Genomic DNA, 57,671 nt, shown 5'->3' with positions numbered 1-57,671 from the left:
GGCGACTTTTCATTTTCAACCAGATACCTCAGTGGTACGTTTAGCATTAAAGCCGATTGATTTGCCCGCGCGTTATGCTGAACATCCTAATTTTGAGTTTGCATGGCAACACATGCGAATGACCTGTGGTGGGAGCGTGGTTTTTCGTCGAGCTTTTTTCTTGGCATGTGGTGGTTTCCCACAAGATGAATTATTTCATCAATTAGGCGGTGAAGATGGTGCACTTGGTATTGCGACAACTAAGATAGCTAAAGTTGCAACGCTATTTAATGATGTTGGCGTACTTCATTACTGCAGAGATGGAATGCATGCAGAACGGCTATTGGATGCGATTTTATTCCAAAAAGCGCCACAGGAGATTACTGAAGAACAAATGGCTCAGGCTAATGGCGTGACAGATGAAATTTGTCGCCAAATTAACGCATTAAAGTGCGGTCTAAATTCATCAGAAATAGGCATTCGTCCTCTTGTATTAGAACGAACGGAGTAAGCGATGAAAATTATTATTTTGGGCGCAGGTCAGGTAGGAACGACGCTTGCTGAAAATTTGGTTAGCGAAGATAATGATATTACACTAGTTGATAACGAGTCCCCACAGTTACAAGCCTTACAAGAAAAGCATGATTTGCGTGTGGTGCAAGGCTCGCCATCATCACCCAAAGTGCTTCGTGATGCAGGTGCGGCCGATGCAGATTTAATGGTTGCCGTAACAGCCTCTGATGAAATCAATATGGTAGCCTGCCAAATGGGCTATACATTATTTAATACACCAACGCGTATTGCCCGTATTCGTAATTCAGAATATTTACGTGAAAAAGATAAGTTATTCAATGATGAAAATGTACCTATTGATCATTTGATTTCGCCTGAAAATCTTGTGACAGATGAAATTACACGCTTAATTGCTTATCCTGGGGCATTACAAGTTGCCCATTTTGCTAATAATCGTATTAGCATGGTTGTGGTAAGAGCTTATTATGGTGGTCCTTTGGTTGGATATGCGCTTTCCGCATTTCGTGAACATATGCCACATATTGATTGTCGTATTATGTCTATTTTGCGTAACGGCAAACCGATTCGCCCGCAGGGTTCTACTATTGTTGAAGCCGGTGATGAAATTACTTTTATTTGTGCAACTGAGCACATAAAAGCAGTAATGAGTGAACTTCAACGATTAGAAAAACCTTATAAACGTGTAATGATTGTTGGGGGCGGAAATGTTGCCGCTGGTGTAGCGAAATGTTTGGAAAATGTTTGTACCGTAAAATTAATTGAGCGTGATGAAGAACGCGCTAATTTGTTAGCTGAAAAACTTTCAAAAACCTTGGTTTTTTATGGTGATGCATCTGATCAAAATTTATTGTTTGAAGAGCATATTGAAAATGTCGATGTGTTCCTTTCATTGAGTAGTGATGATGAAGCGAATATTATGTCCGCTTTATTGGCAAAACGTTTGGGTGCCAAGAAGGCAATGGTGCTGATTCAACGAATTGCTTATATAAACCTGATTCAAGGTGGCAGTATTGATATTGTGGTTTCACCACAGCAAGCGACAATTTCTGCTCTGCTTGGACATGTTCGTAAAGGGGATGTGAAAAATGTGGCGACATTACGACATGGTATTGCTGAAGCTATCGAAATTGTAGCACATGGTGATGAAAGTACCTCCAACGTGGTGGGAAGAAAAATCGGTGAGTTGCGTTTGCCTATGGGAACTATTATTGGTGCTTTATTACGTGGGAATGATGTAATTGTTGCACGACGCCAAGTTTTGATTGAAGAAGGCGATCATGTGGTGATTTATTTGAGTGATAAGAAGAATGTGCCTGAAATTGAAAAATTGTTCCAGCCAAGTGCATTCTTCATTTAACGATTTATTTACTTTTAAGAGCGACTCATTATAATAGGCGCTCTTTTATTCAATCTCTAAAGGAAAAATTATTATGAGTTTTATTAAAGAATTTCGCGAATTTGCAATGCGCGGTAATGTTGTAGATATGGCTGTCGGTGTGATTATCGGCGGTGCGTTTGGTAAGATCGTAAGTTCACTTGTTAGTGATATTTTTATGCCTGTGCTTGGTATTTTAACGGGTGGCATTGATTTCAAAGATATGAAATTTGTATTAGCTCAAGCACAAGGTGATGTTCCTGCTGTTACTTTAAACTACGGTGTATTTATTCAGAATGTGATTGATTTCATTATTATTGCTTTTGCAATCTTTATGATGATTAAGGCACTTAATAAAGTGAGAAAACCAGAAGAGAAAAAAGCAGGTCCAACATCAGAAGATTTGCTCACAGAAATTCGTGATTTGTTAAAGAATAAATAATGAAATTGAAAAATAAAGGTTGGTAAATATGCCAACCTTTTTTTATTGTTATTTTTTAGGCTATAATCGCCCCCTAAAATTTAAGGAATTAAAAATGGAAAAATATAATAAACTCCGTATTGAATGGGATTGCCGCCGAGGAATGTTGGAGTTGGATAAAATCATTATGCCTTTTTATTTGGAGCATTTTGATGAATTAACAGATGACAAAAAAGATATATTTATTCGTTTATTAGCAAGTACAGATCTGCAGCTGTTTTCTTGGTTTTTTAATCGTGGTCAATCATCAGATTCAGACATTCAATCTATGGTGGAATATATCCAAAACGTACAAAAAATCACAACTAATTAAAATTATTAAGATACGTATGAACTTTTTTCACACACTTGTGTCTGAGATTGCAACAAGAGCTTGCTGTCTTGAATATTAAGGCGTGTTAGATATTGGCATAGGAGAAATATGGCTGAACAGCTAACAGATCAGGCTTTGGTAGAAAGAGTGCAGCAAGGGGATAAGAAAGCCTTCAATTTGTTGGTTTCTCGTTATCAGAATAAAGTGGCGGGGCTTTTGACTCGCTATGTATCACGTAACGATATTCCTGATGTGGTGCAAGAATCCTTTATAAAGGCTTATCGCTCAATTGAATCTTTTCGTGGCGAAAGTGCTTTCTATACATGGCTTTATCGAATTGCCGTCAATACGGCAAAAAATTATTTAACGGCTCAAGGGCGTCGTCCACCTAATGAAGATATTTTAGCTGAGGATGCTGAAAATTATGATGTGGGTACGCACTTGCGGGATGTAGATACACCCGAAAATGAAATGTTATCTAGTGAACTTGAACGAATCGTGTTTAGTACGATTCACAGTTTGCCAGAAGATTTAAAAACAGCAATCACCTTGCGAGAGCTAGAAGGCTTAAGCTATGAAGAGATTGCAGAAATTATGGATTGCCCTGTTGGTACTGTTCGTTCTCGTATTTTCCGCGCAAGGGAAATTATTGAGAATAAAATTCAGCCACTGATGCAACGCGAATAAAAAAGTCGGAGTTTACTATGCAAAAAGAGCAACTTTCAGCCTATATGGATGGCGAACAAGTCGATGCTGGCTTGACAGATGCTTTATTGAAAGACGAAGAATTACAAGAATCTTGGCAGGCATTCCATGCTGTACGAGCAGTGATGCGTAAAGAAAGCGCTTTGTTTCTAGGGGCTGATTTTACCGCTAAAATGGCAGTTTTAATTGAATCTGAAGACGTGAAGAAAGTCGATGTCATTGCCGTGTCTCAACCTGAACCAGAAGACGCACATAATTCTGTATTTATGCAAAAATTAAAAGCGTTCTTTGCGCCAATGACACAAGTTGCTGTTGCTGCTGGTGTATGTTTAGTGGCGGTACTTGGTGTTCAATCTTTCAATAATAAAAACGATGCGTCTAATTTACCTGAGACTCCAGTATTGCAAACATTGCCATTTAATAATGCGGTCCAAGAGGTGAGCTATAATGCGCCGAGTAAAGATACATTAACATCGGATCAGCTTGAACAAAAAAGTCGCCGTATTGGTGCGATGTTACAGAACTATGAATTACAACGTCGTATGCATGCTGATGCATTAAATGTAAGTAGTAATAGTCAGAAATAATACGATTAGTTCAGTTAGTTTATGTTAATTCACCACCTAATATGTTATTTAGCGTGGTGAATTTTTATCCTTTAAATTTATTTTTATGAAAAAAATCGCGTTAAAATTCACCGCACTTTCTCTTTCTTTACTATTAAGTAGCATTGCTTCTGCTGAAGATTTTTCTGCTAAGCAGTCTTTAGACAAAATGACACAAGCATTGGATAATCTCAATTATGAAATTGCCTTTGTTCAAACAACGCCATCAAATATGGATTCCTTTCGCTATCGTCATATTAAGAAAGATAATAAAACTTATGCGCAATTAGTGACGCTTGATGGACGTCAACAAGAAATTATTCAACGTGATAATTTAGTCAGTTATTTTCAGCCAAATACTCAAGCATTTACGCTTAATAGTGGCAATATCGTAGATGCAATGCCGGCCGTTGTTCGTGCTGATTTTGATAAACTTTCTTCAGTTTATGATTTTATAAAAATAGGCAAAGATCGAGTGGCTGGGCGTTTTGCTGACACTATTCGTATCGTCCCTAAAGATGATTTTCGATATCAGTATTTAGTTTTTGTCGATGAAGAAAATGGTTTATTATTACGCGGCGATATGCTTGATAGTGAAGGTAAATTACTTGATCAGTTTAGAGTTGTAACGCTTTATATCGACGATAGACTAAGAGGATTGACGGAGTATATTAACAAGGTCTCAATGCCCCCGTTATTGAAAGAGAGTAAAAATGAACAAAACTCAGATATAACTTGGTCTGCAGGTTGGTTGCCACAAGGTTTTTCTTTAATTCGATATACTCAAGAAACATTAGAAAATGAAGTGATAGATAGTACGCTATATAGCGATGGTTTGTTTACTTTTACTCTGTTTGTTTCTAACGCTGGCTCTAATGTTTTGCCAGAAAATACTTGGAAACAAGGGGCATATACGATTTATAGTGAAGTGAATGGCGGAAAAGAAATTACTTTTATCGGGCAATTGCCCATAGCTGCAGCTAAGCGAATTGTACAAGAAGTTAAATTTCGATAACAAGTGCGGTGATTTTTCACCGCACTTTTGTTTTTAAAGATTAGTGTAATTTTAATCTTGGTTTTAAATAACGATTAAGTTTATCAACCAGAATAATCAATCCAATTTTAATGCAACCATGTAAAGCATGTTGATGCATTCTATATAAGGATACATAGGCAAATTGTGCAAATTTACCTTGAACGGTAAGTGGATTTTTTCCAAATTTATTCGAAATACTGCCTAATGCAGTAAAGCTCGAGAGAGAAACCAAGGTGCCTTTATCGTTATATTTAAATGCTTTTAATGGTTTTTGCTCAAAAAGTGCAAAGATATTTTTCGCACAAGCTTTTGCCATTTGATGTGCGGCTTGAGCTCTTGGTGGCACTAATTTACCGTTTGGCTGAGTTAATGCTGCACAGTCGCCAATAGCAAAAATACTGTCATCAACGGTTGTTTGAAGCGTGTCTTTTACCACTAATTGATTGATTCGATTGAGTTCTAATCCATCAAATTGTTGTGTCACCGTTGAAGTGCGAACGCCTGCGGCCCAAACAATGAGATCTGCCTTAATTTCATCTCCATCTTTGGTGATAAGGGTATTTGGTTGGGCTTCCGTGATCATTGTATTTAATTTCACGTTCGCGCCCATTTCTTGCAATTCCTCTAATACCGCAGCTGATAAATCTTCGGGTAATGCTGGCAGTAAGCGAGCTCCTGCTTCAACGAGAGTGACTTGTAAACATGAGTTATCAATCTTGCCATAGCCGTAAGAAGATAGGTCTTCAGTGGCATGATAAAGCTCAGCGGTTAATTCCACGCCGGTTGCGCCACCACCAACAATGGCAATATTTACTTTATTTTCATCGACTAATTTTTGTTTAAATTCTTCTTCACCAATATCATCTAAAGCACGGTTTTCAGAGAATTTAAGGAATAATTCCAACATTTTTTGCTGAAAGCGCAAAGCTTGATCTGCGCTGTCTAAGAAAATACAGTTATCAGCTACACCTTTTGTGTTGAAATCATTTGATTTGCTACCGATCGCAATCACTAAGTAATCATAAGGAATTCGGCGAGCAATGACGAGCATATCGCCTTCTTGCCCATAAACAGGGGCGAGTTCAACATATTTTTGTTCACGATTAATACGAGTGATTGAACCCTGTTCAAAACTGAAATGGTGATTTTTACCATGTGCGCGATAGCTAAGAGAATCTACGCCATCATCCATTACGCCAGTTGCAATTTCATGTAATAAGGGTTTCCATAGATGCGTGGCATTGCGATCCACAAGCGTCACTTTAGCCTGTTCTTTTCGACCTAATTTGTCGCCTAAAAATGTCGCTAATTCAATGCCGCCAGCCCCCCCGCCAACGATCACGACGTTTTTCATAATGTACTCCTAAAAGCAAAATTGTTAAAAATGTTAAATTAATGTAATGATAACATAACAACTAAACAGGGCGAAAAACTTTCATGAAAATAACCGCACTTTTATTGATGGCAATATTCGTAGATTGGTTGTAATGCTTGAATAGTTTGAGTGATAAAATATACGGGATTTATTTGACTGAGCTCCGATTTTTCAATGCTTTTGCCTATGCACCAAAAATCTTCTTCTGAGCGTAAAATGAGATCGTTTTTAGTCATTTGTTTTACTTGGCGAAAATCATCATATTCGCTTTCATCTTCTCGCCAAATATCAAAATCAGCAAATTGTTTGAAATCAAATTGATCAAGCCAATAATTATATTGTTGCACATTAATTTGTGAGCGATCAGCACGATAGCAATGCCAATCTAAACACACTCTTAATCGACGACGATTTAATAGCACAGAAAAGATAGCGGCAGAATCTTGATTAAATTCATATTTGAAATAAGCGAAGAAATGCGCCCGCACTTGCCAACCATTGGTCCAACTTTCAATATGCGGTTTCGCAAAAGGCATACCGAGTTGTGCTGAAACAGATTGAATTATCGCTTTCCAATTATCCCAATGTAATTTGTAATCCGCTTTAATCGCCGGAATATCTTCTGGACAGAATTTTTTCATTTGGGCAAATTGATAGAAAGGAATATTGAACAGTTCGCAAGATTCAGCATTGAGCGAGAGCATGGCGTTTCCTTAAAAATCACTGTAATTTTTGACCGCACTTTGCGTGAAGATCTGTCTGTCTTCCCAACGCAACAGGGTCATCCGATTATTCCACACACATCCTGTATCCAAGGCATAAATACCTGGTGGAGTAGGCTCATCGACTAAACTTGCCCAATGTCCAAATACAATGGGAATTTGTTTATAAAGTGGATTATCTAAATTAAACCAAGGCGTGAGCTCAGCTGGTGCATCTTTTAAAGGGGATTTGCAAGCAAAATCAAAGCGATGATCTAAATAGCAAAAACGCATGCGAGTGAAAGCATTAATAATGTAACGATGACGCGCTAAGCCCTGCAAATCTGGCGACCAGCGATCAGGCTGTTCAGAATACATATTTTCAATAAGATAATGAAAATCGCCGTGCTGTAAAATCTGTTCAACTTCAGCTGCACAAGATTTCGCAGTTTCCAAATTCCAATCAGGCGAAATGCCTGCGTGTGCCATCAGGAAGTTTGACTTTTCATTATGCACAAATAATGGCTGATGACGTAACCAATGAATTAGCTCATCAAAATCGGGTGCATTAAAAATAGCATCGACACGATCACGTGGTTTCACTTTTTTAATACCCAGTGCGGTCGCAATTAAATGTAAATCGTGATTCCCTAGTACGGTTTGCGCCGCATTACCAAGTGATTTTACGAAACGAAGGCATTCAAGTGATTTATCACCACGCGCCACCAGATCTCCCACAAGATAAAGTTTATCTTGCGTAGGATTGAAATTTACACGCTCTAATAAAAGCTGTAATTCGTCATAACAGCCTTGTAAATCACCGACGAAATAGGTTGCCATTTTTGATCGCTCTTTTTACTCTTCTGAATCTAATATTTCATCTTTATTGATATCGGCTGGTGGATTATCTGCAAGCCAGTTCGCTAAGCGTGCATAATCTGCGATAGTCAAATTTTCTGCGCGTGCATTTAAATCAATACCAAGTGCGGTCAGATTTTCAGGTGAAAATAGCGTTGAAAGCGCATTGCGTAATGTTTTTCGACGTTGATTGAACGCTTGGGAGCAAACACGGTTCAACCAATATAAATCTTTTACAGGGTGCGGCAATTCTTTATGAGGAATTAAACGCACAACGGCTGAATCCACTTTTGGTGCAGGTTTAAATGCAGAAGGTGGCACTTCAAGTACTGGCATCACTTGGCAGAAGTATTGAGCCATAATGGTTAAGCGACCATAAGCTTTGCTATTTGGTCCTGCGCATAAGCGTTTAACCACTTCTTTTTGCAGCATGAAATGCATATCTTGAATCACATCATGATACTTAAATAAGTGGAACATCAATGGCGTAGAAATGTTGTATGGCAAGTTACCAAACACACGTAATTTCTGACCTTTTTCTGCCAAATTTTCTTTTGTATACAGCGCACCAAAATCAAATTGCATCGCATCCGTTTCAATAACGGTGAGCTTTTGATGTAAAAATGGGTGATGACGTAAACGTTCTGCTAAATCTCGATCAAGCTCTACCACAGTCAGATGATCAACAAGTTCACCAACCGGCTCTGTTAATGCGCCAAGTCCAGGGCCAATTTCCACTAAGAATTGATTGGGTTGAGGGTAAATTGCCGCCACGATACCTTGAATTACAGAGGTATCATGTAAAAAGTTTTGACCAAAGCGTTTACGCGCCGTATGGCCTAAGTGTTTTTTTGAATTCATATATTATCTTCTTTTATAAGAGTGCGGTTATTATAGGGCTTGTTTTGGCTTTGTAAATCATTGTTAACTTATGCTAAATTGAGTTTTTTATGAACAATATTATTTTTTCTTTCGTAGAAAGCCAAAAACGGCTATAATCCGCCCGTTTTTCTTAACTTTTCCGCCTAAAGTGCGGATAAAAAATCGATTATTTTTAGAGGATACAATGGCGAAAGAAGATTGCATTGAAATGCAAGGCACAATTTTAGAGACTTTACCGAATACTATGTTCCGCGTGGAGTTGGAAAACGGTCACGTGGTTACTGCGCATATTTCTGGAAAAATGCGTAAAAACTATATCCGTATTTTGACTGGGGATAAAGTAACTGTAGAAATGACCCCTTATGATTTAAGTAAAGGTCGTATTATTTTCCGCAGTCGTTAATCGCAGAAGACTTGAGATAGGCCGATATTGTTATAATATCGGCCTTCTTTTTTGTTCAAAAAGAACTCAAACTGGTTGCGGAACGTAAAAAAATCGGTATAATCCGCAACCCTTAGCCACATTGAATTTTTCGTTCCTTGCCTTTGCAGATTGGTGGCTGATCTACGTCAAAGGCTGATTAACCCGTAAGGAGCAGTAATGCGTCACTACGAAATCGTGTTTATGGTTCATCCGGACCAAAGCGAGCAAGTACCAGGTATGATCGAACGCTACACCGGTTCTGTAAAAGAAGCTGGTGGTCAAGTTCATCGCCTAGAAGATTGGGGACGTCGCCAATTAGCGTACCCAATTAATAAATTACACAAAGCACACTATGTGCTTATGAATGTAGAAGCGCCTCAACAAGTCATCGACGAGCTAGAAACGACTTTCCGTTATAACGATGCTGTATTACGCAGTCTTGTTATCCATACTAAGCACGCCGTAACAGAAGCGTCCCCAATGAAAGCGGCTAAAGAAGAACGTAAACCTTTAGCTGAAGTTGAAAACAACGATTTTGAGGATGCTGAAGAGTAATTTGAAAATTGATAATCGTTTTTCGGTTATGGGAATCGTTTCTCAGTTGCCAAAGCGATTAAAGAGCCCTAGTGGAATTGAGCATTGCAAGTTTTTGTTAGAACATCGTTCTGATCAGATTGAAGGTGGTTTCACACGTCAAGCTTGGTTAAAGATGCCAGTTCAAATTAGTGGTAATCAATTGATAGAAAAAACTCAAAGCATTACGGTCGGTAGTAAAATTTTGGTGGTGGGATTTATTACATCACATAAAACCCAAAGTGGGTTATGCCAATTAGTTTTACATGCCGAGCAAATCGAATTTATAGATTAGGAGACTAGCCAAATGGCACGTTATTTCCGTCGTCGTAAGTTCTGCCGTTTCACAGCGGAAAATGTTGTTGAAATCGATTACAAAGATATCGCTACATTAAAGAACTATATTTCAGAAAGCGGCAAAATTGTACCTAGCCGTATTACCGGTACTCGTGCGAAGTACCAACGTCAATTAGCACGTGCAATCAAACGCGCTCGCTATTTAGCGTTACTTCCATACACTGACAATCATCAGTAATTAAGGAGATACGGTAATGCAAGTAATTCTTTTAGATAAAATTGTTCACTTAGGTCAAGTGGGCGATCAAGTAAATGTTAAATCAGGTTTTGCGCGTAACTTCTTAATCCCACAAGGTAAAGCAGTTATGGCAACTAAAGCTAACATTGAACACTTTGAAGCACGTCGTGCAGAATTAGAAGCGGCAGCAGCAGCAAATCTTGCAGCAGCTCAAGCTCGTGCAGCAGAAGTTACTGCATTAGGTTCTGTGACTATCGCATCTAAAGCAGGTGATGAAGGTCGTTTATTCGGCGCAATCACTACTCGTGATGTGGCAGAAGCAGTAACTGCAGCAGGCGTTAAAATTGCGAAAAGTGAAGTTCGTTTACCAAACGGTCCAATCCGTACTCTTGGTGACCACGATGTTCGTTTCCAACTTCACGGTGAAGTATTTGCAACATTAGATGTAATCGTTGTTGCAGAATAATTTGTCAGATAGGCAAAATAAAACCCGGTCTTAGATCGGGTTTTTTTATTATTAGTTTAATGTAATAAAAAAGGAGCATAGCTCCTTTTTATTTGTAACTTTTAGTCGTCAAGGAAACTTCTTAATGTTTCTGAGCGGCTCGGATGGCGTAATTTACGTAACGCTTTTGCTTCAATTTGACGAATACGTTCGCGTGTAACGTCGAATTGTTTACCCACTTCTTCAAGCGTATGATCGGTATTCATATCGATACCAAAACGCATACGTAATACTTTTGCTTCTCGTGGTGTTAGGCCTTCAAGAACTTCGTGAGTCGCAACTCTTAAGCTTTGTGCTGTTGCAGAATCTAAAGGAAGTTCTAAGGTTGAATCTTCAATAAAATCACCTAAATGTGAGTCATCGTCATCACCGATAGGCGTTTCCATAGAAATTGGCTCTTTTGCAATTTTCAATACCTTACGGATTTTATCTTCCGGCATACCCATGCGTTCAGCTAATTCTTCTGGCGTTGCTTCACGTCCCATTTCTTGTAGTAACTGGCGAGAAATGCGGTTAAGTTTATTGATTGTTTCAATCATATGTACCGGAATACGGATTGTACGAGCTTGGTCTGCAATAGATCGTGTAATTGCTTGGCGAATCCACCAAGTCGCATATGTAGAGAATTTATAACCACGGCGATACTCAAATTTATCTACCGCTTTCATTAAGCCAATATTCCCTTCTTGAATTAAGTCTAGGAATTGTAAACCGCGATTCGTGTATTTTTTCGCGATGGAAATTACTAAACGCAAGTTAGCTTCTACCATTTCTTTTTTGGCACGACGAGCTTTTTGTTCACCTCGGGAGACTGCATCACAAATATCGCGCATTTGGGTAATGGTAAGTTTCGTATTTTCTTCAATGTTAGCTAAGTTGTTTAATGCCTCAAGAATACGTTCTTCATATTTTGGTAAGCGTTTTGCCCATGATTTGCTTGATTTTAAGGCTTTTTGTACCCATTCAGTATTGCTGCCATTAGTTGTAATGAGTTTTTCAAAATCATCTTTTGGCATTCCAGCAATATCAACTAATATTTTTTGTAATTGGCGTTCTTCATAGCGCACACGTTTCATCATTTCTTTCATTGATAAAACGAGTAAATCGAATTGTTTTGGTACTAAGCGGAATTGTTTAAAAATTTCACCAAGCAGTACGATTTGATCCTGGGCTCGTTTTCCTGAGCGACCATGTTTTTCAATAACAGCAAGCGTTTTGGTATGCTGGTCTTTTAACTGTTGGAATTTTTCTCTCGCGACCTCTGGATCGATGCTATTATCAGATTCGCTTGAATCTGATGTAGATTCTGATTCGCTTTCGTCTTCATCTTCATTATCTTCAACGTCCGCACTTTCTGATTCTTCTCCGTCTTCAGAAAAGTTTTCATCAATGACATTATGTTCTTCTATTTCGGCATTTGGATCGACAAAACCTGTAATTAAGTCAGCTAAACGGAAGTTTCCTTTTTCCACATCATCATAATTTTTTAGCAACCCATTTAAAGCTTCAGGATAGGCTGCAATGGATGTTTGAACTTCATCAATTCCTTCTTCAATACGTTTTGCAATGCTGATTTCATCTTCACGAGTAAGAAGATCAACGGTTCCCATTTCACGCATATACATACGGACAGGATCGGTTGTTCGACCGATTTCAGATTCTACATTTGAAAGAATTTGGGTTGCCTCTTCCACCGCATCTTCATCCGGAATGGTGTCATTCAACATCATCTCATCGCTTTCAGGGGCTTCGTCCAAAACCGGAATCCCTGCATCATTTTGCAGCGTTTGTAGCAACTTATCGTAATATTCAGGGTCGATGACATCTTCTGGTAATAAATCATTAATTTCTGCATAGGTTAAATAACCTTGAGTGCGACCTAATTCCATCAGTTGTTCAATTTGTTCTGAATATTGTTCAGCTGTAGATTGTTGATTTTTTTCCATTTTTATATCCGTTTTGCTTGATGTGATAGTAGCAATATAATTCTTGTTACAAACTTAGAATTTTATCATTGTTATTGCGGATTAACTAACTGTTTTTTCTGCTGTTCTTTACCCGCTAAAAGGTGAACGAGCACTGTTTTTTCCTCGTTAGTAAGTCCTTCAGCTCGTTCTTTAGCAATAAGCATTTCAATATCCCGCTCAATGGCTTGAATATTTAAGCGGCGATAGTTTTGTGAAAATGCATTGATTATTTCTGCTTCGTCTAATAAATGATCCCAAGTTGCCAGTATTTCAAGAGGATTGTTGTAAGGCGTATCACGGAAGTGCTCTAAAATCTGCCCTGTCGTAATCCCTTCTCGTTGGCGACAAAGTGCGGTCAATTTTTCCAGAATTTCAAAACCAGCTTCTGCACGTAATGCTTGCACACCGCTTTCAGACATTCTTTTCACTAATTCAGGATTTTGAAGAAGCAATGAAATGACCATTCGCATTGGTGTCTTCTTGATTTTATTATTAGCAACTTTTTGTTGTGTGTCAGTTTGTTCTAATTGTTTTGGAATAAGATTTTCTAGCTGAGTTTGATCAAAAATCCCAAGTTTCTGAGCAAGCATATTGCGTAGTGATAAGCGCAGCATTTCCCCTGGAATTTGGCGAATTAACGGTGCAGCCAGAGCAACTAATTTTCCGCGCCCTTCTTTGCTAGAAAAATCAACTTGTGGGCTTAAGTGAGCAAACATAAACTCGCTTAAAGATTGTGCACTTTCGATATATTCTTCAAATTTTTCTTTGCCATATTGGCGAATGTAAGTATCAGGATCTTCTCCCTCTGGTAAGAAAATAAATTTGAGTTGTCTGCCATCTTCTAAATAAGGCAACGCATTTTCTAATGCTCGCCAAGCCGCATCACGCCCTGCACGGTCACCATCGTAACAACAAACAACTTGCTCAGTCGAACGAAAAATAAGTTGAATTTGTTCTGATGTTGTGGACGTACCTAAAGAAGCGACCGCATAATCCACGCCAAATTGTGCTAATGCCACCACATCCATATAACCTTCAACAACAAGTAATTGTTTTGGTTCATCGTTGGCTTGTAAGGCTTCATACAAACCATAAAGCTCGTTACCTTTATGATAAGTAATGGTTTCTGGCGAATTCAGATATTTCGGTTTTTCATCTGTTAATACCCGCCCTCCAAAAGCCACTGTGCGCCCACGTTTATCGCGAATTGGAAACATAATGCGATTTCGGAATTTATCGTAAATATTGCCACGATCATTTCGAGAAAGCATGCCTAATTCAATGAGTTTTTGTTGTTCTTCGCGATTGACACCAAATTTACGTAATACCGTATCCATTGCATTCGGTACAAACCCAATTTGGAAACGCTCAATAATTTCAGCCGAAAGCCCACGTTGTTGTAAATATTCTTGCGCTTGCGTATTTAATGGCAATTGGCTTTGATAAAACTTGGCAATCTCTTGCATTAATTCATAGAGATTTCGTTTGGTTTGATAATTAGCTTGAGGTTTCCCGCTGTTATTAGCGCGTTTTTCGTAAGGAACTTCAAGCCCTGCCATCGCTGCAAGTTCTTCAATAGCCTCTACAAATTCAAGTTTGTCATAATCCATTAAAAAGGAAATGGCATTACCATGTGCGCCACAGCCGAAGCAATGATAAAACTGTTTCTTTTGACTAACCGTGAAGGATGGTGTTTTTTCGTGATGGAAAGGGCAGCAGGCTTGATAATCGCGGCCAGCTTTTTTTAGTTTTACGCGCGTGTTAATCACATCGACAATATCGGATTTTGTTAGCAAATCATCAATAAAGGGGCGTGGAATAGAACCTTTCATTGTCGAGCCTCCGTGATCGTGGTGTGAAAGTGCGGTCGTTTTTGGCGTAGATTTTTGTTTTGCTTAAAGTAACAAAACCGTGAGTCCAAAGGATTCACGGTTTGTCTTAACTCGAGTCAGAAAATACTATAAATTAGTATAAACGGGTATTGCGCGCGTTTTCGCGAGCGTTGCGTTTTGCGTGACGTTTTGCAAGTGTTGCATTTTCACGTTTACGAATTGTAGTTGGTTTTTCGTAAAATTCGCGAGCGCGTACTTCAGCTAAGATTCCCGCTTTTTCGCAAGAGCGTTTGAAACGACGTAAAGCTACGTCAAATGATTCGTTTTCACGTACTTTAATTACAGGCATAAGCCAATCACCTCAATGAGTTTAATTTAATTGCAATTTAAAATTTTATTTTCACCAAAGCACCACTGTGCAAATGGTAAATTTAATAAAGGACGCAATTCTAATCTACTTTTAGGGAAAAAGTAAAGGAAAGAATGCCAATTCACCTTAATATTTGTGGTTTCAACTGGTTAAAACCGCTTAAACAGGGTAAAATCGCGCAACATTTTAGGTAATAAATTAAGAAAATCAATGAAAATCTTAGGCATTGAAACCTCGTGTGATGAAACGGGCGTAGCAATTTATGATGAAGAAAAAGGATTAATTGCTAATCAACTTTATACTCAAATTGCCCTACATGCAGATTATGGTGGTGTGGTTCCTGAATTAGCATCGCGCGATCATATTCGTAAAACAGCTCCTCTCATTAAAGCTGCGCTAGAAGAAGCTAGGTTAACGGCAAGCGATATTGATGGCGTGGCTTATACGAGTGGTCCAGGGCTTGTCGGCGCATTGCTTGTCGGCGCTACGATTGCGCGTTCTTTAGCTTATGCGTGGAATGTTCCTGCGATTGGTGTTCATCATATGGAAGGGCATTTACTTGCGCCAATGCTTGATGAAAATTCACCGCACTTTCCTTTTGTCGCTTTGTTAGTATCGGGTGGTCATACTCAATTGGTACGTGTAGATGGTGTAGGAAAATATGAAGTGATTGGTGAATCCATTGATGACGCTGCAGGTGAAGCCTTTGATAAAACAGCAAAATTACTTGGACTAGATTATCCTGGTGGCGCGGCACTTTCTCGTTTAGCAGAAAAAGGCACGCCAAATCGTTTCACATTTCCACGTCCAATGACAGATCGTGCAGGCCTTGATTTTAGTTTTTCTGGTTTAAAAACGTTTGCTGCGAATACGATTAATCAAGCAATTAAAAACGAGGGTGAACTAAAAGAGCAAACTAAATCAGATATTGCTTATGCTTTCCAAGATGCGGTGGTGGATACCCTTGCTATTAAATGTAAGCGCGCATTAAAAGAAACTGGCTATAAACGTTTAGTGATTGCGGGGGGAGTGAGTGCAAATAAAAAACTCCGAGAAACGCTTGCGCACTTAATGCAAAATTTAGGTGGTGAAGTGTTTTATCCTCAACCTCAATTTTGTACAGATAATGGTGCCATGATTGCTTACACAGGTTTTTTACGTTTAAAACAAGGTCAGCATAGCGATCTGGCTATTGATGTTAAGCCTCGTTGGGCTATGACGGAATTACCAGCAATTTAGGAGAAAAAATGGCGAAACTCTACTTCTATTACTCCACAATGAACGCTGGAAAATCAACGACGTTGCTACAATCTTCCTATAACTATCGTGAGCGCGATATGAACACAGTAGTTTATACGGCTGCGATTGATGACCGTTTTGGCGTGGGGAAAGTCACATCGCGTATTGGCATTTCGCAAGATGCTTTTTTATTTCGCTCGGAAACCAATTTGTTTGATGAAATCAATGAGCACTTAAAAAAAGAAAAAGTGCATTGTGTGCTGGTGGATGAAGCTCAATTTCTTAGCAAGCAACAAGTTTACCAGTTGAGCGATGTCGTCGATAAACTCAAAATCCCTGTGCTTTGTTATGGCTTGCGTACAGATTTCCAAGCGGAACTTTTTGAAGGAAGTAAATATTTACTGGCTTGGGCAGATCAACTCGAAGAATTAAAAACAATTTGTTATTGTGGCCGTAAGGCTAATTTTGTTTTGCGCTTAAATGATCAAGGCGAGGTTATTAAAGAAGGCGCGCAAATTCAAATTGGCGGCAATGACTCTTACCTTTCTGTTTGCCGTTTACATTATAAAGAAAAGTGCGGTCAACTTTAAATTAGTTTTCAAACACAACACTATAAGGATAATTTTATGTTACAGAATAAAACATTTGGGAGTGCACTAATTATTGCAGGCACAACCATTGGAGCAGGTATGCTTGCTATGCCGCTTACATCAGCGGGCATGGGCTTTGGTTATACCGTGTTATTGCTCGTTGGCTTGTGGGCTTTGTTGGTTTACAGTGGATTGTTGTTTGTAGAAGTGTATCAAACAGCGGATCAGTTGGATGATGGTGTTGCCACGCTAGCTGAAAAATATTTTGGCGTTCCGGGACGAATTTTAGCAACGTTGAGTTTGTTAATTTTACTTTATGCGCTTTCAGCCGCTTATATTACGGGTGGTGGATCTTTACTTTCAGGTTTGCCAACTGCTTTTGGAATGGAGGCGATGTCGCTTAAAACCGCGATTATTATCTTTACTGTGGTATTAGGTTCTTTTGTCGTTATAGGAACGAAAGGCGTGGATGGTTTAACTCGCGTGTTATTTATTGGTAAGTTAGTCGCCTTTGCTTTTGTGCTATTTATGATGCTTCCCAAAGTATCAACAGATAATTTAATGGCATTGCCTTTGGATTATGCTTTTGTGGTTTCTGCTGCACCGATATTTTTCACCTCTTTCGGTTTCCACGTCATTATGGCGAGTGTAAATAGCTACTTAGGTGGAAGTGTAGAAAAATTTCGTCGTGCTATTTTGATTGGTACCGCGATTCCATTAGCCGCTTATCTTGTATGGCAGTTAGCAACTCATGGTGTATTAAGTCAAAGTGAATTTGTGCGTATTTTACAAGCTGACCCAACGCTAAATGGTTTAGTGAATGCAACACGTGAAATCACAGGTTCTCATTTTATGGGGGAAGTAGTGCGCGTGTTCTCATCACTCGCTTTAATTACTTCATTCTTAGGCGTAATGCTTGGTGTGTTTGAAGGCTTAGGTGATTTATTCAAACGCTATCATTTGCCAAATAATCGCGTTGTATTAACCATTGCCGCATTTTTACCGCCACTTGTATTTGCATTGTTTTATCCTGAAGGATTTATTACTGCATTAAGTTACGCTGGTTTGTTGTGTGCGTTCTATTGCTTAATTTTACCAATTGGCTTGGCATGGCGTACACGTATTGAAAATCCAACATTGCCATATCGTGTTGCTGGCGGTAATTTTGCTTTGGTGTTTGCGTTATTGATTGGCGTGGTGATTATGGTCATTCCATTTTTAATTCAATGGGGATATTTACCGGCCGTAGCGGGGTAATGTGAAGAAAAGTAACTCAATGTGGTTCTTTTTATAGATAAAAGTGCGGTGAAAAATTTCAGTTTTTTGATAATAAAAATAAGCTCAAAATTAACCGCACTATTTTAGAAGATAATAAGTCATATTTCAGTTGCTTTAAAAATTACAATTTATCTGAATGATGAATCATCACAAAGCGTTCCCAAAGCTGTTCTTCGGTTTCTTGATGTTCAGGATCGGGCTTAATACAGTTAGTGATTGGGCAAACTTTTTGACAGGTTGGGGTATCGTAATGGCCGACACATTCTGTGCAAAGTACAGGATCGATCACATAAATCTCATCGCCAATGGAAATGGCTTCGTTCGGGCATTCTGGTAAGCACATATCGCAGTTGGTACATTTGCTAGTGATGAGTAATGCCATTGTGATCCTTAATAGAAAGTTGAAAGCCGCGAATTATAGCCGACAAAAACTTGATTGACAAAAACTAAACAAAATTTATGAAAAAATTCACTTCCACCCTTTCTCTTATTGTCCTCGTTGTATTAGCAATTTGGCAATATTTTACCGATTCAACCAAAACTAAAAATCAATTACCTTCTCCTACAATCGAACAGGCTAAGCAAACAAAAGCATCTGAGCCTAAATTTGAGACAAATCGGACGGATATTGAGAAAAGTGCGGTGAAAAATCCGAATGTTTTTGCCAATTATGATGTGATTATGCGTGATGATCCTATCGGGCAAAATGCAAAGGCACCTGTCGATTATTATATGTTGGTATTATCTTGGTCGCCTGGATTTTGTGATATTCAGCGTGAAAAATATGGTAATCAGCTGCCTTCCTCCGCTCAATATCAATGCGGAAATAACCGCGCTTTAGGTTGGGTTGTTCATGGATTATGGCCTCAAAATGCAAGTGCACTTTCAGTGACGGATCATCCACGTTTTTGCAAGGGCGATTTACCCGCATTGCCAAAAGATTTATTAGCACGATATTTGGCTATTTCACCTGGTGAACAATTATTGCAAGGTGAATGGGAAAAACATGGTAGCTGTGCATTTGATTCTGCCCAGCAATATTTTGCTAAGGAGCAGGAATTATTTAGCTCATTAAAATTACCGAATCAAAATTTAAGCCGTAATGAACTTTTTCGTTGGATGAAACAACATAATCCACAATTAAAAAATGCTTATTTAGGCGCAAGTCGAAACGAATTATTCATTTGTTATGATAAAAAATGGCAGGTAATGAATTGCCAAAGCAAATAAGAATTTCTTTGATCTAAATCGTTACAACCTAGCGCGAAGTAGGTATAATACGAAAAGTTTTCAATTTTAATTTTAACTTAATAAGAGGATAGATTATGTCAGTAATCAAAATGACCGATTTAGATTTAGCCGGTAAACGTGTATTTATCCGTGCGGATCTTAATGTGCCAGTAAAAGATGGCAAAGTGACCTCAGATGCGCGTATTCGTGCGACCATTCCTACTTTAAAATTAGCCTTAGAAAAAGGCGCAAAAGTGATGGTAACTTCTCACTTAGGTCGTCCAACTGAAGGTGAATTCAAACCAGAAGATTCTTTACAACCAGTTGTTGATTACTTAAAAGACGCGGGCTTTAATGTTCGTTTAGAACAAGACTATTTAAACGGCGTAGATGTTAAAGAAGGCGAAATTGTTGTTTTAGAAAACGTACGTGTGAACAAAGGTGAAAAGAAAAACGATCCAGAATTAGGTAAAAAGTATGCTGCACTTTGCGATGTATTTGTAATGGATGCGTTTGGTACCGCTCACCGTGCTCAAGCATCAACTTACGGTGTTGCAGAATTTGCACCAATCGCTTGTGCGGGTCCATTATTAGCCGCTGAGTTAGATGCATTAGGTAAAGCCTTAAAAGAACCCGCTCGCCCAATGGTGGCTATTGTTGGTGGTTCTAAAGTTTCCACTAAATTAGAAGTATTAAATTCTCTTTCAAAAATCGCTGACCAAATTATTGTGGGCGGTGGTATTGCAAATACTTTCATTGCGGCAGCAGGCCATAATGTAGGTAAATCTTTATATGAAGCTGATTTAATTCCAGTTGCGAAAGAATTAGCAGCAAGCACAGATATTCCTGTGCCAGTTGATGTGCGTGTAGGTTTAGAATTCTCTGAAACGGCATCCGCAACAGAAAAAGCAGTAAACGAAGTGAAAGATGAGGAATCTATTTTTGATATTGGTGATAAATCTGCAGAACAATTAGCAGAAATCATCAAAAATGCAAAAACCGTTTTATGGAATGGCCCAGTTGGTGTGTTTGAATTCCCTAACTTCCGTAAAGGGACTGAAATCATTTCTCACGCAATTGCAAACAGCGATGCATTCTCTATCGCAGGTGGTGGTGATACATTAGCGGCTATTGATTTATTCGGTATTGCAGACAAGATCTCTTACATTTCAACAGGTGGTGGTGCATTCTTAGAATTCGTAGAAGGAAAAGTATTACCAGCAGTAGAAATTCTTGAAAAACGTGCGAAAAATTAACCGCATTTTTCCTATGTGACATATCGATGGCGAGTATTAAAAATGTCGCCATCGATAAAAAGTCAAAAAAATTCTCCAATTGTGGGTTTGTCCCGCTAAACATAAAAAGGAAACACAAGTATGGCTAAATTATTAGATATCGTGAAACCTGGTGTCGTAACAGGTGAAGATGTGCAAAAAATCTTTGCTTATGCAAAAGAGCATAACTTTGCTATTCCAGCAGTAAACTGCGTGGGTTCTGACTCAGTTAATGCCGTGTTAGAAACTGCTGCACGCGTAAAAGCGCCAGTTATTATTCAATTTTCTAACGGTGGTGCAGCGTTCTATGCGGGTAAAGGTATTAAATCTGCAAGCGGTGCTCGTCCTGATGTACTTGGTGCGATTGCTGGAGCGAAACACGTTCATACTTTAGCTAAAGAATACGGTGTTCCTGTTATTCTTCACACTGACCACGCTGCGAAAAAATTACTTCCATGGATTGATGGTTTACTTGAAGCAGGTGAAAAACACTTCGCAGAAACTGGCCGTCCATTATTCTCTTCTCACATGCTTGACCTTTCTGAAGAGCCAATGGAAGAAAATATGGCAATCTGTCGTGAATACCTCGCTCGTATGGATAAAATGGGGATGACCCTTGAAATTGAAATCGGTATTACCGGTGGTGAAGAAGATGGCGTAGATAATTCTGGTGTTGATGAGTCTCGTTTATATACTCAACCATCTGACGTACTTTATGTTTACGATCAATTAAATCCAGTAAGCCCTAACTTTACCGTTGCAGCGGCATTCGGTAACGTACATGGTGTTTACAAACCAGGTAACGTAAAATTAAAACCATCTATTTTAGGTGCATCACAAGAGTTCGTTGCGAAAGAACGTAATCTTGCAGCAAAACCAATTAACTTCGTCTTCCACGGTGGTTCAGGTTCTAGCCGCGAAGAAATCCGCGAAGCAATTAGCTACGGTGCAATCAAAATGAACATTGATACCGATACTCAATGGGCATCTTGGAATGGTATTTTGAACTTCTATAAAGCAAATGAAGCTTATCTTCAAGGCCAATTAGGTAACCCTGAAGGTCCTGATGCACCAAACAAAAAATACTACGATCCACGTGTTTGGTTACGTAAAATGGAAGAATCTATGTCTAAACGCTTAGAACAATCTTTCGAAGACTTAAATTGTGTTGATGTTTTATAATCCACAAAAATAACATAAAATATGACCGCACTTTCAAGTGCGGTTTTTTCATTTTAGCGGAGAAATTATGGAAAAGATCTTAGTTATTCGTAACGATAAATTAGGCGATTTTATGCAAGCATGGCCTGCTTTTGCTATGCTGAAGTTATCGAATCCTTCTTTAAAATTAACCGCACTTGTTCCGAGTTATACTGCGCCTTTAGCGGAAGTTTGTCCGTTTATTGATCATGTTATTATTGATAGCAAAAAAAATGATCAAACGGATTTCAAACGTCTTGTGCAGGAAATCAAATCGCAGCAGTTTGATGGAATGATTAGTTTCTTTTCCAATACCCATAATGGAAAACTCGCTTGGAAAAGTGGGATTAAATATCGTCTCGCGCCAGCAACGAAATGGGTTCAAATTCTCTATAATCACCGTCTAACACAACGCCGTTCTCGTTCTGAAAAATCAGAAGCGGAATATAATCAAGATTTAGTCCGCGCTTTTTTGCAAAAGCATAATATGCCAATTGTTGAACCTAAACCGCCTTATTTAACTTTTGAGAAAAGAGCGGTGGAAAATCAACGTGTTTTCTTGCAAGAGAGCTTAGGGCTTTCCGAAAACAAAAAATGGATCTTTGTACATAGCGGTTCTGGTGGTTCAGCTACGAATCTTTCTTTAGCGCAATATGCGGATTTAATTAAAGGCTTATTGGCTGAGTTTGATTGTAATGTTGTGCTGACTGCAGGACCTGGCGAAAGTGAAAAGGCCCATGAGTTAGCTAATCTAGTTAATGATTCACGCGTAGTTATTTACGATAAGAATAAAGGTTTAGTGGATTTTGCGCATTCTTTGGCTTGTGCGGATTTATTTATTGCGGGATCTACTGGTCCATTGCATTTGAGTAGTGTGTTTAATATTCCAACTATCGGATTTTATCCAAATAGTCGTTCTTCTCAGCCGAGACGCTGGAAACCGATTAATGATGTCGATAAGCATCTTGCATTTTGTCCACCCGCGGGAAAAGAGACTCAAATGAATCTAGGTTTAATTTCAATAAATAATGCTTTAGTAACCATTTTCCCCTTTGTGAGAAAAATGTGGGCATTGCGCAATGATGTTTAAGCAAATCTGAACTATCCATCCTATACTGGCGGCAAAAATAATTGTCCCCAGACCGACGGTGCCACCAAGAATAAACCCTAGAATACAAACAAAGATTTCAATGCTTGTTCTGACGATGCTCACTTTTAAATAAAATCTTTGACAGAAACCAACCATTAATCCATCCCTTGGTCCCGCGCCTAAATGGCAGGTAAGATATAAGGCTGTGCCTAAGCCATAAAGTAATAAGCCCACCGCACCACATAATAGTTGTTCTGCCAATGAGCTTGGTGTGGCCAGTATTTTTGTTGTGAGACCAAGGAAAAAAGCAATAATAACGATATTAAGTAGAGTGCCCAATCCTAATCGAAGTTTTAGTGGAAACCAGGCTATCATTACGATACAACTGATAAAAAATGATGCCCAACCAATGCTCATATTAGTTTGTATTGCAATGCCTTGTGAAAGCACCGTCCAAGGTGTTGAACCTAGATTCGAAAGCACGATTAATCCATCGCCGATACCGAGGATTGATAAGGCAAAGATCAAAACTGACAATGTTTTGATGTCCAACGACCAAAGAGATGTCGCTGCCCAAGATGTATGGGGAATAACACGTACTTTTTTCTTCATAAAATATCCTTTTAACTCTTGCCATAATAAAAGGAAATGTAGAAAAAATGAAACAATTTAATGTTCTATTTTAGAATTGTATTTTATAGAAATACACGACCATTTATATCAATATTAATTTCTAAAACTGTGATCTTACTCACATTTTGAAAATTGTTTAATATCTCTCCATTTCGTACAATATGCCCAATTCTTAATGGGAGAAAATTATGTTAGCAACACTTCAAGATATTCTCGATACGGTTAAAGCCAATAATCTGACTTATCATCAAAAATTAATGACATTAGGTAATATTGCTGAGCGTTTATTTGATCCTCGCGATTTGCTTGGCTATACCGATGAAGAATGGGGCTTTTTACAGAATCAGATGATTTGTGATTTATGTGAAGGTTACGCAATTTATCGTCCTCGTTATATCCTGCCTGATTACAATGTGTATATTAAAAAAGGCTGCGAATTTTTAGAGCTGCCGCCACCAAAAGATCTTGATGAGGCACTTGATGGATTATTGATTCTTTATTCCCACGTGCCATCCATTACAACTTATCCTGTTTATGTTGGTCGTCTTGATGTATTGCTCGAGCCTTTCATTACTGATGAAGAAAAAGACTATATAAAAATTAAACGTTTCTTAAATCATATCGATAAAACTGTGCCTGATTCATTTTGCCATGCCAATATTGGGCCTTATGATACGAAAGCGGGTCGCTTGATTTTGCGCGCGGTGATTGAGCTTGAAGCGCCAACACCGAATATGACCATTCGTTATGATAAATCCAAAACGAGCCGTGAGTTTGCTGAACTTGCAGCAAAAGCCTGTTTATTAGTTTCTAAGCCATCTTTTGCAAACGATGCGTACTATATTTCCGATCTAGGTGAAGAATATGGCGTAGCAAGTTGCTATAACGCATTGCCTGAATGTGGCGGTGCTTACACATTAACGCGTTTACGTCTAGGGACGATTGCTCGCGCGTGTAAAAGTGCGGATGAAATGGTAAACGAATTATTACCACGTGTGGCGAAATGTGCTCTTTCAACGATGGATAAACGACATAAATTTGTAGTGGAAGAAAGTAATTTCTTTAACAGTTCATTCCTCGAAAAAGAAGGCTTTATCAAACGCACTAATTTTACGGGGATGTTCGCAATTGTGGGCTTGGCAGATGCAGCAAACCACTTATTGCAATGTGAAGGCTTAAATGAAACCTTTGGTAAGAGTGCTCGCGGTGATGAAATTGCGACAGCAATTATGGATAAACTTAAAGAAATCACTGATGCTCATGAAGGGGTTTATGCTGAACGCACTGGCAATCGTTATTTATTACATGCGCAAGTTGGCGCAAGTAACCACGAAGAAGACAAACGTAACGCACCGGCTCACCGTATTCGTGTAGGCGAAGAACCAACGTTACTTGAACATTTAAAACAGTCTGCCCCGTTCCATAAGTATTTCCCATCTGGTACAGGGGATTTATTCGCCTTTGATCAAACCTATGTAGATCACTGCGATGCGGTGGTGGATATTATTGACGGTGCATTCTCTTTAGGCTATCGCTACATTACCACCTATTTGAAAAATACGGATTTAATTCGCGTTACAGGTTATTTGGTGAAGAAAAGCGAAGTTGAAAAATACCGTAAAGGCGAAGTCGCATTACGCGACACAACCTGGTATGGCTCGGGTACGGATGAATGTGCCAACGTGTTTGATCGCCAATTGCGCGATGAAAAAGATGTCACCGCTGAAAAATAATTGGAAAAATGACCGCACTATCTGAGATTTTTGTGCCGTTGCATCGGATTATTCCTTTTTCAAATGTAGAAGGGCAAGGCAATCGTTCGAGCATTTTTCTGCAAGGTTGCAAGCTAAATTGCTTGTATTGCCATAATCCAGAAACTATTCCTCGTTATACGGAAAATGCGAAATTGGTTAGTTTGCAGTATTTGTATGAACAGGTTATGGAGGCGGTTCCATTTATTCGCGGTGTCACAATTTCAGGTGGCGAACCGACAATCCATCATAAAAAACTCGTTCCGCTCTTTGAGGCTTTACGTTCGCAAGGATTAACCTGTTATTTGGATAGTAGCGGCTTTTTTGAGTTTGATCGTATTCGTTCTTTAATCGATGTCACTGATAAATTTTTATTCGATCTGAAAGGTGAGGGCGCAGGTTTACAATCGCTCTGTTTTGACCGACAAAATCAAGAAGGCATTGTACCACAGCAAGTGATACCAGAACGTTTACATATAAAGAACGATAAACTTGAGCGAAATTTACAAAATCTGACAGCCTTGTTGCCGTTAAATAAAGTGGAAGAAGTGCGGTTAGTTTTTTTAAAGAATTTTTTTGATGCTGAACATTTGGTGGGCAAAGTTGCGCTACTTTTACGAAATTATCCTGATGTGGCATTAAAAATTATTCGTGTGCATAGTAAAGGTGCGCGCGATGAAACTGGGTTATCAACGCACATTCCAAGTGCGGAAGAAACTAATGCATTGGCTACTTATGCGCGTCAATGTGGAATTAACAAGGTTTTGACTATTTTGTAGTCGCTTACAAAAAAGTGCGGTGAAAATTCACCGACTTTTTGTGAGAAAACAAGTAGAATAAGCCGAATTTTTTATTAACTTAACCAATCTAGGGGAATCAAATGAGTGTGTTAAGCAGCATTTTGGGAATGGTCGTATTAATCGCTATTGCCGTGTTACTTTCCAATAATCGTAAAGCGATTAGTATCAGAACCGTGCTCGGGGCGTTAGCAATCCAAGTTGGATTTGCCGCCCTTATTTTATATGTGCCAGCAGGTAAACAAGCACTTGGTGCAACTGCTGATGCCGTATCAAATGTTATTGCTTACGGTAATGAAGGTATTAACTTTGTATTTGGTGGTTTAGCTGATCCAAGCAAACCTTCAGGTTTCATTTTTGCCGTGAAAGTATTACCAATTATTGTGTTCTTCTCTGGCTTAATTTCTGTGCTTTATTACCTTGGCATTATGCAAGTGGTGATTAAAGTATTAGGCGGTGCATTACAAAAAGCATTGGGTACGTCAAAAGCAGAATCCATGTCAGCAGCTGCTAATATTTTCGTCGGTCAAACTGAAGCACCATTGGTTGTTCGCCCTTACATTAAAAATATGACCCAATCTGAATTATTTGCCATCATGGTAGGTGGTACTGCATCTATCGCGGGTTCAGTAATGGCGGGTTATGCTGGAATGGGCGTGCCATTGACATACTTAATCGCTGCGTCATTTATGGCAGCACCAGCAGGTTTGTTATTTGCGAAATTAATGTTCCCACAAACAGAACAATTCTCTGATAAACAACCAGAAGACAATGATTCAGAAAAACCAACTAACGTACTTGAAGCAATGGCGGGCGGTGCGAGTGCAGGTATGCAACTTGCGTTAAACGTAGGTGCAATGTTAATCGCATTCGTTGGTTTAATTGCATTAATTAACGGTATTTTAAGTGGCGTTGGTGGCTGGTTTGGCTATGGCGACGTAACTTTACAATCTATCTTTGGTTTAGTTTTCAAACCATTAGCATACTTAATCGGTGTAACTGACGGTACCGAAGCGGGTATCGCAGGACAAATGATCGGGATGAAGTTAGCGGTTAACGAATTCGTAGGTTACCTTGAATTTGCAAAATACTTGCAACCAGATTCTGCGATTGTATTAACTGAAAAAACCAAAGCAATTATTACTTTCGCACTTTGTGGTTTTGCTAACTTCAGCTCAATTGCAATCTTAATCGGTGGTTTAGGTGGAATGGCGCCAAACCGCCGTAGTGATGTTGCACGTTTAGGCTTGAAAGCGGTAATCGCAGGTACTTTAGCAAACTTAATGAGTGCAACGATTGCTGGCTTGTTCATCGGACTCGGTGCTGCAGCGCTTTAATTCTCGGATAAGTGCGGTGAAAAATGACCGCACTTTTTATTTTTACATTTGAAAAAAGGAAGGAAAATTATGACTCCACATATTAACGCGCCTGAAGGTGCATTTGCTGATGTTGTTTTAATGCCAGGTGATCCACTTCGTGCAAAATACATTGCAGAAACGTTTTTGCAAGATGCAGTAGAAGTAACAAATGTTCGTAATATGCTTGGTTATACCGGTACTTACAAAGGTCGTAAGATTTCTATTATGGGCCACGGTATGGGAATTCCATCTTGCTCTATTTACGCGAAAGAATTAATCACTGAATACGGTGTGAAAAAAATTATCCGTGTAGGCTCTTGTGGCGCTGTTCGTATGGACGTGAAAGTGCGCGATGTAATTATCGGTTTAGGCGCATGTACTGATTCAAAAGTAAACCGTATTCGTTTCAAAGATAACGACTTTGCAGCTATTGCTGACTTCGATATGGCACAAGCCGCTGTTCAAGCTGCAAAAGCAAAAGGTAAAGCTGTTCGTGTCGGTAACTTATTCTCGGCGGATTTATTCTATACGCCTGATGTTGAAATGTTCGATGTAATGGAAAAATACGGCATTTTAGGCGTGGAAATGGAAGCGGCTGGAATTTATGGTGTGGCTGCAGAATATGGTGCAAAAGCATTAACAATTTGTACTGTGTCTGACCACATTCGTACTCACGAACAAACCACAGCAGAAGAGCGTCAATTAACATTCAATGATATGATCGAAATTGCATTAGATTCAGTATTAATTGGTGATGCGCAATAATTTCTTATAGTGGATTTAATAAGTGCTTGAAAAACAACCGCACTTTTTATATAATCCGCGCCCATTATGAGCCGTTCGCGGCTCATATTTTTGTGTGGTGCAATGAATGTTGCACTGAAAATTATCGGGGAGCTATTTAATGGCGTTATTACCCAATTAGAGGAAAACTAAAATGGCAAAAAAAGTCCAAGCCTACGTTAAGTTGCAAGTTGCAGCTGGTATGGCAAACCCATCACCACCAGTTGGTCCTGCATTAGGTCAACAAGGTGTGAACATTATGGAATTCTGTAAAGCATTCAACGCTCGTACTGAGAGTTTAGAAAAAGGTTTACCAATTCCAGTTGTTATCACTGTATATGCAGACCGTTCATTTACTTTCGTAACTAAAACTCCACCAGCAGCAGTATTATTGAAAAAAGCTGCGGGTATCAAATCTGGTTCTGGTAAACCGAACAAAGAGAAAGTGGGTAAAGTAACTTTAGATCAAGTTCGTCAAATCGCTGAAACTAAAGCAGCAGATATGACTGGCGCGTCTATCGAAACCAAAATGAAATCAATTGCTGGTACTGCTCGCTCTATGGGCTTAGTGGTGGAGGAATAATACGATGGCTAAATTGACTAAAAAAATGAAAGCAATCAAAGCTGGCGTAGATTCTACTAAAGCATACGAAATCAACGAGGCAATCGCGGTATTAAAACAATTCGCAACAGCTAAATTCGTTGAAAGTGTTGACGTTGCAGTAAACTTAGGTATCGATCCTCGTAAATCTGACCAAAACGTTCGTGGTGCAACTGTATTACCACACGGTACTGGTCGTGAAGTACGCGTAGCTGTGTTCACTCAAGGTGCTAACGCAGATGCAGCTAAAGCAGCTGGTGCTGATTTAGTAGGTATGGAAGATTTAGCAGAGCAAATCAAAAAAGGCGAAATGAACTTTGATGTTGTTATCGCTTCTCCTGATGCAATGCGTGTTGTTGGTCAATTAGGTCAAGTATTAGGACCACGTGGTTTAATGCCAAACCCTAAAGTTGGTACTGTAACACCAAACGTTGCTGAAGCAGTTAAAAATGCTAAATCTGGTCAGATCCGTTATCGTAACGATAAAAACGGTATCATCCACACCACTATCGGTAAAGCAAACTTCTCTGAAGTTCAATTAAAAGAAAACCTTCAAGCATTATTGGCTGCTTTAAACAAAGCAAAACCAACTACTGCTAAAGGTATTTTCATCAAGAAAGTAAGCATCTCTACCACTATGGGTGCAGGTGTTGCTGTTGATCAAGCTTCTTTATAATTTAAAGAATTGATAGATTTTAAACCGCACTTTTGAAAGTGCGGTTTTTTATTTCATAAAACTTCTCCATAAGTTTTAAACTTGACGAGAAAGCTGCATTCATTTAAAATTTACCGCCTTAAAATTAGCAAAGATTTAGATTGATTTTTAATCAATTTTGACCTTTTATTGTTTAATTTAACCGTGTTTTTGATAGAAAGCACATCCATACAATGACAAATCCACCGTTATTTGTCGTTGTTTTGCTCAAGTTGTCGTCCTATGTAATTTGAGTTGTCACCCCACTATAGAAGTAAGGTTCAGAGTGCGGTCATTTTAACGGTCATTCACGTCACAGTTAGTTTGTGGCTAGGTCACTGAACAGTTAGCAGAGGAAAACCAATGGGTTACTCCTATTCTGAAAAAAAACGAATTCGTAAAGATTTCGGTAAACGTCCGCAAGTTTTAAATGTTCCTTATTTATTAACCATTCAATTGGATTCTTTTGATAAATTTATTCAAAAAGATCCTGAAGGTCAGCAAGGTTTAGAAGCGGCATTCCGTTCTGTATTCCCTATTGTAAGCAATAATGGCTATACAGAATTACAATATGTAGATTATCGTTTAGAAGAACCTGAATTTGATGTACGTGAGTGCCAAATTCGTGGCTCAACTTATGCAGCAGGCTTACGTGTAAAATTACGTTTAGTGAGCTACGATAAAGAATCTTCTTCACGCGCAGTTAAAGATATTAAAGAAAATGAAGTTTATATGGGTGAAATCCCATTAATGACTGATAACGGTACTTTCGTAATCAATGGTACCGAGCGTGTTATCGTTTCACAATTACACCGTAGTCCAGGCGTATTCTTCGATTCTGACAAAGGTAAAACCCATTCTTCAGGTAAAGTGCTTTATAACGCACGTATTATTCCTTATCGTGGTTCTTGGTTAGATTTTGAATTCGATCCAAAAGATAACTTATTTGCACGTATTGACCGTCGTCGTAAATTACCGGCAACAATTATTCTTCGTGCATTAGGCTACACCACTGAAGAAATCTTAAACTTATTCTTTGATAAAATTACCTTTGAAATCGCTGGCGATAAATTGTTAATGACTTTAGTGCCAGAACGTTTACGTGGTGAAACAGCTTCTTTTGATATTGAAGCAAATGGCAAAGTTTATGTTGAACGTGGTCGTCGTATTACCGCACGCCATATCAAGGCATTAGAAAAAGACAAAATTTCACAAGTCGTTGTACCTTCTGAATATATTTTAGGTAAAGTTGCGTCGAAAGATTATGTCGATTTAGAGTCTGGTGAAATTATTTGCCCTGCAAACGGCGAGATTTCTTTAGAGATTCTTGCAAAATTAGCTCAAGCAGGTTACACCACGATCGAAACTTTATTTACTAATGATTTAGATTACGGTCCATATATTTCTGAAACTCTACGTGTAGATCCAACTTATGACAAAACTAGTGCGCTTTACGAAATTTATCGTATGATGCGTCCAGGTGAACCACCAACACCAGAATCTTCAGAAGCGTTATTCAATAATTTATTCTTCTCTGCAGAGCGTTATGATTTATCTGCTGTCGGTCGTATGAAATTTAATCGTTCTTTAGCGATCGCAGAGGGTGAAGGCGCTGGCACTTTAAGCAATGAAGATATTATTGCGGTAATGCGTAAATTAATCGACATCCGTAATGGCCGTGGCGAAGTGGATGATATTGACCACTTGGGTAACCGTCGTATCCGTAGCGTAGGTGAGATGGCGGAAAACCAATTCCGTATCGGTTTAGTGCGTGTAGAAAGAGCGGTGAAAGAACGCTTATCTTTAGGTGATTTAGATGCAATCACACCGCAAGACTTAATTAATCCAAAACCAATTTCTGCAGCGGTGAAAGAATTCTTTGGTTCTTCACAACTTTCCCAATTTATGGACCAAAATAACCCATTATCAGAAGTCACGCACAAACGTCGTATTTCTGCATTAGGTCCAGGCGGTTTAACGCGTGAGCGCGCAGGCTTTGAAGTTCGTGACGTACATAATACTCACTATGGTCGTTTATGTCCGATTGAAACCCCTGAAGGTCCAAACATCGGTTTGATCAACTCACTTTCTGCTTTTGCACGTACTAATGATTATGGTTTCTTAGAAACGCCATATCGTAAAGTGGTTGATGGCCAAGTTACTGAAGAAATTGAATACCTATCTGCAATTGATGAAGCAAACTATATCATTGCACAGGCAAACTCAAATTTAGACGAAAATAACCGTTTTACTGATGCCTTTGTTACTGCGCGTGGTGAACGTGGTGAATCAGGTTTATATAAACCTGAAGATATTCACTATATGGACGTTTCGACACAACAAGTGGTATCTGTTGCGGCAGCATTAATTCCATTCCTTGAGCACGACGATGCGAACCGTGCGTTGATGGGTGCGAACATGCAACGTCAAGCAGTTCCAACATTACGTGCGGACAAACCATTAGTTGGTACAGGTATGGAAAAACCAATCGCACTTGACTCAGGTGTTGCGGTTGTTGCAAAACGCGGTGGTACAGTTCAGTACGTCGATGCTTCTCGTATCGTCATTAAAGTAAATGAAGATGAAACCATTGCAGGTGAAGCTGGTATTGATATTTATAACTTAATCAAATATACCCGTTCTAACCAAAATACTTGTATTAACCAAATTCCTTGTGTGAATTTAGGCGATCCAATCAATCGTGGTGAAGTATTAGCAGATGGTCCTTCTACTGATTTAGGTGAGCTTGCATTAGGTCAAAATATTCGAGTGGCGTTCATGCCTTGGAACGGCTATAACTTTGAAGACTCAATGTTAGTTTCTGAACGTGTTGTTCAACAAGACCGTTTCACTACCATCCATATTCAAGAATTATCTTGTGTTGCCCGTGATACCAAGTTAGGTGCAGAAGAAATTACGGCGGATATTCCAAACGTAGGTGAGTCAGCGTTAAGCAAACTTGATGAATCTGGTATTGTTTATGTTGGTGCTGAGGTTAAAGGTGGTGACATCTTAGTAGGTAAAGTAACGCCTAAAGGTGAAACTCAATTAACCCCAGAAGAAAAACTTTTACGCGCAATCTTTGGTGAAAAAGCATCTGACGTGAAAGATTCTTCATTGCGCGTACCAAATAGCGTAACAGGTACGGTAATTGATGTTCAAGTCTTCACTCGCGATGGCGTGGAAAAAGACAAACGCGCACTAGAAATTGAAGAAATGCAATTAAAACAAGCGAAAAAAGACCTTTCTGATGAATTAGAAATCTTGGAAGCCGGCTTATTCACACGTGTTCGTAATCTTCTTATCTCTGGTGGTGTTGATGTTGCTCAATTAGATAAATTAGAGCGTACTAAATGGTTAGAACAAACCATTGCAGATGAAGAAAAACAAAATCAATTAGAACAGCTTGCAGAGCAATACGAAGAACTTCGTAAAGAGTTTGAACATAAACTTGAAGTGAAACGTAAGAAAATTATCAAAGGTGATGATCTTGCACCAGGCGTGTTAAAAGTGGTTAAAGTTTACCTCGCGGTGAAACGTCAAATCCAACCGGGTGATAAAATGGCGGGTCGTCATGGTAACAAAGGTGTTATCTCGAAAATTAACCCAGTTGAAGATATGCCATACGATGAGAATGGCCAACCAGTTGAGATCGTATTAAACCCATTGGGCGTACCATCTCGTATGAACATTGGTCAGATCCTTGAAACCCACTTAGGTTTAGCAGCGAAAGGTATTGGTGATCAAATCAATGCAATGCTCAAACAAAAACAAGAAGTGGAAAAATTACGTGGTTATATCCAAAAAGCGTATGACTTAGGTAATGGCTCACAAAAAGTGGATTTAAGTACCTTCACAGATGAAGAAGTATTGCGTTTAGCTGAAAATCTACGTAAAGGTTTACCAGTTGCGACACCAGTATTTGATGGTGCAGCTGAAGCTGAAATCAAAGAGTTATTAAAACTTGGTGGATTACCAACTTCAGGTCAAATCACTTTATATGATGGCCGTACAGGTGAGAAATTCGAGCGTCCAGTAACAGTAGGTTATATGTACATGCTCAAATTGAACCACTTAGTTGATGACAAAATGCATGCTCGTTCAACTGGTTCTTATAGCCTTGTTACACAACAACCATTGGGTGGTAAAGCTCAATTCGGTGGTCAACGTTTCGGTGAAATGGAGGTATGGGCACTTGAAGCATACGGTGCAGCTTACACCTTACAAGAAATGTTAACGGTGAAATCTGATGATGTGAATGGTCGTACGAAGATGTATAAAAACATTGTAAGTGGTAACCAACACATGGACCCAGGCACACCGGAATCTTTCAATGTAATTATGAAAGAAATCCGCTCACTTGGTTTAAATATCGAGTTAGACGAAGAGTAATCAGTAGGGGAGTGAAGAATTTCTGATTCACTCACCTTACGAAAGAAAAATCGCCGAAGTGCGGTGGAAAAACATCGAAATTTTTAACCGCACTTTAAACCTTTAACTCCGACAGGAGAACATTTGTGAAAGACTTAGTTAAGTTTTTAAAAGCACAGTCAAAAACCAGTGAAGATTTTGATGTGATTAAAATTGGGTTAGCTTCCCCAGATATGATCCGTTCTTGGTCATTTGGTGAAGTGAAGAAACCTGAAACCATTAACTACCGTACGTTCAAACCTGAACGTGATGGTCTTTTCTGTGCGCGTATCTTCGGGCCTGTAAAAGATTACGAATGTTTATGTGGTAAATATAAACGTTTAAAACACCGTGGTGTGATTTGTGAAAAATGTGGTGTTGAAGTTACCCAAACTAAAGTTCGTCGTGAACGTATGGGGCACATTGAACTTGCATCGCCAGTTGCACATATTTGGTTCTTAAAATCATTGCCGTCTCGTATTGGTTTACTTTTAGATATGCCATTGCGCGATATTGAACGTGTACTTTACTTTGAAATGTACATCGTGACCGAACCGGGTATGACTGATTTAGAGCGCGGTCAATTATTAACTGAAGAACAATACCTTGACGCTGAAGATCGTTGGCAAGATGAATTTGAAGCGAAAATGGGTGCTGAAGCGATTCAAGATCTCTTAAAAGGTATGGATCTTGAAGTTGAATGTGAAAAATTACGTGAAGAATTACAAGAAACTAATTCTGAAACTAAACGTAAAAAAATCACTAAACGCTTAAAATTATTAGAAGCATTTGTTCAATCTGGTAATAAACCAGAATGGATGGTAATGACTGTATTACCAGTTCTTCCACCAGATTTACGCCCATTAGTACCACTTGATGGTGGTCGTTTTGCGACTTCAGATCTGAACGATTTATACCGTCGTGTAATCAACCGTAACAACCGTTTAAAACGTTTATTAGATTTAATTGCGCCAGATATTATTGTGCGCAATGAAAAACGTATGTTACAAGAATCTGTTGATGCGTTATTAGATAATGGTCGCCGCGGTCGTGCAATTACGGGTTCTAACCGTCGTCCGTTAAAATCATTGGCAGATATGATCAAAGGTAAACAAGGTCGTTTCCGTCAAAACTTATTAGGTAAACGTGTTGACTATTCAGGTCGTTCTGTAATCACTGTTGGTCCGTACTTGCACTTACACCAATGTGGTTTGCCGAAGAAAATGGCATTGGAATTATTCCGTCCGTTTATCTACGCTAAATTAGAAAGCCGTGGTTATGCAACGACAATCAAAGCGGCTAAGAAAATGGTTGAGCGTGAAGATGCGATCGTTTGGGATATTCTTGCAGAAGTTATTCGTGAACACCCGATTCTATTGAACCGTGCGCCAACACTTCACCGTTTGGGTATCCAAGCGTTTGAACCGATCTTAATCGAAGGTAAAGCGATTCAATTACACCCACTCGTTTGTGCAGCGTTCAACGCGGACTTCGATGGTGACCAAATGGCGGTACACGTTCCATTAACGCTTGAAGCTCAATTAGAAGCTCGTGCATTGATGATGTCAACCAACAACGTGCTTTCACCAGCAAACGGTGATCCTATTATCGTTCCATCACAAGACGTGGTATTAGGTCTTTACTATATGACCCGCGAAAAAGTGAACGGTAAAGGCGAAGGCATGTTATTGCAAGATCCTCGCGAAGCTGAAAAAGCATATCGTACAGGTGAAGCAGAATTACATTCTCGCGTGAAAGTACGTATTACTGAATATGTGAAGAATGAAGCTGGCGAATTTGATGCGAAAACCACGCTTACTGATACAACTATCGGTCGTGCGATTTTATGGATGATTGCACCACAAGGTATGCCTTATTCATTGTTCAACCAAACATTAGGTAAAAAAGCCATTTCTAAACTGATTAACGAAGCTTATCGTCGTTTAGGTTTAAAAGAAGCGGTAATGTTTGCTGACCAAATTATGTATACCGGTTTTGCTTATGCGGCACGTTCAGGTTCATCAGTTGGTATTGATGATATGGAAATTCCAGCGAAGAAATACGAAATTATTTCTGCAGCGGAAGAAGAAGTGGCAGAGATCCAAGAACAATTCCAATCAGGTCTTGTGACTGCAGGCGAACGCTATAATAAAGTAATCGATATTTGGGCCGCAGCGAATGAACGCGTAGCGAAAGCGATGATGGAAAACTTATCTCAGGAAGAAGTCATCAATCGCGAAGGTAATCCTGAAAAACAAGCATCCTTTAATAGTATCTTTATGATGGCTGATTCTGGTGCTCGTGGTTCTGCAGCGCAGATTCGTCAGTTAGCTGGTATGCGTGGTTTGATGGCGCGTCCAGATGGTTCGATCATTGAAACTCCAATTACAGCAAACTTCCGTGAAGGTTTGAACGTATTACAGTACTTTATTTCAACCCACGGTGCGCGTAAAGGTTTGGCGGATACCGCATTAAAAACAGCGAACTCAGGTTACTTAACTCGTCGTTTAGTTGACGTAGCACAAGACTTAGTGATCGTAGAAGATGACTGTGGTACGCACGAAGGCTTAGTCATGACCCCATTAATCGAAGGTGGCGATGAAAAAGTTCCACTTCGTGAATTAGTGTTAGGTCGTGTAGCTGCAGAAGATATTTTAAAACCAGGTACAGAAGAAGTATTAATTCCTCGTAACACGTTATTAGATGAAAAACTCTGTGATGTGTTGGATGCAAACTCTGTAGACAGCGTAAAAGTACGTTCTGTTGTAACTTGTGATACTGATTTTGGTGTATGTGCGAAATGTTATGGTCGTGACTTAGCTCGTGGTCATTTAATTAACCAAGGTGAAGCTGTGGGTGTTATTGCTGCTCAATCTATCGGTGAGCCGGGTACACAGTTAACCATGCGTACGTTCCATATCGGTGGTGCGGCATCTGCGGCAGCAAAAGAATCGAGTGTACAAGTTAAAAACACTGGTACATTACACTTAATGAATGCGAAATTCGTTACTAATGATGAAGGTAAATTAGTATTAACGTCTCGTAATACTGAATTAACTATTACCGATGCATTTGGTCGTACTAAAGAACACTATAAAGTGCCTTATGGTGCGGTGTTAAGCAAAGGTGACGGCCAAGATGTAACAGCAGGCGAAACTATCGCAAATTGGGATCCACATACAATGCCAGTTGTCTCTGAAGTTTCTGGTTTTGTGAAATTCGTTGATATTATTGATGGCTTAACTGTTACTCGTCAAACCGATGAATTAACAGGTTTATCATCAATCGTGGTTCAAGATGTGGGTGAACGTGCTACTGCGGGTAAAGATTTACGTCCAACCATTAAATTAGTTGATGCAAATGGTAACGATATTTTCTTACCTGAAACTGATGTTCTTGCACAGTACTTCTTACCGGGTAAAGCAATCGTAAGTTTAGACGATGGCGCAGCAGTAAAAGTGGGTGAACCATTAGCACGTATTCCGCAAGAATCTGTGGGTACGAAAGATATTACCGGTGGTCTACCGCGCGTTGCGGATTTATTTGAAGCACGCAAACCAAAAGAACCAGCTATCTTGGCTGAAATTTCTGGTATCGTGTCTTTCGGTAAAGAAACCAAAGGTAAACGCCGTTTATTAATTACTCCTTCAGAAGGCGAAACTTACGAAGAAATGATTCCAAAATGGCGTCAGCTCAACGTATTTGAAGGTGAAATGGTGCAACGTGGTGACGTAATTTCTGATGGTGCTGAAACACCACATGATATTTTACGTTTACGTGGCGTGCGTGCAGTAACTGAATACATCGTGAACGAAGTACAAGATGTTTACCGCTTACAAGGGGTAAAAATCAACGATAAACATATAGAAGTTATCGTTCGTCAAATGTTACGTAAAGCAGTAATTACCAAAGCTTACGACTCAGAATTCCTAGAAGGGGAACAAGTCGAAGTTGCTCGCGTGAAAATCATCAACCGTCAACGTGAAGCAGAAGGTAAACCACCGGTTGAGTTTGAACGCGAATTATTGGGTATCACTAAAGCGTCTCTTGCGACTGAATCCTTCATCTCTGCAGCGTCGTTCCAAGAAACTACTCGTGTTCTTACCGAAGCAGCAGTGGCAGGTAAACGTGATGAATTACGTGGCTTGAAAGAGAACGTAATTGTAGGTCGTTTAATCCCAGCGGGTACAGGTTTTGCGTATCATCAAAGCCGAGTTAAAAATCGTCAAAAAGCGGCTGATTTAGCAACATTAGCAGCGGAAGGTGTAGCTTCTGCTTTCGCAAGTGATGCTGATATCGCTGATGAATTTGAAATGATCGCAGATGATGCTACACAAAATCTTGCTGCATTATTAAATTCAGAAATGGAAGATTAATTTTCCAAATGAGATGAAAAAAGCCCCGAAAGGGGCTTTTTTATTATAGCTACTCAAAGTTTGGTTATAAAAGTTATATGCTATTTGTATGACGGGAAATAGTTTAAGTGAATGATAAATAGAAAAATCCTCACTATATAATGAATAAATCTGATAAGCAAAATTCAATATATAGGAGGATTGTTATTGAATCACATCTTAAAGAAGAATGTGAGAAAGACCTAAACCGATTAATAAGCAGAAAAGCATGCTTAATAAACCAGGAATCATAAAGCTATGGTTTAAAATATATTTACCAATTTTGGTTGTGCCCGTAGTATCGAAGTCAATGGATGCAATGATTGGACCGTAATTAGGAATAAAGAAGTAACCATTTACTGCCACAAATACACCGATTAATACTGGCGCTGGGATACCTAATGCGATACCAAGTGGGAACAATGTCGCTACTGTTGCACCTTGGCTGTTTACTAATACTGAAAGTACAAATAGCGCGAAAGCAAATGCCCATGGCGCAGTTTCAACTAAGCCTTTCACCATTTCTTTCACTTCAGTCATGTGCGCTTGCATCAATGTATCGCCTAACCATGCAATACCGAAGATTGCAATTACTGCACGCATACCTGCGTGGAATACAGAACCTTTAGTGATTTCAGTGCCATCTGGTTTACAAGTTAAGATAATTAACGCACCAATCGCTAACATAATGATTTCGATAGTGTGTGCCATCCCCATTGGTTTACCATCAAATACTGGACGTAAAGATGGAACCGCACCCATGATTACAACAAGTAATGAACCAAATAAGAATAAAGAAACAGAAATTTTAGCTGTTTTGCTCACTTCTACTTCTTTAACTGAAGTGGTAGAAGCAAAAGTATCTGCATATTTTGGATCATTTAAACGACGTTGATATTCTGGATCATCTTTTAATTCTTTCCCCATTTTGTTTACAAATAAACAAGCAATAAAAATACCTAAGATGGTTGAAGGAATAGTTACCATTAATACGTCGCCAAGATGAATGCCTTGAGGTTCAAGGTAAGCAACAACCGCTACAACAGCTGCCGCAATAGGGCTTGCTACGATAGCAAATTGTGATGCGATTACCGCCATTGACATTGGACGTTCTGGACGGATACCGTTTTGACGGCTCACTTCAGCGATAACTGGTAATACAGAATATGCTACATGGCCAGTACCCGCTAAGAAAGTGAATAACCAAGTTACTGCTGGAGCGATAAACGTAATGTGTTTAGGATTACGACGTAAGATTTTGGTTGCGATTTTGATCATGTAGTCTAAACCGCCAGCTGCTTGCATTGCTGCTGCCGCTGCCACTACCGCCATAATCATAAACATAACATCAATAGGTAAACCTGCTGGTTTTAGACCAAAGCCAAAAGAAAGAATAGCAAGGCCTAAACCACCAAATACACCTAAACCGATACCACCCACACGTGCACCCACAAAGATACACAATAATACGATGGCAAATTGTAGTAAGAACATTGCAGACATACTGCCCCCTAAGTTAATTAAAAAAACATCTTTGTTTTATTTGTTAAAACAGCGACTAATATAGCAACAAATAGGTATCGATTCCATAACATGGATCAATAAATTGTAGTCAAAAGTACAGTTATTTCTAACCGCACTTTTGTTTCTTACAATTGCTCTTAGAAGTCTTCGAAATATTGTTGAATTACTTTTGGATCTTTAGTTTGAGTTAAAGCTAATTGCAAGAGTACGCGGGCTTTTTGTGGATTTAAAGTACCTGATGCTACAAAGCCATATTTACTATCATCAACTTCAGCGTCACGAGTTGTATAGCCAGTTGGTACACGAGAAGAACGGACTACAACGACCCCATCTTTTGCGGCTTTTTCTAAGCGCTCTAAGTGTGCAGCATTAACATTTCCATTGCCAACTCCAGCAGATACAATCCCTTGATAGCCAGCATTGAGTAGTGAGTTTAATGGTTCAACTGGTGCATTTGAATAAGCATAAATAATCCCCACTTTTGGTAGTCTATTTAATTTTTCTACATTAAACGGAGTGTTGATGGTGTGTTTGCTTTCTGGGGAACGTTCATAGTCCACTTTGCTGTTATGAATATAGCCTAGAGAACCATAATTTGGTGAATGAAAAGTTTGCACTGCGGTAGTACTGGTTTTTGTGACATCACGAGCACCTAGTACTTCATTGTTCATTGCGACTAAAACGCCACGACCACTCGATTTTTTGTCTGCTGCAACGACAACTGCATTGTAAAGATTTAATGGGCCATCAGCACTTTTTTCTGTTGCTGGACGCATTGCTCCTACGAGAACAACCGGTTTTTCACATTTTACGGTTAAATCTAAGAAATAAGCTGTCTCTTCCATGGTATCTGTACCATGGGTAATGACAAATCCATCAGTACTTTTACATTGACTATTGATAGCTTTTGCAAGTTTTAGCCAGACTTCGTCATTCATGTCTTGTGAACCTATTTTTACAATTTGCTCACCTTTAATGTTGGCAATATTTTTCATTTCTGGTACTGCTTCAATTAAAGTATCAATACTTAATTGTCCAGCTTTATATGCAGAATTTACCGAACTTTGTCCGCTTCCTGCAATGGTACCACCCGTTGCTAAGATTGTAATATTTGGCAAGTTTGCTGCATTTGCTATTGAAATACCTAGACCAAATAAAGTACATAAGGCTAATTTAGTTAATTTCATAGATTTCTCCTAATGAATAAAAATTACTTTCTAATCATCTAACTAAATTGAGCTATTCTGAATAATGAAAATGTAAATTTATGATCCCGATCACATAATTTTTTGTTGATTGTATAACCTTTATACAAGTACGGAATTTAAGCATAATTTTTTTGAAAGATAACCCAAGTACGGTTATACTTGAGCCCTATTTTGACGTACTTAATCAGTAGAGAAAACAATGCAAGAATTTATCCCAATGGCAACAGAGTTTGCTCAAAAACATACTCTTTTAGCGGTTTCTTGGTTTGCGATTTTAGTGATGGTGATTTATACCTTCTATAAAGGCGCAACGAGTAAATTTAAAGTCATTACTCACAATGAGGTTATTCGTTTAATCAATGCGGATGAGGCTATTGTGGTGGATTTACGTAGTATTGAAGAATTTCAACGTGGTCATATCATTGATAGCATTAATTTACTTCCAAGCGAAATTAAAAATCAAAACATCGGTAAAATTGAACAACACAAAGAAAAAGCAATTGTGTTGGTAGATATTAACGGTGTTTCCGCACCAGCTTCAGCTACACTTTTAGCGAAACAAGGTTTTAACCGTGTGTTTGTGTTAAAAGAAGGCATTTCTGCATGGGCGGCGGCAAATTTACCTTTAGTTAAAAAACATAAATAATAAGGAATAGAAAATGTCAGAACAAAAACAAGACGTTGCAACAACAGAAGAACAACAACCCGTTCTTCAAATTCAACGTATTTATGTGAAAGACGTGTCTTTTGAAGCACCAAATCTTCCACATATTTTCCAACAAGAATGGAAACCAAAACTTGGTTTTGATTTAAGCACCGAAACAACCCAAGTTGGTGATGACTTATATGAAGTGGTATTAAACATTTCTGTTGAAACTACACTTGAAGATAGTGGTGATGTCGCATTTATTTGTGAAGTAAAACAAGCGGGCGTATTCACTATTAGCGGTTTAGAAGATGTTCAAATGGCGCATTGTTTAACTTCTCAATGCCCGAATATGCTTTTCCCTTATGCGCGTGAATTAGTGTCTAACCTAGTAAATCGTGGTACATTCCCTGCATTAAATTTATCTCCAGTAAACTTTGATGCATTGTTTGTTGAATATATGAATCGTCAACAAGCAGAAAATGCAGAAGAAAAATCTGAAGAAGGTCAAACTAAACACTAATTAAGCGGTAAAACAAAAGGCAAGCTAGGAATCCTAACTTGCCTTTTTGTTGTTAAAGTGCGGTCAATTAATAGCTTGAATTGATTAACACTTCTTCACCGTATCCACCTAAAGTCGGCATTGGTTGATAAGTTGAGTTTGCTGCACGCATTAAACGAATACCACGAATACCCGCTTCTTTAGCTGCTAATACATCATCATCGCTGTCGCCATAGTGAATGCTAACTTTATGCGCAATAATGCCCGGGGTTTTGTTGTATTTAGTTGTGCGTTCACGTCCGCCCATAAACTCAACAGGGTGCATATTTTTAATATCAAATGCTTTTTGTAATATAGGCGTTACACCATCCACGTTCCCTGCTGTACGACCTGTAATAAAATAAATTTGGTCTCCGCGTTCTTGGTGCATTTTGATCAAATCAGCAGCGATTTGTTTTGGAATAGAATATTTATCACAACCTGCGTTAACTTCATTCCAGAAATCTTGGTTTTTCAAATAGTCTTGTTTACCTGGAGAATATTTTTGTTGACCATAATAGAAACAAGAGCTGGTGAAAAGTACGGTATCATCAATATCAAAGCTGACATTAATTGGGCCTTTGCCTTCTAATTCTTTTTTAATTTGATCTACTGAAATCCAGTGAATTGGTTGCTCTTGCAACATTTCACGCGCATTTGTACCAGATTGTGTATAAGGTTCAGTTTTGCCAGCCATGGCGGGAATCGCTGCGGCAGTTAACAATGCCACTAAAGATAATTTCATTAAATTTTTCATAGAGAATCCTTCTAGGTTGGGTTTAAAATCTGCGTCATAATACGCTTTTTATTGCATCAATCAATTAGAAGCAATCGTTTTCGATGTTAAAATATGATCATGATCACATTTTTTAATTTCTTTTGATGAATAAATATACAATATATATTTGTACTTGAATTCTGATAATTCATCACCATATAACGAAAAACTTTTCTTTAATAAAGGATAGAACAATGACAACGATTGTATGTGTTCGTAAAAATGGCAAAGTGGCAATTGGTGGAGATGGACAAGCAACACTTGGTAACTGTGTGGAAAAAGGAAGTGTACGTAAAGTGCGCCGTTTATATAAAGATAAAGTAGTGACAGGTTTCGCTGGTTCTACTGCTGATGCTTTTATTTTACGAGACTTATTTGAGAAAAAATTAGAATTGCATCAAGGACATTTAGTTAAATCTGCGGTGGAGTTGGCAAAAGAATGGCGTACAGAGCGCTCATTGCGCAAACTAGAGGCCATGATGATTGTTGCAAATGACAGCGATTTTTTACTCGTATCAGGTTCTGGTGATGTAATTGAACCCGAGTTTGATGTGTTGGCTATCGGTTCTGGTGGCAACTACGCAAAAGCTGCTGCACTTGCCTTGCTTAGAACTAAAAATGATTTAACCGCAAAAGAAATCGTCGTGGAAGCGCTAAAAATAGCGGGTGATATCGATATTTACAGTAACCATAACCACGTTATTGAAGAAGTATAAACTTACTCATGTAGGTGTGAAAAGCGAATTTCATATACAAATATGAAATGGTGATCCATGTTAATAAAAGCATTTCTCCTACATTTTCATTATATAAAGGATAATTTATGTCAATGACCCCTCGTGAAATCGTTTCTGAATTAGATGCACATATTATTGGACAAAATGAGGCTAAACGTGCAGTGGCGATAGCATTGCGTAACCGCTGGCGCCGTATGCAGTTAACTGAAGAACTTCGTCAAGAAGTAACGCCTAAAAATATTTTAATGATTGGTCCAACAGGCGTAGGTAAAACAGAAATTGCACGTCGCCTAGCGAAACTTGCTAATGCACCATTTATCAAAGTAGAAGCGACCAAATTTACTGAAGTGGGGTATGTCGGTAAAGAAGTAGATTCTATTATCCGAGATCTTACGGATGTTTCCCTGAAGTTGGTTCGCCAACAAGCGGTAGAAAAAAATCGTATGCGTGCACAAGATGCTGCAGAAAATCGTATTTTAGATGTGTTACTTCCTCCAGCAAAAGATCAGTGGGGAAATGTGCAGGATTCTGACAATGCTAGTACGCGTCAAATCTTCCGTAAAAAACTACGTGAAGGGCAGTTAGATGATAAAGAAATTGAAATTGATGTATCTGCTGGAGTATCAATGGGGGTAGAAATTATGGCGCCTCCAGGTATGGAAGAGATGACAAGTCAATTGCAGTCGCTTTTCCAAAATTTAGGTACCGAGAAGACTAAAAAACGCAAAATGAAGATTAAAGAGGCGTTGAAAGTTTTAATTGATGATGAGGCGGCAAAGCTCATCAATCCAGAAGAGCTTAAGCAACAAGCCATTGATGCGGTAGAACAAAACGGTATCGTCTTTATTGATGAAATTGATAAGATTTGTAAAAAAGGTGAGCACTCAGGTGGTGATGTTTCGCGTGAAGGCGTACAACGTGATTTATTACCGATTATCGAAGGTTCAAGTGTGAATACTAAACATGGTATGGTAAAAACGGATCATATTTTATTTATTTGTTCTGGTGCATTTCAAATCGCACGTCCATCTGATTTATTGCCAGAATTACAAGGTCGTTTGCCAATCCGAGTGGAATTGAAATCCCTGACGAAAGAAGATTTTGAACGTATTTTAACTGAACCAAATGCATCACTTACATTGCAATATCGTGAGTTAATAAAAACAGAAGGCGTGGAAGTTGAGTTTACTCAAGATGGTATTAGTAAGATTGCAGAATCAGCGTTTAGAGTGAATGAAAAAACGGAGAATATTGGTGCTCGTCGTTTACATACTGTATTAGAGCGTTTAATGGATGGAATTTCTTTTGACGCAAGTGAACGCGCGGGGGAGAAAATTGTGATAGATGAAAAATATGTTTCTGAAGCGTTAAATGACGTTGTTGAAAATGAAGATTTAAGTCGTTTTATTCTTTAAATATTTTCTTTTCTGATACAAGAAGTGCGGTGAATTTTCACCGCACTTTTTTGTTTTTTTAAATTAAGAAATTAATTGGTTTTTAATTTGCTCCAATATTTTTCATAAATATCGACAGCTTCACCAACATCACCTTGCATAATCCCTTTTTCTACTTCTGATGCTGGTGGAAATAGTTTAGTATCGTTGGCAACTTCTGGGCTGAGTAATGCTTTGACTCCTTCATTTGGCATAGAAAAGCCCATGCGTTCTACTACAACTTTGGCATTTTCTGGACGAAGTAAGAAGTCAATGAACTTATGCGCACCTTCAACATTTTTTGCTGTAGTTGGAATCGCATAGTTATCCATCCAGAAAATTGCCCCTTCTTTTGGATACACAAATTGGAGAGATGGATTTTCTTTATGTGCTAAATAAGCAGAACCATTCCAAATCATACCAATTGCAGCTTCACCTTGTACGTAAGGGACTTCTGGCGAGTCAGAGTTAAAGGTTGCTACATTTGGTAAAAGTTTTTCTAAACGCTCATAAGCTGTTTTGATGTCTTCTTCATTGGTGGTATTTGGCGATTTACCATCCAGTAATAATGCTACGTGGAACACTTCACGCGCATCACTGGTCATAAGAACTTTGCCTTTGAATTCAGGTTTCCATAAATCCGCCCAGCTCGTGATGGTTTTAGGATCAATTTCATCCGCATTAACTTCAATACCTGTTAAGCCGTAAACGTAAGGTAATGAATATTTATTTTCGGGGTCGAATTCTTTGTTTAATAAATGTTTAGGAATTTGATGAATATTGGTCAATTTACTTTGATCAATCGGTTGAAGCATCTTTTCCTTAATCATTTTATTTACGTAGTAACTTGATGGAAACACCAAATCATAGCCAGATCCAGTATTCTGAGTAAGTTTAAGTTTCGCATACATTTCTTCGTTGCTTTCAAAGGTAGAATAAATTACCTCGATGCCGGTTTCTTTAGAGAACTGTGCGACTAAATCAGAAGGTACGTAGTCTGTCCAGTTATAGACGTAAAGTTTGTTATTGGCAAAAGCGGAAGCCGCGAAAAGTGCGGTGGTGGAAAGGAAAAGATTTTTGAGTGAGTGAGCAAAGAATTTTTTCAATTTATTGACCTCCGAGGGTTATCGTTCATCATAAAGCGCACAAATTTTGCGCGCGCGCAGTATAGCATTTTTTTCGTAAAAGGTTTGACATATTTCCCTTTCGGGGTAAGATTTTGCCAGTTTTTTCCTAAGAGATTTTTTATGCTTACTTTTGCCTATCAAGAACACGTTCGCTCTTATTATTTCGACTCTCGTAACCAAGATTTTCAATTCCCGCCGTTAACTCAAATTGAACATGCTGATGTATGTGTGATCGGGGCTGGATTTTTTGGTTTATCTGCGGCATTAGAACTGGCGGAGAAAGGAAAAAAAGTCATTGTATTAGAGGGCGCTCGAGTAGGATTTGGTGCTTCTGGTCGTAGTGGTGGGCAAGCAATTAATGGCTTTGAAGAAGGCATTGATGAATACGTTAAACAAGTTGGCGAAGATAAAGCGCATAAACTTTGGAATATGTCATTAGAGGCTATTGATATTATTGATGAACGCATTGAGAAATATGGCATTCAGTGCGATTGGAAAAAAGGCTATGCCACATTAGCATTAAATGAACGTCGAATGGATGACTTAATTGAAATTGAAAAAGAAAGTCATGAGAATTTTGGCTATCAGAATATGCAACTTTGGGATAAGGATAAACTAAAACAGCACTTAGGCAGTGATATTTATGTGGGCGGCTTATTTGATAGTAACTCAGGGCATTTACATCCACTTAATTATTGCTTAGGTTTAGCGAAAGCTTGTGTCGATCTAGGTATTCAGATTTTTGAACAATCTCCTGTAGTGGATATGGTTGAGAAAAATGGTTGCGTTGAGGTTAAAACAGATAAAAGTGCGGTTATTTCTCAAGACGTTATTTTAGCCACCAATGCTTATATTGATGCGCTTCCGAAATCTATTCATCACGGAATTAATCGTAAAATATTACCTGTAGAAAGTTTTATTATCGCCACAGAGCCGTTAAGCCAAGCGGTTGCTGATTCTGTTATTAATAATGGAATGTCGGTGTGCGATAATAATTTATTATTAGACTATTATCGTTTGAGTGCTGACAATCGTCTTCTTTTTGGTAGTGATTCTAGCTCAGAAAAAGATATGGTCGCGATTATGCGGAAAAATATGTTGCGCGTATTCCCGCAACTTGAAAATGTAAAAATCGATTATGGCTGGGCTGGCCCGATTGATATGACGTTAAATTCAACGCCACATTTTGGTCGTATTTCTCCGCACATTTATTTTGCCCATGGTTATTCTGGTCATGGCGTGGCTTTGACAGGTCTTGCGGGACGAATTGTAGCCGAGGCAATTTTAGGTGATGATGAACGCTTATCTATTTTTGAAAGTCTGAAAGTCCCTTCTGTTTATGGTGGTCGAATTATCAAAGATCTTGCAACAAAGATTGGTGTTCAATATTACAAATTTTTAGATCGTTATCGTTAATAATATTCGGAAACACATTTTTCCCGTATAATCGTAGATATTTTTTACAGCAGAACGGCATTATGAATAAAAATCAAACCTTAGTTTCTCTTGCTATTTTCACCGCACTTTACAGTCAGCAGAGTATGGCGGATTTACGTGATCAATGTTTAATGGGGGTACCACACTTTACTGGCGAAGTGGTACAGGGGGACTTAAATACCTTACCCGTCTATATTGAAGCTGATGATGCAGAGATTAATCAGCCTACACAGGCCGTATATCAAGGTAACGTAGATGTAAGACAGGGAAACCGCCACTTAATGGCAGATTCTGTTGAAGTGAAACAATTGGGGAATCATCAAGCCCCACAGCGTTTTGCCTATATACGAGGTGGATTTGATTATAAAGATAATCAACTTAATATGCTGGGGAAAAATGCTGATTTTAATTTAGATAGCCATGACGGCCATGCCACAAATGCGGATTATGAATTGGTTGGGCGACAAGGAAGGGGCAAGGCAGAACATATCAATTTACAAAATGATTATCGTGTAATGAAAAATGCCACATTTACCTCTTGTTTACGAGGTGAGAATGCCTGGGCGGTAGATGCATCAGAAATCCGTCAATATGTAAAAGAAGAATATGCTGAAATGTGGCATGCACGTTTTAAAGTGCATGGCGTGCCTGTTTTTTATACCCCTTATTTGCAATTACCAATTGGTGATCGCCGTCGTTCGGGATTATTGATTCCAAGTGGTGGCTCATCTAGCCGTGATGGCTTCTGGTATATGCAACCGATTTATTGGAATATTGCACCGAATTACGACATGACGGTTACGCCTAAATACATGTCGCATCGTGGTTGGCAATTAAATGGTGAATTTCGCTATTTAACCTCTATAGGGGAAGGAAAAGTTGCAGGAGAATATCTAGGCCGAGATCGTTATGATGAATATATTAGTGATAAACGTAAACGCCATTTATTCTATTGGAATCACAGTTCAAGCTTCTTAGAAAACTGGCGTTTTAATGTAAATTATACACGAGTGAGTGATAAACGTTACTTTAACGACTTTGATTCACAATATGGTAGCAGCACAGATGGCTATGCAGATCAGTATGCGCGAATTGCTTACTATAAACCTAATTATAATTTCTCGCTTTCAGCGCGTCAGTTCCAAGTTTTTGATGAAAATCTATCTATTGGTCCTTATCGTGCGATGCCACAAATGGACTTTAATTATTACAAACATGATTTAGCCAATGGCTGGTTAGATTTTAAATGGTATTCTCAAGCTGTACGTTTTGATAATGACAGTGATCTCATGCCAACGGCATGGCGTTTTCACATTGAACCAAGTTTAGCTTCATCAATGTCAAATGAATATGGTGGCTTGAAAGTAGAAACTAAACTTTATGGCACACGTTATGAACAGAAAAAGGGTTCTGGCGTGAATGCGGAAGAGGTTCAGAAAAACATAAATCGTGTCATTCCACAATTTAAGTTTGATTTACAAACTGTATTAGCTCGGGACACCACTTTCTTAAAAGATTACACTCAAACTTTTGAACCACACATTCAATATTTATATCGCCCTTATCGTGAGCAAAGCAATATTGGTTCAAAACAACGTACGAGTGATTATTTAGGATTTGGTTATGATTCCGCATTGGTACAGCAAGATTATTATTCGCTTTTCCGTGATCGCCGTTACAGTGGATTAGATAGAATCTCCTCTGCGAATCAAATGACATTAGGTGGAACAACTCGCTTTTATGATAAAGCGGGTGATGAACGCTTTAATTTATCAGCCGGTCAAATTTATTATTTAAATGATTCACGTATTGATGATAACCCCGCAAATAAAACGCCAACATCGTCATCAGCTTGGGCTTTAGAGTCTAACTGGAAAATGAGTGATCATTGGCGTTGGCGTGGCAGTTATCAATATGATACGAATACGCACGCAACATCGTTAGCGAATACATCATTGGAATATAATCCTAAAAAGGATAATTTAATCCAATTAAATTATCGTTACGCTAGTCAAAATTATATTGATCAAAATTTAGGGCGATCAGCAAATGCTTATCGTCAAGATATTCAGCAGATAGGGCTTGTTACTGCATGGGAAGTTTCAGATAACTGGTCGGTTGTGGGCAAATATTATCATGATCTCGCACTTAAAAAACCTGTTGAACAATATCTTGGTATTCAATATAACACTTGTTGTTGGGCTGCCGGAATTGGTGCAAGACGCTATGTGACAAGCCGTCAACATCAAGATGAGGACTCTGTGCTCTATGATCATGGTATTGGTTTTACCTTAGAGTTACGTGGTCTAGGTACAAATAATTACCAAAATGGCATTGATGATATGCTCGAAAAAGGTAAGTTACCTTACATCCGTGCATTTAGCCTTGAATAATCCATTCTAAAACCGATAGCGATTGCTGTCGGTTTTCTCATTTTTTTAAACGAAAGCACTTTCACCAAAAATTAGTATAAATTTCACCGCACTTTTATCTCTTTTATTGACTGATGTCAAGATTTCATTATATTGACAGCTTTCATTCTAACTTATAGGAACAATTTATGGCGCAATCTGCACCAAAGCGTGAAACCTTCTCTGGTCGTAACGCGTTTATTATGGCTGCCATTGGCTCAGCGGTGGGCCTTGGTAATATTTGGCGTTTCCCTTATACCACTTATGAAAATGGTGGGGGCGCTTTTATTATCCCTTATCTTATTGCATTATTAACTGCAGGGATTCCTCTTTTATTTTTAGATTATGCGATTGGGCACCGTCACCGTGGTGGGGCACCCTTGTCTTATCGTCGTTTTAGTCCACATTTTGAAGTGTTTGGCTGGTGGCAAATGATGGTGAATGTCATCATTGGCTTATATTATGCCGTTGTGCTTGGCTGGGCTGCAAGTTACACCTATTTCTCAATTAATGGTGCTTGGGGAGATAAACCGATTGATTTTTTCATTGGTGAATTTTTGAAAATGGGCGATATCAAAAATGGGGTGAGTTTTGAGTTTGTGGGAATGGTCACCGGCCCATTAATTGCGATGTGGATTATTGCCCTTGGTGTACTTTCACTTGGTGTACAAAAAGGCATTGCAAAAGTTTCATCGGTATTAATGCCGGTGTTAGTCATTATGTTTATGGCTTTGGTTATTTATTCCTTATTTTTACCTGGTGCGGAAAAAGGCTTAGATGCTTTATTTACACCAGATTGGTCAAAACTATCGAATCCAAGTGTATGGATTGCCGCATATGGACAAATATTCTTTTCTCTCTCAATTTGTTTTGGGATTATGGTGACATATGCTTCTTATCTTAAAAAAGAATCAGATTTAACCGGAAGTGGATTAGTAGTAGGTTTTGCAAATAGTAGTTTTGAAGTGTTAGCAGGCGTAGGTGTTTTTGCAGCATTAGGCTTTATTGCAACGGCACAAGGTCAAGAAGTAAGTGAGGTAGCAAAAGGTGGAATTGGTTTAGCATTTTTCGCATTTCCAACCATTATTAACAAAGCACCATTTGGTGAAGTATTAGGTGTTTTGTTTTTTGGTTCATTGACGTTTGCAGCATTAACTTCTTTCATTTCTGTTATTGAAGTGATCATCTCTGCTATTCAAGATAAGTTGCGTGTTCGCCGTGTGAAAGTAACCTTTATCGTGGGTGTACCAATGATGCTGGTTTCAGTGCTCTTATTTGGTACGACAACAGGATTGCCAATGTTGGATGTCTTTGACAAATTCGTGAACTATTTTGGTATTGTTGCTGTTGCATTTGTATCATTAATTGCAATTGTGGCAAACGAAAAATTAGGGTTATTGGGCGATCATTTAAATGAAACCTCTTCTTTCAAAGTTGGCTTTTTCTGGCGTTTATGTATTGTGTTGACCACAGGTATTTTAGCATTTATGTTATTTAGTGAGGGCGCCAAAGTCTTCTCTGAAGGATATGAAGGATACCCAAGCTGGTTTGTCAATATTTTTGGCTGGGGAATGGCTATCAGTTTATTAATTGTGGCGTTTATGCTTTCTCGCTTAAAATGGAAAAATGATACCCAATTAATCCTTGATGAAAAAAAAGGAGAGTAAAATGAGTTTGAGTGCAATTATTATGATGATTGTGGCTTTTGGCGTTATTTGGGGCGGTTTTATCTACGCCTTGATACGATTACCTAAAGAAAAATAAGTATAGTATTAACCGCACTTTAATCGTGCGGTTATTTTTTAGTTCGCTTGATAATTTAATAACATCAGTGTAACTCATATCATATTATTGGAAGGGGCATAAAATTCATTCATGCCGTAGGGGTTTATCTAAAAAAGCGAATCTTTACATTAATTTATAAATTTTTTATTCTCATTTCCATTAATATTATGTAGAATATGTACCCAATCTGATCTTTAACTTGCGCCCACCTAGTTTGGATTACTAATCGGCAGGTTAATTTGTTGGAGTAAAGTCATTGATTTTCTAGTTGTATTTATCTATGACAGAAAATTCCATTTTTTCTTTTTAAGAATAATAAAAATGTCTCATCCTAATAATGTAACATGGAATGTTGCCTATCATTTATTAACCACATATATTGCATTTAGCATATCAAAGAAAATACATTCATTTCACTTATTAACAATCTTAACGAGTTCTAGGTTTAGGTTTTAATCTTTCTTAAGATGGAATTTCAGAGTGGAAATTTAAACATTCTGTTATTTCTTATTTCCCTTAACAATATAAAGGTATTTATACGCTTTTCCTGAGCCTTTATTTTTTCACTTATCTCACGCCTGAGAGCGTGCATTTAAATTAATATAGGATTATCAATATGAATCATATCTATAAAGTTATTTGGAATACGATTACACAAACATGGGTTGCAGTTTCCGAACTTAGCCGCGCAAAAGGCAAAACAAAATCAAGTAAAACATTAAGTGCGGTAGTTTTAGCGGCAGTTTCTGCTGGGGCTATTATTGGGGATGCAGAGGCTGCAACGAACTTTGTACAGAATCAGACTGGCATTGCAATCACGAGAACAGGAGGTGATGCTCCAGCACAAGCTACAGACCGCTGGGCAATCGCTGTCGGTGATTCAGCTAAAGCAACTAATGAATACTCTATTGCAGTAGGCGGCCACACAAATGCGGCAGGTGAAAGTGCAATAGCTATTGGTAAACAAACTCAGGCTCATGAAACGGGAGCAACAGCAGTTGGACGAGTAACTTTAGCGAACAAACAGTATTCAAGTGCCTATGGTGCCCAAGCAAAAGCAACTGGAAATCAATCAACAGCATTAGGTTATGTAGCTAACGCAGCCGCCACAAATAGCCTGGCAGCTGGCGCCTTAGCTCAAGCTCAAGGTGAGAGCTCTGTAGCCTTAGGTAGAGACGCTCAGGCTTGGGGAAGCGGGGCTAGCGCAGTGGGTGAAGGCTCAAGAGCAAATAACTCGAATGCTTTTGCAGGAGGTAATGGCGCACAAGCAACAGGCTCCTGGGCAACTGCCGTGGGCCCCTCAACGCTTGCATCTGGTGAGGCATCAGTAGCCTATGGTGATAGCTCTCAAGCAACAGGTAAAAAATCTATCGCAACTGGTTCACATGCCTCTGCTTCTGAGGAGAATGCCATTGCCTTAGGAACGACAGCGAGTGCGACTAAAACTAATGCAACAGCAATAGGTAATAATTCAGAAGCTAAAGCTAACAATACGATTGCTATTGGTAATGGCACAAAAGCAACAGATAAGGCTGAAAATAGTTTAGTTATTGGTCAGGGGGCGGTAGTAACTGCAAAAGATGCTACAGTTGTTGGTCCTGTTGCTCAAGCAAATGGAGAAAACGCGACAGCGGTAGGGCGTGGTGCGGCAGCGAATGGCACAGAATCAACCGCTTTAGGTCGTGGTTCGGTAGCAACTGGCAACCAATCTATTGCATTAGGTAAAGGTGCTAACGCTAAAGTAGATAGCGGTGTGGCACTGGGTGATGATTCTGTTGCTGATCGTACTGCACGCAGTCAAAATGGAATTGTTATTAATACTAGCGATCCTAGCAAAAGCACAGGATTTAATACTGAAAACAGTGTTTATGCACCAGTACGTTTAGTGGATGCTCCTGAAGCATTAAATCTAATTAAAAATACTATAAAAGGTAACAAAGGTGCGGTTTCTGTAGGGGATTCTGGCAATACTCGCCAAATTATTAATGTTGCTGCGGGTAGCGCCGATTCTGATGCTGTAAACGTTGCACAATTAAAAGCTGTTGCTGGAGCGATTAAACATTATGATGTTGTTTCACCAAATGGCGATATTACAGTTACTCACCCAGATCCACATGATCCTAATAAAACCGTTTGGAATTTAAATCTTAATCCCGATCGTGTAAAAGAAATTACAAAATGGAAATTACGTGATGTGGAGGAAAATGGCAATCCAAAAGCAGGTCAAACTGATGCTTTAGTAAAAGGTGATGAAACCGTAACCTTTCAAGACACCGATACAATCGATGTGGAACGCGATGGCAGAACCTTAAAATTCAAAACGAAGAAAAATATTAAATATTTCTCTGTTAACTCTAGCGGTGGCACCAATGAAGATAATAAAGGTGCAACTGGGGATAATGCGATTGCGATTGGTAAAGATGCTTCTTCTACCGGCTCTAGTGCCGTAAGTTTAGGCTTAGGAGCTAAGGCTTTAGGAGCCAATAACACCGCCATTGGACCAGGCGCACAAGCAAAAGATGTTAGAACAACAGCTATTGGTTACAATGCTAACGCTTCCGAAGCAAGTGCGGTTGGTATTGGATACGCAGCTAATGCAGCCAAATCCCGTTCTTTGGCAATAGGTCAAGATGCAACCGCCTCAGCAAATAATGCTATTGCACTTGGCTCAAGTAAACAACACGGAGGAGATAAAACTACTGCGAGTGCTGAACATGCTGTTGCCATTGGCTCAGGCGCCGACGCAAACATCGCCAATGGTATTGCTTTAGGCTCAGAATCAAAAACAACTACAGATAAAGGTCAATCTGGCTTTGATGCATCTACACATGATGAGCGAGCAAATCACTATGATGGACTAAAGGGAAAAACGCTTACCTCTAACCTTGCTGGACTATCAATTGGTAATGGTGACAAAACCCGTCAAATCAACCACCTAGCTGCAGGTAAAGCAGATGATGACGCAGTAAACGTAGCGCAATTAAAATCCGTGAACCTTGCTTTCAAAGGTGATAACAACACAAAAGGTGATGTACGTTTACACGATCAACGTTTATCTGTTGTTGGGGTAGAAAATAGTTTTATTACAACCAAAGCAGGTGATAATAAATTAGAAATTGGTACTACACAAGGAACATTCTCTACGACGGATGGCAAATCATCAGCTCCTAAACAAGGTTTAGCTACAACTACCACTGTTGCTAGTGCAATCAATGACAGCGGCTGGGAGGTACGAGCAAAAGGTACAAAAGTTGGCCTTGTAAATCCAGGTGATAAAGTTGACTTCACCAATGCAGATAAAAGCATTGAAATCGAATCATTCGCCGAAGCCAACGGTTTATCTACAATTAAATTTAAAGCAGTCACGGAAACAATCCAAACGGAAGAAAAATCACCAATTACTCAAATTGATGTAAATGGCAGCACTGTTTCTAAAACAACAAAAGGGAAGAATGAGCCTACAGGTCGATTTGTTGTACCAACAGGAGACAAGGCTAATAAATATGCCTTAGCTACAGCTTATGATGTAGCAGATAAAGTGAATCAAACAGGTTGGAATTTATACACCAATGGAGGGGCTCGCTCTTTAATCAACCCAGGTGATTACGTCAACTTTAAGTCAGGCAATGCTACCAATGCCAAGGTTGTGACTGAAGCAAGCGAAGGGGCAACGATTAGCTATGATGTAAACGTAGATAACACCACAATAAAAATTGACTCTAATGGTAATAAGCTTACTGCAAATACCGGAGACGTAGATTCGGTAACAAATACCGAAGGTACTAGTAAAAAAGGACAAGTTACAATTCATAAAGACCCGCTAGAGCCGTCAAAAACTGATTCAGGTAAACTTGCTACTGTTGATACTGTAGTAAAAGCGGTTAATAACGCCAAATGGTTTACTATAGCAAAAGACTCAGATGACAAGGTTACAGGTGAAACTAAAACCAATGAATCTGAAGGTACTGCAATGGCAGCAGGTGAAACACTAGGTTTAAATGCAGGCAAAAACCTACGTTTAAAACGCGAAGCCAACACAAACAACTTTACTTTTGCTTTGGATAGCAATTTGAAAGACCTTGATAGTGTTCACACAAAAGAAATTAAGTTGGGTGAGAGCAATAACCCTATCAGCATTAAAAATGATGGCGACCGCATCACCTATACGACGAAAGGTGGAAATAACTCCGACGTAACGCACAAGGTAGCAAACCTAGAAGATGAGAAACACATCAAGCCAACAACAGATGGCAACGAATATACTGTTGATGCAAGCGGCAACATTACCATGACCTATGCGGACGGCAACAATAAAGATGTAACAAATACGAAAGCAGTAATCAAAGGTGTTGCTAAAAACGATTTATCCAATATTACTAATGATGGTAAAAAGGCTATTACTACTTTAGGCTCGGTAGTAAAAGCGGGTGACAATGTGTTAGTTGACGAGGATACTGATGCAATAACAGGTAAAAAAACTTACACCGTGAATGCAGTTACACCTGTGGTTTATACTGACAAGCAAGGCAATCGTGTTTACAAAGTGAAAGATGGTAATGGCTATAAATTCACTAAAAATGCAGATGGCACAGGCGAGGTTGTAAACAAATCAGACGTGATTGCATCATTCTACGATGGTAACAACAGCACTACTGCAGGCACCATGATTGTGAACAATATTGGTTCAGCAATTAATAATGCAGGTAATGCTGGTGATAATTACTTAACTAAATTAGAGGTTGCTGCATCAGCTACAGGTACACCAAATGCTGCGGTAAATGTTTCTGACTTACACAATACGGCTGAAGCATTGCGTAGTAATGAAATCCATATTGCCCCAACAACTGATAAGGCCGAGGGTAAGGAAGCAACTCACTACAAGTATGATGCGGATAAAAAACAAGTTGTGATGACTTATCAAGATGGTAAGGGTAATGACGTTGCGGACAAAAAAGCCGTGATTGATTTAAGCTCACTGGCTGACTCTGTTCACAATTATGGATTTAAAGCAAATGCAACAGGCAATGGCTCCACTGGTGCCTCCGCTCAAGATGTAGCCAATGGAACAACAGTCAACTTTGATGCAGGCAAAAACTTAACGGTGAAACAAACAGTTGATGCGACATCGAAACATCACACTTATAGTTTTGCATTAAGTAATAACGTAGACCTAACTAACGCAGGCTCTATAACAGTAGGTGGCACCAAAGTTGATAATGGTGGTATTACCATTAATGCAGCCACTCCATCAGCTGGTGAAACTAAAAAACCAGATGTTACCCTAACCAACACAGGTTTAAGCAATGGTGACAACCACATCACGAATGTGAAGGGCAATCTTCCTGATACGTACAATACAGCTGAGGGTGATAAAACCATCACCAAAAAACAGGATGCACCAACATCTATAACTAGTACCAACGCAGCTACTGTAGGTGATGTACTAAATGCAGGCTGGAACCTTCAAGGTAATGGCAATGAAATTGACTTTGTTAAACCTTACGACACCGTCAACTTCGCAAACGGCACAGGTACAACTGCAACTGTCACCAACACGGATGGCAAAACCACTACCGTGAAATATGATGTAGCAACAGGTAAAGGCTTGGAAGTCACTGACAATAAAGTTACGGTTAAAACCGATGGTGACACTATTACCGTTGGCGATGATG

Annotated in this window: 49 protein-coding genes (1 of these 49 running past the window's edge); 36 read left to right on the top strand and 13 right to left on the bottom strand. The window is 38.9% G+C overall.

The features are described from left to right. The 7 genes from A9501_RS03665 to rseB form a co-directional block, all read left to right on the top strand. A protein-coding gene (locus A9501_RS03665; RefSeq protein WP_065264941.1) for a glycosyltransferase family A protein crosses the window boundary here: on the top strand, positions 1–490 show its 3' portion. Its footprint begins 314 nt before the window's first position; 490 of the gene's 804 nt are visible here — the last part of the coding sequence; the start codon falls outside the window, past its left edge; its stop codon occupies positions 488–490. 3 nt (positions 491–493) lie between these two features. Then, entirely contained in the window at positions 494–1,870 is a 1,377-nt protein-coding gene (trkA, locus tag A9501_RS03660; protein ID WP_065264937.1) for a Trk system potassium transporter TrkA, read from the top strand. A 73-nt stretch (positions 1,871–1,943) separates the two neighbouring features. Continuing rightward, the gene (gene mscL / locus A9501_RS03655) at positions 1,944–2,330 is read left to right on the top strand and encodes a large-conductance mechanosensitive channel protein MscL (RefSeq protein ID WP_005630888.1); all 387 of its coding nucleotides are present in this window, start codon (positions 1,944–1,946) and stop codon (positions 2,328–2,330) included. Between the two features lie 94 nt (positions 2,331–2,424). Further along, positions 2,425–2,682 (top strand): FAD assembly factor SdhE, encoded by a 258-nt coding sequence (locus A9501_RS03650; protein WP_065264936.1) that lies wholly within the window; start codon positions 2,425–2,427, stop codon positions 2,680–2,682. 108 nt (positions 2,683–2,790) lie between these two features. Next, positions 2,791–3,369, top strand: coding sequence for an RNA polymerase sigma factor RpoE (gene rpoE, locus A9501_RS03645; RefSeq protein WP_005627595.1), 579 nt, complete (start codon positions 2,791–2,793; stop codon positions 3,367–3,369). Positions 3,370–3,386: 17 nt separating this feature from the next. Further along, positions 3,387–3,974, top strand: coding sequence for a sigma-E factor negative regulatory protein (locus A9501_RS03640; protein WP_065264935.1), 588 nt, complete (start codon positions 3,387–3,389; stop codon positions 3,972–3,974). Between the two features lie 85 nt (positions 3,975–4,059). Continuing rightward, positions 4,060–5,007, top strand: a complete 948-nt coding sequence (gene rseB, locus A9501_RS03635) for a sigma-E factor regulatory protein RseB (RefSeq protein ID WP_065264934.1) — start codon at positions 4,060–4,062, stop codon at positions 5,005–5,007. Between the two features lie 40 nt (positions 5,008–5,047). Here the strand turns inward: rseB and A9501_RS03630 are convergent, their stop codons facing one another. From A9501_RS03630 to rsmA, 4 genes are all read right to left on the bottom strand, one after another. After that, positions 5,048–6,382 (bottom strand): NAD(P)/FAD-dependent oxidoreductase, encoded by a 1,335-nt coding sequence (locus A9501_RS03630; RefSeq protein WP_065264933.1) that lies wholly within the window; start codon positions 6,380–6,382, stop codon positions 5,048–5,050. Between the two features lie 101 nt (positions 6,383–6,483). Then, positions 6,484–7,107, bottom strand: coding sequence for a glucose-6-phosphate 1-dehydrogenase family protein (locus A9501_RS03625; RefSeq protein WP_065264932.1), 624 nt, complete (start codon positions 7,105–7,107; stop codon positions 6,484–6,486). Between the two features lie 9 nt (positions 7,108–7,116). Further along, entirely contained in the window at positions 7,117–7,944 is an 828-nt protein-coding gene (apaH, locus tag A9501_RS03620; protein WP_046949344.1) for a bis(5'-nucleosyl)-tetraphosphatase (symmetrical) ApaH, read from the bottom strand. A 15-nt stretch (positions 7,945–7,959) separates the two neighbouring features. Continuing rightward, positions 7,960–8,823, bottom strand: coding sequence for a 16S rRNA (adenine(1518)-N(6)/adenine(1519)-N(6))-dimethyltransferase RsmA (gene rsmA / locus A9501_RS03615; protein WP_065264931.1), 864 nt, complete (start codon positions 8,821–8,823; stop codon positions 7,960–7,962). A 205-nt stretch (positions 8,824–9,028) separates the two neighbouring features. On the opposite strand from rsmA, the gene infA reads away from it, so the two are divergent. From infA to rplI, 5 genes are all read left to right on the top strand, one after another. Next, on the top strand, positions 9,029–9,247 hold the full coding sequence (gene infA, locus A9501_RS03610) for a translation initiation factor IF-1 (RefSeq protein WP_005627617.1): 219 nt from the start codon (positions 9,029–9,031) through the stop codon (positions 9,245–9,247). Positions 9,248–9,445: 198 nt separating this feature from the next. Continuing rightward, positions 9,446–9,823 carry a 30S ribosomal protein S6 gene (gene rpsF, locus A9501_RS03605; protein ID WP_005627620.1) on the top strand — a complete coding sequence of 126 codons (378 nt, stop codon included), beginning with the start codon at positions 9,446–9,448 and terminating at the stop codon, positions 9,821–9,823. Continuing rightward, the gene (gene priB / locus A9501_RS03600) at positions 9,810–10,136 is read left to right on the top strand and encodes a primosomal replication protein N (protein ID WP_065264930.1); all 327 of its coding nucleotides are present in this window, start codon (positions 9,810–9,812) and stop codon (positions 10,134–10,136) included. The genes rpsF and priB overlap by 14 nt, the downstream gene beginning before the upstream one ends. 12 nt (positions 10,137–10,148) lie before the next feature. Continuing rightward, positions 10,149–10,376 carry a 30S ribosomal protein S18 gene (gene rpsR, locus A9501_RS03595; RefSeq protein ID WP_005598105.1) on the top strand — a complete coding sequence of 76 codons (228 nt, stop codon included), beginning with the start codon at positions 10,149–10,151 and terminating at the stop codon, positions 10,374–10,376. Positions 10,377–10,392: 16 nt separating this feature from the next. Then, positions 10,393–10,842, top strand: a complete 450-nt coding sequence (rplI, locus tag A9501_RS03590) for a 50S ribosomal protein L9 (protein ID WP_005627626.1) — start codon at positions 10,393–10,395, stop codon at positions 10,840–10,842. A gap of 101 nt (positions 10,843–10,943) precedes the next feature. Here the strand turns inward: rplI and rpoD are convergent, their stop codons facing one another. The 3 genes from rpoD to rpsU all read right to left on the bottom strand — a co-directional run bounded on the left by rpoD (position 10,944) and on the right by rpsU (position 15,029). After that, on the bottom strand, positions 10,944–12,827 hold the full coding sequence (gene rpoD, locus A9501_RS03585) for an RNA polymerase sigma factor RpoD (RefSeq protein WP_048952884.1): 1,884 nt from the start codon (positions 12,825–12,827) through the stop codon (positions 10,944–10,946). A gap of 71 nt (positions 12,828–12,898) precedes the next feature. Further along, on the bottom strand, positions 12,899–14,680 hold the full coding sequence (dnaG, locus tag A9501_RS03580; RefSeq protein WP_065264929.1) for a DNA primase: 1,782 nt from the start codon (positions 14,678–14,680) through the stop codon (positions 12,899–12,901). A gap of 133 nt (positions 14,681–14,813) precedes the next feature. Then, positions 14,814–15,029 (bottom strand): 30S ribosomal protein S21, encoded by a 216-nt coding sequence (rpsU, locus tag A9501_RS03575; RefSeq protein ID WP_005627632.1) that lies wholly within the window; start codon positions 15,027–15,029, stop codon positions 14,814–14,816. Between the two features lie 231 nt (positions 15,030–15,260). On the opposite strand from rpsU, the gene tsaD reads away from it, so the two are divergent. The 3 genes from tsaD to A9501_RS03560 are packed head-to-tail and all read left to right on the top strand — an operon-like array spanning position 15,261 to position 18,136. After that, a complete protein-coding gene (tsaD, locus tag A9501_RS03570; RefSeq protein ID WP_048952886.1) occupies positions 15,261–16,289 on the top strand; it encodes a tRNA (adenosine(37)-N6)-threonylcarbamoyltransferase complex transferase subunit TsaD in 1,029 nt (342 codons plus the stop codon). A gap of 8 nt (positions 16,290–16,297) precedes the next feature. Next, entirely contained in the window at positions 16,298–16,879 is a 582-nt protein-coding gene (locus A9501_RS03565) for a thymidine kinase (protein ID WP_046942645.1), read from the top strand. A 36-nt stretch (positions 16,880–16,915) separates the two neighbouring features. Next, positions 16,916–18,136 (top strand): aromatic amino acid transport family protein, encoded by a 1,221-nt coding sequence (locus A9501_RS03560; RefSeq protein ID WP_065264928.1) that lies wholly within the window; start codon positions 16,916–16,918, stop codon positions 18,134–18,136. Positions 18,137–18,278: 142 nt separating this feature from the next. Here A9501_RS03560 and A9501_RS03555 read toward each other — a convergent pair whose 3' ends face one another. After that, positions 18,279–18,539, bottom strand: coding sequence for a YfhL family 4Fe-4S dicluster ferredoxin (locus A9501_RS03555; protein WP_005627640.1), 261 nt, complete (start codon positions 18,537–18,539; stop codon positions 18,279–18,281). A gap of 77 nt (positions 18,540–18,616) precedes the next feature. On the opposite strand from A9501_RS03555, the gene A9501_RS03550 reads away from it, so the two are divergent. From A9501_RS03550 to A9501_RS03535, 4 genes are all read left to right on the top strand, one after another. After that, positions 18,617–19,387: a ribonuclease T2 family protein gene (locus tag A9501_RS03550; protein ID WP_065264927.1), complete on the top strand. Its 771-nt coding sequence runs from the start codon at positions 18,617–18,619 to the stop codon at positions 19,385–19,387. A gap of 95 nt (positions 19,388–19,482) precedes the next feature. Beyond that, positions 19,483–20,643 carry a phosphoglycerate kinase gene (pgk, locus tag A9501_RS03545; protein WP_065264926.1) on the top strand — a complete coding sequence of 387 codons (1,161 nt, stop codon included), beginning with the start codon at positions 19,483–19,485 and terminating at the stop codon, positions 20,641–20,643. 120 nt (positions 20,644–20,763) lie between these two features. After that, entirely contained in the window at positions 20,764–21,843 is a 1,080-nt protein-coding gene (fbaA, locus tag A9501_RS03540) for a class II fructose-bisphosphate aldolase (RefSeq protein ID WP_065264925.1), read from the top strand. Between the two features lie 67 nt (positions 21,844–21,910). Then, complete coding sequence (locus A9501_RS03535) at positions 21,911–22,951, top strand: glycosyltransferase family 9 protein (protein ID WP_065264924.1); 1,041 nt, start codon at positions 21,911–21,913, stop codon at positions 22,949–22,951. Here the strand turns inward: A9501_RS03535 and yczE are convergent. Next, positions 22,895–23,563, bottom strand: coding sequence for a membrane protein YczE (gene yczE / locus A9501_RS03530; RefSeq protein ID WP_065264923.1), 669 nt, complete (start codon positions 23,561–23,563; stop codon positions 22,895–22,897). The genes A9501_RS03535 and yczE overlap by 57 nt on opposite strands. A 209-nt stretch (positions 23,564–23,772) precedes the next feature. Here yczE and A9501_RS03525 point away from each other — a divergent pair, with 209 nt between their 5' ends. From A9501_RS03525 to rpoC, 8 genes are all read left to right on the top strand, one after another. Continuing rightward, positions 23,773–25,317, top strand: a complete 1,545-nt coding sequence (locus A9501_RS03525; protein ID WP_065264922.1) for a YjjI family glycine radical enzyme — start codon at positions 23,773–23,775, stop codon at positions 25,315–25,317. Between the two features lie 8 nt (positions 25,318–25,325). Further along, a complete protein-coding gene (locus A9501_RS03520) occupies positions 25,326–26,114 on the top strand; it encodes a 4Fe-4S cluster-binding domain-containing protein (RefSeq protein WP_065264921.1) in 789 nt (262 codons plus the stop codon). 101 nt (positions 26,115–26,215) lie between these two features. Then, the gene (locus A9501_RS03515; protein ID WP_005633049.1) at positions 26,216–27,469 is read left to right on the top strand and encodes a NupC/NupG family nucleoside CNT transporter; all 1,254 of its coding nucleotides are present in this window, start codon (positions 26,216–26,218) and stop codon (positions 27,467–27,469) included. A gap of 69 nt (positions 27,470–27,538) precedes the next feature. Further along, positions 27,539–28,255 carry a purine-nucleoside phosphorylase gene (gene deoD / locus A9501_RS03510; protein WP_005643966.1) on the top strand — a complete coding sequence of 239 codons (717 nt, stop codon included), beginning with the start codon at positions 27,539–27,541 and terminating at the stop codon, positions 28,253–28,255. Between the two features lie 172 nt (positions 28,256–28,427). Beyond that, positions 28,428–28,856 carry a 50S ribosomal protein L11 gene (gene rplK / locus A9501_RS03505; RefSeq protein ID WP_005633053.1) on the top strand — a complete coding sequence of 143 codons (429 nt, stop codon included), beginning with the start codon at positions 28,428–28,430 and terminating at the stop codon, positions 28,854–28,856. A gap of 4 nt (positions 28,857–28,860) precedes the next feature. Beyond that, positions 28,861–29,550, top strand: coding sequence for a 50S ribosomal protein L1 (gene rplA, locus A9501_RS03500; protein WP_009500432.1), 690 nt, complete (start codon positions 28,861–28,863; stop codon positions 29,548–29,550). 381 nt (positions 29,551–29,931) lie between these two features. Then, positions 29,932–33,960: a DNA-directed RNA polymerase subunit beta gene (gene rpoB / locus A9501_RS03495; protein WP_065264920.1), complete on the top strand. Its 4,029-nt coding sequence runs from the start codon at positions 29,932–29,934 to the stop codon at positions 33,958–33,960. Positions 33,961–34,085: 125 nt separating this feature from the next. Further along, positions 34,086–38,354, top strand: coding sequence for a DNA-directed RNA polymerase subunit beta' (gene rpoC, locus A9501_RS03490; RefSeq protein WP_065264919.1), 4,269 nt, complete (start codon positions 34,086–34,088; stop codon positions 38,352–38,354). 198 nt (positions 38,355–38,552) lie between these two features. Here rpoC and A9501_RS03485 read toward each other — a convergent pair whose 3' ends face one another. Further along, on the bottom strand, positions 38,553–39,875 hold the full coding sequence (locus A9501_RS03485) for an anaerobic C4-dicarboxylate transporter (protein ID WP_065264918.1): 1,323 nt from the start codon (positions 39,873–39,875) through the stop codon (positions 38,553–38,555). 158 nt (positions 39,876–40,033) lie between these two features. Beyond that, complete coding sequence (gene ansB / locus A9501_RS03480; protein ID WP_065264917.1) at positions 40,034–41,083, bottom strand: L-asparaginase 2; 1,050 nt, start codon at positions 41,081–41,083, stop codon at positions 40,034–40,036. A gap of 220 nt (positions 41,084–41,303) precedes the next feature. Here ansB and A9501_RS03475 point away from each other — a divergent pair, with 220 nt between their 5' ends. After that, complete coding sequence (locus tag A9501_RS03475; RefSeq protein ID WP_009499576.1) at positions 41,304–41,750, top strand: rhodanese-like domain-containing protein; 447 nt, start codon at positions 41,304–41,306, stop codon at positions 41,748–41,750. Between the two features lie 13 nt (positions 41,751–41,763). Further along, positions 41,764–42,273, top strand: a complete 510-nt coding sequence (gene secB / locus A9501_RS03470; protein WP_065264916.1) for a protein-export chaperone SecB — start codon at positions 41,764–41,766, stop codon at positions 42,271–42,273. A gap of 67 nt (positions 42,274–42,340) precedes the next feature. Here the strand turns inward: secB and aphA are convergent, their stop codons facing one another. Then, complete coding sequence (aphA, locus tag A9501_RS03465) at positions 42,341–43,048, bottom strand: acid phosphatase AphA (protein ID WP_065264915.1); 708 nt, start codon at positions 43,046–43,048, stop codon at positions 42,341–42,343. Positions 43,049–43,263: 215 nt separating this feature from the next. On the opposite strand from aphA, the gene hslV reads away from it, so the two are divergent. Together hslV and hslU are read left to right on the top strand one after the other, a co-directional pair. Beyond that, the gene (hslV, locus tag A9501_RS03460; RefSeq protein ID WP_065264914.1) at positions 43,264–43,785 is read left to right on the top strand and encodes an ATP-dependent protease subunit HslV; all 522 of its coding nucleotides are present in this window, start codon (positions 43,264–43,266) and stop codon (positions 43,783–43,785) included. Positions 43,786–43,892: 107 nt separating this feature from the next. Beyond that, positions 43,893–45,221, top strand: a complete 1,329-nt coding sequence (gene hslU, locus A9501_RS03455) for an HslU--HslV peptidase ATPase subunit (protein WP_065264913.1) — start codon at positions 43,893–43,895, stop codon at positions 45,219–45,221. Positions 45,222–45,292: 71 nt separating this feature from the next. On the opposite strand, the gene A9501_RS03450 is transcribed toward hslU, so the two are convergent. After that, on the bottom strand, positions 45,293–46,345 hold the full coding sequence (locus A9501_RS03450; RefSeq protein ID WP_065264912.1) for an extracellular solute-binding protein: 1,053 nt from the start codon (positions 46,343–46,345) through the stop codon (positions 45,293–45,295). Between the two features lie 141 nt (positions 46,346–46,486). Here A9501_RS03450 and A9501_RS03445 point away from each other — a divergent pair, with 141 nt between their 5' ends. From A9501_RS03445 to A9501_RS03430, 5 genes are all read left to right on the top strand, one after another. Continuing rightward, positions 46,487–47,782, top strand: coding sequence for an NAD(P)/FAD-dependent oxidoreductase (locus A9501_RS03445; protein ID WP_065264911.1), 1,296 nt, complete (start codon positions 46,487–46,489; stop codon positions 47,780–47,782). A gap of 62 nt (positions 47,783–47,844) precedes the next feature. After that, positions 47,845–50,196: an LPS assembly protein LptD gene (gene lptD / locus A9501_RS03440; protein ID WP_065264910.1), complete on the top strand. Its 2,352-nt coding sequence runs from the start codon at positions 47,845–47,847 to the stop codon at positions 50,194–50,196. A gap of 167 nt (positions 50,197–50,363) precedes the next feature. Continuing rightward, entirely contained in the window at positions 50,364–51,881 is a 1,518-nt protein-coding gene (locus tag A9501_RS03435) for a sodium-dependent transporter (RefSeq protein ID WP_048952906.1), read from the top strand. A gap of 1 nt (position 51,882) precedes the next feature. Continuing rightward, a complete protein-coding gene (locus tag A9501_RS09510; protein ID WP_080351522.1) occupies positions 51,883–51,978 on the top strand; it encodes a methionine/alanine import family NSS transporter small subunit in 96 nt (31 codons plus the stop codon). A gap of 637 nt (positions 51,979–52,615) precedes the next feature. Beyond that, a partial coding sequence (locus A9501_RS03430; protein ID WP_143421505.1) for an ESPR-type extended signal peptide-containing protein occupies positions 52,616–57,671 on the top strand: 5,056 nt, incomplete at its 3' end.

It is taken from the genome of Haemophilus sp. CCUG 66565, from assembly GCF_001679495.1.
In the GTDB taxonomy this organism is placed as follows: domain Bacteria; phylum Pseudomonadota; class Gammaproteobacteria; order Enterobacterales; family Pasteurellaceae; genus Haemophilus; species Haemophilus haemolyticus_K.
Note: the sequence above shows the minus strand (reverse complement) of the source record. Positions and strands in the feature narration are given on the sequence as shown.

Bases quoted from the DNA above. Each gene is read 5' to 3' on its own strand.
- ansB (WP_065264917.1), bottom strand. From the start codon at position 41,083: ATGAAATTAACTAAATTAGCCTTATGTACTTTATTTGGTCTAGGTATT.
- rpsU (WP_005627632.1), bottom strand. From the start codon at position 15,029: ATGCCTGTAATTAAAGTACGTGAAAACGAATCATTTGACGTAGCTTTA.
- rpoD (WP_048952884.1), bottom strand. From the start codon at position 12,827: ATGGAAAAAAATCAACAATCTACAGCTGAACAATATTCAGAACAAATT.
- A9501_RS03640 (WP_065264935.1), top strand. From the start codon at position 3,387: ATGCAAAAAGAGCAACTTTCAGCCTATATGGATGGCGAACAAGTCGAT.
- deoD (WP_005643966.1), top strand. From the start codon at position 27,539: ATGACTCCACATATTAACGCGCCTGAAGGTGCATTTGCTGATGTTGTT.
- rplI (WP_005627626.1), top strand. From the start codon at position 10,393: ATGCAAGTAATTCTTTTAGATAAAATTGTTCACTTAGGTCAAGTGGGC.
- A9501_RS03555 (WP_005627640.1), bottom strand. From the start codon at position 18,539: ATGGCATTACTCATCACTAGCAAATGTACCAACTGCGATATGTGCTTA.
- secB (WP_065264916.1), top strand. From the start codon at position 41,764: ATGTCAGAACAAAAACAAGACGTTGCAACAACAGAAGAACAACAACCC.
- A9501_RS03625 (WP_065264932.1), bottom strand. From the start codon at position 7,107: ATGCTCTCGCTCAATGCTGAATCTTGCGAACTGTTCAATATTCCTTTC.
- rpsF (WP_005627620.1), top strand. From the start codon at position 9,446: ATGCGTCACTACGAAATCGTGTTTATGGTTCATCCGGACCAAAGCGAG.
- A9501_RS03520 (WP_065264921.1), top strand. From the start codon at position 25,326: ATGACCGCACTATCTGAGATTTTTGTGCCGTTGCATCGGATTATTCCT.
- dnaG (WP_065264929.1), bottom strand. From the start codon at position 14,680: ATGAAAGGTTCTATTCCACGCCCCTTTATTGATGATTTGCTAACAAAA.
- A9501_RS03475 (WP_009499576.1), top strand. From the start codon at position 41,304: ATGCAAGAATTTATCCCAATGGCAACAGAGTTTGCTCAAAAACATACT.
- rplA (WP_009500432.1), top strand. From the start codon at position 28,861: ATGGCTAAATTGACTAAAAAAATGAAAGCAATCAAAGCTGGCGTAGAT.
- A9501_RS03485 (WP_065264918.1), bottom strand. From the start codon at position 39,875: ATGTCTGCAATGTTCTTACTACAATTTGCCATCGTATTATTGTGTATC.
- rseB (WP_065264934.1), top strand. From the start codon at position 4,060: ATGAAAAAAATCGCGTTAAAATTCACCGCACTTTCTCTTTCTTTACTA.
- apaH (WP_046949344.1), bottom strand. From the start codon at position 7,944: ATGGCAACCTATTTCGTCGGTGATTTACAAGGCTGTTATGACGAATTA.
- A9501_RS09510 (WP_080351522.1), top strand. From the start codon at position 51,883: ATGAGTTTGAGTGCAATTATTATGATGATTGTGGCTTTTGGCGTTATT.
- infA (WP_005627617.1), top strand. From the start codon at position 9,029: ATGGCGAAAGAAGATTGCATTGAAATGCAAGGCACAATTTTAGAGACT.
- mscL (WP_005630888.1), top strand. From the start codon at position 1,944: ATGAGTTTTATTAAAGAATTTCGCGAATTTGCAATGCGCGGTAATGTT.
- rpsR (WP_005598105.1), top strand. From the start codon at position 10,149: ATGGCACGTTATTTCCGTCGTCGTAAGTTCTGCCGTTTCACAGCGGAA.
- trkA (WP_065264937.1), top strand. From the start codon at position 494: ATGAAAATTATTATTTTGGGCGCAGGTCAGGTAGGAACGACGCTTGCT.
- rplK (WP_005633053.1), top strand. From the start codon at position 28,428: ATGGCAAAAAAAGTCCAAGCCTACGTTAAGTTGCAAGTTGCAGCTGGT.
- rpoE (WP_005627595.1), top strand. From the start codon at position 2,791: ATGGCTGAACAGCTAACAGATCAGGCTTTGGTAGAAAGAGTGCAGCAA.
- hslU (WP_065264913.1), top strand. From the start codon at position 43,893: ATGTCAATGACCCCTCGTGAAATCGTTTCTGAATTAGATGCACATATT.
- A9501_RS03630 (WP_065264933.1), bottom strand. From the start codon at position 6,382: ATGAAAAACGTCGTGATCGTTGGCGGGGGGGCTGGCGGCATTGAATTA.
- lptD (WP_065264910.1), top strand. From the start codon at position 47,845: ATGAATAAAAATCAAACCTTAGTTTCTCTTGCTATTTTCACCGCACTT.
- priB (WP_065264930.1), top strand. From the start codon at position 9,810: ATGCTGAAGAGTAATTTGAAAATTGATAATCGTTTTTCGGTTATGGGA.
- tsaD (WP_048952886.1), top strand. From the start codon at position 15,261: ATGAAAATCTTAGGCATTGAAACCTCGTGTGATGAAACGGGCGTAGCA.
- hslV (WP_065264914.1), top strand. From the start codon at position 43,264: ATGACAACGATTGTATGTGTTCGTAAAAATGGCAAAGTGGCAATTGGT.
- A9501_RS03560 (WP_065264928.1), top strand. From the start codon at position 16,916: ATGTTACAGAATAAAACATTTGGGAGTGCACTAATTATTGCAGGCACA.
- aphA (WP_065264915.1), bottom strand. From the start codon at position 43,048: ATGAAAAATTTAATGAAATTATCTTTAGTGGCATTGTTAACTGCCGCA.
- A9501_RS03515 (WP_005633049.1), top strand. From the start codon at position 26,216: ATGAGTGTGTTAAGCAGCATTTTGGGAATGGTCGTATTAATCGCTATT.
- fbaA (WP_065264925.1), top strand. From the start codon at position 20,764: ATGGCTAAATTATTAGATATCGTGAAACCTGGTGTCGTAACAGGTGAA.
- A9501_RS03565 (WP_046942645.1), top strand. From the start codon at position 16,298: ATGGCGAAACTCTACTTCTATTACTCCACAATGAACGCTGGAAAATCA.
- A9501_RS03650 (WP_065264936.1), top strand. From the start codon at position 2,425: ATGGAAAAATATAATAAACTCCGTATTGAATGGGATTGCCGCCGAGGA.
- A9501_RS03445 (WP_065264911.1), top strand. From the start codon at position 46,487: ATGCTTACTTTTGCCTATCAAGAACACGTTCGCTCTTATTATTTCGAC.
- rsmA (WP_065264931.1), bottom strand. From the start codon at position 8,823: ATGAATTCAAAAAAACACTTAGGCCATACGGCGCGTAAACGCTTTGGT.
- A9501_RS03435 (WP_048952906.1), top strand. From the start codon at position 50,364: ATGGCGCAATCTGCACCAAAGCGTGAAACCTTCTCTGGTCGTAACGCG.
- A9501_RS03525 (WP_065264922.1), top strand. From the start codon at position 23,773: ATGTTAGCAACACTTCAAGATATTCTCGATACGGTTAAAGCCAATAAT.
- rpoB (WP_065264920.1), top strand. From the start codon at position 29,932: ATGGGTTACTCCTATTCTGAAAAAAAACGAATTCGTAAAGATTTCGGT.
- pgk (WP_065264926.1), top strand. From the start codon at position 19,483: ATGTCAGTAATCAAAATGACCGATTTAGATTTAGCCGGTAAACGTGTA.
- A9501_RS03535 (WP_065264924.1), top strand. From the start codon at position 21,911: ATGGAAAAGATCTTAGTTATTCGTAACGATAAATTAGGCGATTTTATG.
- yczE (WP_065264923.1), bottom strand. From the start codon at position 23,563: ATGAAGAAAAAAGTACGTGTTATTCCCCATACATCTTGGGCAGCGACA.
- A9501_RS03550 (WP_065264927.1), top strand. From the start codon at position 18,617: ATGAAAAAATTCACTTCCACCCTTTCTCTTATTGTCCTCGTTGTATTA.